The organism is Treponema sp. UBA785 (assembly GCF_002297065.1).
Taxonomy (GTDB): Bacteria; Spirochaetota; Spirochaetia; order Treponematales; family Treponemataceae; genus Treponema_D.
The window spans coordinates 1,495-46,415 of sequence record NZ_DBJD01000058.1 but is presented as its reverse complement, the minus strand read 5'-3'; the positions used below and the strand labels follow the sequence as shown (position 1 = coordinate 46,415).

At 39.9% G+C, this 44,921-nt stretch carries 39 protein-coding genes, 3 tRNA genes and 1 pseudogene; 18 read left to right on the top strand and 25 right to left on the bottom strand.

The features are described from left to right. The first annotated feature begins 27 nt into the window (after positions 1-27). The 6 genes from B2X33_RS04900 (at position 28) to B2X33_RS04875 (ending at position 6,188) form a co-directional block, all read left to right on the top strand. On the top strand, positions 28-1,491 hold the full coding sequence (locus B2X33_RS04900) for a nicotinate phosphoribosyltransferase (RefSeq protein WP_296668047.1): 1,464 nt from the start codon (positions 28-30) through the stop codon (positions 1,489-1,491). A 145-nt stretch (positions 1,492-1,636) separates the two neighbouring features. Next, positions 1,637-1,710, top strand: a tRNA-Asp gene (locus B2X33_RS04895). 50 nt (positions 1,711-1,760) lie between these two features. Then, positions 1,761-1,833: transfer RNA gene (locus B2X33_RS04890), tRNA-Pro, on the top strand. A 278-nt stretch (positions 1,834-2,111) separates the two neighbouring features. Further along, the gene (locus B2X33_RS04885; protein ID WP_296668045.1) at positions 2,112-2,834 is read left to right on the top strand and encodes a hypothetical protein; all 723 of its coding nucleotides are present in this window, start codon (positions 2,112-2,114) and stop codon (positions 2,832-2,834) included. A 204-nt stretch (positions 2,835-3,038) separates the two neighbouring features. Beyond that, positions 3,039-4,505 (top strand): peptidyl-prolyl cis-trans isomerase, encoded by a 1,467-nt coding sequence (locus B2X33_RS04880; RefSeq protein ID WP_296668043.1) that lies wholly within the window; start codon positions 3,039-3,041, stop codon positions 4,503-4,505. Positions 4,506-4,532: 27 nt separating this feature from the next. Beyond that, a complete protein-coding gene (locus B2X33_RS04875) occupies positions 4,533-6,188 on the top strand; it encodes a 6-hydroxymethylpterin diphosphokinase MptE-like protein (RefSeq protein ID WP_296668041.1) in 1,656 nt (551 codons plus the stop codon). A 4-nt stretch (positions 6,189-6,192) separates the two neighbouring features. Here the strand turns inward: B2X33_RS04875 and lepA are convergent, their stop codons facing one another. The 7 genes from lepA to ispE form a co-directional block, all read right to left on the bottom strand. Then, positions 6,193-7,995: a translation elongation factor 4 gene (gene lepA / locus B2X33_RS04870; protein WP_296021103.1), complete on the bottom strand. Its 1,803-nt coding sequence runs from the start codon at positions 7,993-7,995 to the stop codon at positions 6,193-6,195. Positions 7,996-8,010: 15 nt separating this feature from the next. Beyond that, the gene (locus tag B2X33_RS04865; protein WP_296668038.1) at positions 8,011-9,645 is read right to left on the bottom strand and encodes a S1C family serine protease; all 1,635 of its coding nucleotides are present in this window, start codon (positions 9,643-9,645) and stop codon (positions 8,011-8,013) included. A 20-nt stretch (positions 9,646-9,665) separates the two neighbouring features. Further along, positions 9,666-11,762, bottom strand: a complete 2,097-nt coding sequence (locus B2X33_RS04860; protein WP_296668036.1) for a tetratricopeptide repeat protein — start codon at positions 11,760-11,762, stop codon at positions 9,666-9,668. 87 nt (positions 11,763-11,849) lie between these two features. Continuing rightward, the gene (locus tag B2X33_RS04855) at positions 11,850-12,401 is read right to left on the bottom strand and encodes a 50S ribosomal protein L25 (protein ID WP_296021124.1); all 552 of its coding nucleotides are present in this window, start codon (positions 12,399-12,401) and stop codon (positions 11,850-11,852) included. A gap of 471 nt (positions 12,402-12,872) precedes the next feature. Then, positions 12,873-12,945, bottom strand: a tRNA-Gln gene (locus B2X33_RS04850). Positions 12,946-12,965: 20 nt separating this feature from the next. Then, entirely contained in the window at positions 12,966-13,250 is a 285-nt protein-coding gene (spoVG, locus tag B2X33_RS04845) for a septation regulator SpoVG (RefSeq protein ID WP_277292350.1), read from the bottom strand. Positions 13,251-13,289: 39 nt separating this feature from the next. After that, positions 13,290-14,159, bottom strand: coding sequence for a 4-(cytidine 5'-diphospho)-2-C-methyl-D-erythritol kinase (ispE, locus tag B2X33_RS04840; protein ID WP_296668033.1), 870 nt, complete (start codon positions 14,157-14,159; stop codon positions 13,290-13,292). Positions 14,160-14,415: 256 nt separating this feature from the next. Between ispE and B2X33_RS04835 the strand changes: the two genes are divergently transcribed. Next, a complete protein-coding gene (locus B2X33_RS04835) occupies positions 14,416-14,658 on the top strand; it encodes a hypothetical protein (protein WP_296021171.1) in 243 nt (80 codons plus the stop codon). Positions 14,659-14,803: 145 nt separating this feature from the next. Here the strand turns inward: B2X33_RS04835 and rsfS are convergent, their stop codons facing one another. From rsfS to B2X33_RS04780, 11 genes are all read right to left on the bottom strand, one after another. Further along, entirely contained in the window at positions 14,804-15,175 is a 372-nt protein-coding gene (gene rsfS / locus B2X33_RS04830) for a ribosome silencing factor (RefSeq protein ID WP_296021179.1), read from the bottom strand. A gap of 1 nt (position 15,176) precedes the next feature. Then, positions 15,177-16,412, bottom strand: coding sequence for an LCP family protein (locus B2X33_RS04825; RefSeq protein ID WP_296021188.1), 1,236 nt, complete (start codon positions 16,410-16,412; stop codon positions 15,177-15,179). A 51-nt stretch (positions 16,413-16,463) separates the two neighbouring features. Continuing rightward, positions 16,464-17,078 carry a bis(5'-nucleosyl)-tetraphosphatase (symmetrical) YqeK gene (gene yqeK / locus B2X33_RS04820; protein ID WP_296021197.1) on the bottom strand — a complete coding sequence of 205 codons (615 nt, stop codon included), beginning with the start codon at positions 17,076-17,078 and terminating at the stop codon, positions 16,464-16,466. Beyond that, positions 17,050-17,715: a nicotinate (nicotinamide) nucleotide adenylyltransferase gene (nadD, locus tag B2X33_RS04815; protein WP_296668030.1), complete on the bottom strand. Its 666-nt coding sequence runs from the start codon at positions 17,713-17,715 to the stop codon at positions 17,050-17,052. The genes yqeK and nadD overlap by 29 nt, the downstream gene beginning before the upstream one ends. Then, a complete protein-coding gene (gene obgE, locus B2X33_RS04810; RefSeq protein ID WP_296668028.1) occupies positions 17,712-18,875 on the bottom strand; it encodes a GTPase ObgE in 1,164 nt (387 codons plus the stop codon). Before obgE ends, nadD begins: the two co-directional genes overlap by 4 nt. Positions 18,876-19,002: 127 nt before the next feature. Beyond that, the gene (rpmA, locus tag B2X33_RS04805) at positions 19,003-19,263 is read right to left on the bottom strand and encodes a 50S ribosomal protein L27 (RefSeq protein WP_296021239.1); all 261 of its coding nucleotides are present in this window, start codon (positions 19,261-19,263) and stop codon (positions 19,003-19,005) included. Between the two features lie 26 nt (positions 19,264-19,289). After that, a complete protein-coding gene (locus tag B2X33_RS04800; RefSeq protein ID WP_296021251.1) occupies positions 19,290-19,637 on the bottom strand; it encodes a ribosomal-processing cysteine protease Prp in 348 nt (115 codons plus the stop codon). 9 nt (positions 19,638-19,646) lie between these two features. Continuing rightward, positions 19,647-19,958 (bottom strand): 50S ribosomal protein L21, encoded by a 312-nt coding sequence (gene rplU, locus B2X33_RS04795; RefSeq protein ID WP_296668026.1) that lies wholly within the window; start codon positions 19,956-19,958, stop codon positions 19,647-19,649. A 111-nt stretch (positions 19,959-20,069) separates the two neighbouring features. Then, complete coding sequence (locus tag B2X33_RS04790) at positions 20,070-21,563, bottom strand: Do family serine endopeptidase (protein WP_296668024.1); 1,494 nt, start codon at positions 21,561-21,563, stop codon at positions 20,070-20,072. Positions 21,564-21,654: 91 nt separating this feature from the next. Continuing rightward, positions 21,655-22,419 (bottom strand): type I methionyl aminopeptidase, encoded by a 765-nt coding sequence (gene map / locus B2X33_RS04785; protein ID WP_296668020.1) that lies wholly within the window; start codon positions 22,417-22,419, stop codon positions 21,655-21,657. A gap of 20 nt (positions 22,420-22,439) precedes the next feature. Further along, complete coding sequence (locus B2X33_RS04780; RefSeq protein ID WP_296021309.1) at positions 22,440-23,195, bottom strand: J domain-containing protein; 756 nt, start codon at positions 23,193-23,195, stop codon at positions 22,440-22,442. Between the two features lie 402 nt (positions 23,196-23,597). Here B2X33_RS04780 and lptC point away from each other — a divergent pair, with 402 nt between their 5' ends. Genes lptC through lptB form a run of 3 tightly spaced genes read left to right on the top strand, consistent with a single transcriptional unit; the run spans position 23,598 to position 25,891 of the window. Then, positions 23,598-24,167, top strand: a complete 570-nt coding sequence (gene lptC, locus B2X33_RS04775) for an LPS export ABC transporter periplasmic protein LptC (protein WP_296668016.1) — start codon at positions 23,598-23,600, stop codon at positions 24,165-24,167. Continuing rightward, entirely contained in the window at positions 24,164-24,955 is a 792-nt protein-coding gene (locus B2X33_RS04770; RefSeq protein WP_296668014.1) for an LptA/OstA family protein, read from the top strand. The genes lptC and B2X33_RS04770 overlap by 4 nt, the downstream gene beginning before the upstream one ends. 21 nt (positions 24,956-24,976) lie before the next feature. Continuing rightward, positions 24,977-25,891 carry an LPS export ABC transporter ATP-binding protein gene (lptB, locus tag B2X33_RS04765; RefSeq protein WP_296668012.1) on the top strand — a complete coding sequence of 305 codons (915 nt, stop codon included), beginning with the start codon at positions 24,977-24,979 and terminating at the stop codon, positions 25,889-25,891. Positions 25,892-26,135: 244 nt separating this feature from the next. On the opposite strand, the gene rny is transcribed toward lptB, so the two are convergent. From rny to B2X33_RS04750, 3 genes are all read right to left on the bottom strand, one after another. Further along, complete coding sequence (gene rny, locus B2X33_RS04760; protein ID WP_296021344.1) at positions 26,136-27,665, bottom strand: ribonuclease Y; 1,530 nt, start codon at positions 27,663-27,665, stop codon at positions 26,136-26,138. A gap of 338 nt (positions 27,666-28,003) precedes the next feature. Beyond that, on the bottom strand, positions 28,004-29,440 hold the full coding sequence (locus tag B2X33_RS04755) for an ASKHA domain-containing protein (RefSeq protein WP_296668010.1): 1,437 nt from the start codon (positions 29,438-29,440) through the stop codon (positions 28,004-28,006). Between the two features lie 74 nt (positions 29,441-29,514). Then, the gene (locus B2X33_RS04750) at positions 29,515-30,075 is read right to left on the bottom strand and encodes a hypothetical protein (protein ID WP_296668008.1); all 561 of its coding nucleotides are present in this window, start codon (positions 30,073-30,075) and stop codon (positions 29,515-29,517) included. A 312-nt stretch (positions 30,076-30,387) separates the two neighbouring features. Between B2X33_RS04750 and B2X33_RS04745 the strand changes: the two genes are divergently transcribed. The 4 genes and pseudogenes from B2X33_RS04745 to B2X33_RS04730 form a co-directional block, all read left to right on the top strand. Further along, a complete protein-coding gene (locus B2X33_RS04745) occupies positions 30,388-31,416 on the top strand; it encodes a thiamine ABC transporter substrate-binding protein (RefSeq protein WP_296668007.1) in 1,029 nt (342 codons plus the stop codon). 25 nt (positions 31,417-31,441) lie between these two features. Then, on the top strand, positions 31,442-32,968 hold the full coding sequence (locus B2X33_RS04740; RefSeq protein WP_296668005.1) for an ABC transporter permease: 1,527 nt from the start codon (positions 31,442-31,444) through the stop codon (positions 32,966-32,968). After that, complete coding sequence (locus B2X33_RS04735) at positions 32,955-33,632, top strand: ABC transporter ATP-binding protein (protein ID WP_296021386.1); 678 nt, start codon at positions 32,955-32,957, stop codon at positions 33,630-33,632. The genes B2X33_RS04740 and B2X33_RS04735 overlap by 14 nt, the downstream gene beginning before the upstream one ends. A gap of 165 nt (positions 33,633-33,797) precedes the next feature. Further along, positions 33,798-35,129: pseudogene (locus B2X33_RS04730) on the top strand (MATE family efflux transporter); the annotation flags it as partial. A gap of 16 nt (positions 35,130-35,145) precedes the next feature. Here B2X33_RS04730 and pyk read toward each other — a convergent pair. Both pyk and B2X33_RS04720 read right to left on the bottom strand, forming a co-directional pair. Further along, the gene (gene pyk / locus B2X33_RS04725) at positions 35,146-36,573 is read right to left on the bottom strand and encodes a pyruvate kinase (RefSeq protein ID WP_296021416.1); all 1,428 of its coding nucleotides are present in this window, start codon (positions 36,571-36,573) and stop codon (positions 35,146-35,148) included. 254 nt (positions 36,574-36,827) lie between these two features. Next, complete coding sequence (locus tag B2X33_RS04720; RefSeq protein ID WP_296021426.1) at positions 36,828-37,526, bottom strand: DUF2259 domain-containing protein; 699 nt, start codon at positions 37,524-37,526, stop codon at positions 36,828-36,830. Between the two features lie 150 nt (positions 37,527-37,676). On the opposite strand from B2X33_RS04720, the gene B2X33_RS04715 reads away from it, so the two are divergent. Continuing rightward, the gene (locus tag B2X33_RS04715) at positions 37,677-38,501 is read left to right on the top strand and encodes a hypothetical protein (RefSeq protein ID WP_296021431.1); all 825 of its coding nucleotides are present in this window, start codon (positions 37,677-37,679) and stop codon (positions 38,499-38,501) included. Here B2X33_RS04715 and B2X33_RS04710 read toward each other — a convergent pair. Together B2X33_RS04710 and flcA are read right to left on the bottom strand one after the other, a co-directional pair. After that, positions 38,486-39,106: a diacylglycerol/polyprenol kinase family protein gene (locus tag B2X33_RS04710; protein ID WP_296021436.1), complete on the bottom strand. Its 621-nt coding sequence runs from the start codon at positions 39,104-39,106 to the stop codon at positions 38,486-38,488. The genes B2X33_RS04715 and B2X33_RS04710 overlap by 16 nt on opposite strands. Positions 39,107-39,155: 49 nt before the next feature. Next, positions 39,156-42,470 carry a periplasmic flagellar collar protein FlcA gene (gene flcA / locus B2X33_RS04705; protein WP_296668000.1) on the bottom strand — a complete coding sequence of 1,105 codons (3,315 nt, stop codon included), beginning with the start codon at positions 42,468-42,470 and terminating at the stop codon, positions 39,156-39,158. A gap of 292 nt (positions 42,471-42,762) precedes the next feature. On the opposite strand from flcA, the gene B2X33_RS04700 reads away from it, so the two are divergent. The 3 genes from B2X33_RS04700 to B2X33_RS04690 all read left to right on the top strand — a co-directional run. Continuing rightward, a complete protein-coding gene (locus tag B2X33_RS04700) occupies positions 42,763-43,482 on the top strand; it encodes an early set domain-containing protein (protein ID WP_296667998.1) in 720 nt (239 codons plus the stop codon). Positions 43,483-43,971: 489 nt separating this feature from the next. Further along, positions 43,972-44,514, top strand: a complete 543-nt coding sequence (locus tag B2X33_RS04695; protein ID WP_296021451.1) for a GNAT family N-acetyltransferase — start codon at positions 43,972-43,974, stop codon at positions 44,512-44,514. A gap of 210 nt (positions 44,515-44,724) precedes the next feature. Next, positions 44,725-44,921, top strand: a 197-nt coding sequence (locus tag B2X33_RS04690; RefSeq protein ID WP_296667997.1) for a hypothetical protein, incomplete at its 3' end; no start/stop codon positions are given.

Sequence of the window (44,921 nt, the reverse complement as noted above, 5' to 3'; positions counted from 1 at the left end):
AATCTTGACTTTTTATAGGAGATTAAAATGAACGAAAAAATCGAAAACAGCACCATAAACAGTGCTCTCTTCACCGACTTTTATGAATTGACAATGGCCCAAGGCTACTGGAAAAACGACATGAATCAGGATGTTGTTTTTGACATGTTTTTCAGAAGACAGCCATTTAACGGCGGTTTTTCAATTTTTGCCGGTCTTGATACGCTTTTAGACGCAATCACAGATTTTACTTTTAGTCCAAGCGATATTGAATTTTTAAGGCAACAGAAGATTTTTGAGCCGGGTTTTCTCGAATACCTGAAAACTTTCCGTTTTAGAGGCGACGTTTACGCTTTTAGAGAAGGCTCGGTTATATTTCCTCAGGAGCCGATTGTCAGAATCCACGCAAAACTGATTGAAGCGCAGATTGTCGAGGCTTTGGTTTTGAACCACATAAATTTCCAGAGCCTTATTGCGACAAAAACAGCAAGAATCTGGCTTGCAAGCAAAAAAGGCTCAATAATGGAATTTGGCTTAAGACGCGCACAAGGACCAGACGGCGGAATGAGCGCAACGCGCGCAAGTTTTATCGGCGGAGCAGCCGGAACTTCAAACACTCTGGCAGGAAAACTCTACGATATTCCGGTAATGGGAACAATGGCTCATTCCTGGATTATGGCCTTCCCTTCTGAACTTGAAGCGTTCGAAGCGTACGCAAAGCTCTATCCTCAAAAGGCAATTTTCTTAATCGACACCTACGACACTCTCCGCTCCGGCATAAAAAATGCAATCAAAGCAGGGGCAAAGCTCGTAGAGAAAGGCTACAACTTCGGCGTCAGGCTTGATTCTGGAGATATTTCCTATCTTACGGCAGAAGTCCGCAAAGAACTGGACAAGGCAGGATTTCCGCAGGCAACAATCACAGTTTCAAACGAGCTTACAGAAGAAATTGTCGAGACTCTTGTTCAGCAAAACACACCAATCAACAGCTGGGGCGTTGGAACCCACATGGTGACTGGAGGAAACGAGGCCAGCTTTACAGGCGTTTACAAGCTGGCGGCAAGATTTGACAAGACCTCCGGCAAGAATATTCCTGCAATGAAATTTTCAGACAATCCTGAAAAAAACACAAATCCTGGAATAAAAAATGTATACCGTCTGTATGATGACGAAGGCAATGCAAAGGCCGACATAATTGCAACTGAAGACGAAAAAATCGAAGCAGGAAAAGAATACCGCTACTACCATCCGATGATTGACTACCGCCAGTTTACATTTAAGGCGGCAAAAACTGAGGCTCTTTTGCACAAAGTTGTAGAAAACGGCAACAGGATTGAAGAAAAACAGCCTGCTGGAAAAGTAATCCGTCTTGCACACGAAACAGCACAGCAGCAGCTCGAAACTCTGGATGCTTCTTACAAGCGTATTTTAAATCCGCATATTTACAAAGTAAGCCTGACAGAAGCAATGAAAAATCTAAAGATGGATTTTATTGAAAAAAGAATAAAATAGTCAAAATCAATCCACGGTCAAAACAAGCAAAAAGTTTTACGATCGTGGATTTTTTTGTCTTTTGAAAAAAAAACAAAAAAAATTAAAAAATTTTAAAAAATGCTATTGACGTAAATAATTCGTTTTGCTAATATAAATACATCACGCGGGCATAGCGAAGTTGGTTATCGCGCTGGCCTGTCACGCCGGAGATCGCGGGTTCGAGCCCCGCTGCTCGCGTCAAAAACCTTCCTCGGTGAGGAAGGTTTTTTTATTAAAATTAAAAAAATCGGGTATTAGCGCAGCTGGTAGCGCACTAGCTTCGGGAGTTAGGGGTCGGCGGTTCGAATCCGCCATACCCGATATTAAAAAATCTGTCGTCCTGGCAGATTTTTTTTTGCATTTTTTTATTTGGCGCCGGATGGCAGCGGACACGCGGAAGAAGCGTGTGTGTGCAAACACCGGAAGCGCGTAAGACGCTGTAGCCGCGGACAGCCGTTTTTACAAAAAAAATTTGCATAACCGACAAGTGTTTTTTTTAGGAAAGTTGTGCGCCCCATTATAAATAAAAAATTCTTCAGTTTTTTTTGAAAAAGTCGAAAATCTTAAAGACTGGTAAGACAATTTTGGAGAGGTTGTCTATGGAAATCTGCTTTTTGACTCGTGAAAAGAATGTTTGCCGCCTTATTATGGAAAGGCTTGAGAATTCTGGCTGCCGTTGCTATCTGCAGGACGACTGGAGCTTGCTGTACAAGAACATTCAGGATTTTAACTGTCAGATTGATATGATTGTCTGCGATTTTACTCTTATAAGCGGCTGCTGCTTTAATCTTTTTGAATCGATTTTTGAAATGGGGAAAAAAATTCCCATAATTTATTACAATGACCCTTCTTCCCCAGACGACGAACGGGTAAACCACTGGATAAGCCAAAATGAGCTTTATTACCAGTTTAATTTTCCGCAAAACTGCATTTCGACGCTCAAAAAATTAAACGAAATAATCTGCGATCCGAGCGTAAAACGGCATATTTCGCTTTTGCAGCCGGCAATTCCGGTCGGATGGGAAAAACTTAGAGGCAGCGAAACTCAGCGCGAAATTAACCTTCTTGATTTTAGGTTCAGGAACAATCTTTCGCCTGCTCTTTTTCAGCTTTTTGAATATATGTACAAAAACAGGACAAAAGACATGAGCTTGTCCGAACTAGAAAAAGTTCTGTTTAGAAACAAAAAGGATTTTTTTGACCATAAATCGTCTGTCTACTCATATATTTCAAGATTAAAAAACCAGATTGAAACTGATTCCGCAACAAAAATAAAAATTTTCCGCTCAAGCCGGGGCTGCTACAGGATGGTCGTTTATTAAAAAAATAAGCAGGTTCAATTTCGAGTTTTAAATTTTACTGTCATTATCGGGCACATACGTATATAAGAAAGAAAAAACCGTCAATTGACAGCACCACGCTCTGAATGATAAAATTAAGTTACTGTTTTTTAAAAAAGTTTATGTTTTTTTGAGCAAGGCTTTTTTAAATACTCGAAAAAATAGTAAAAAAAGGACGTTTTTATCATGAAAAAAACAATGCTTTTCATTGGCTCTATAATCATTTTGATTTTATCTGCCATCACTTTTATTTTTATTCCAGCAATGGCAGAAGGAGCAGGCCAGGCTCCTCTCGTTTTTGGAAAATACGGAAACAAAAAAATTGAATACAAAGAGGGAAGCGAATTTGCAAATGCTGTTGCAAATTACACCGAAATGTACAGAAGACAGGGAGTTGATTTAAAAGATTCTGACTACTACACAATTTATAATTACGCTTTTGTTTCGGCTGTCCAGGCTATCGCTTATGCAGACAACGTAAAAAAATCAGGCTGGGAACCTTCAAAAGAAAGCGTGGCTCGCCAGATGTACCAGTATTTTACCGATGAAAAAGGCAACTATTCTCCAGAAATCTATAACAGCTACAGCGCAGATGACAAAAGCAGGCTGCAGCAGGATCTTACACGCGGCTTAATCTGGAACAGATGCGGCGAAGACTATTTGGGAACTCAATCTAAATATGCAGGCCATACTCTTTACGGCTTAAAATCTTCTGACGCAGAAAAAGAATTTTTTGAAAAAATGGCTTCAGAAAAACGTTCTTTTGACCTTGCAGTTTTTGACAAAAAAGATTATCCAGAATCTCAGATAAAAGCTTTTGGCGCAGAAAATAAAGACAAATTCACAAAATACAATTTTTCTGTAATCACAGTAAAAGACCAGTCAAAGGCAAAATCAATCTTGAACCAGCTCACAAAAGAAGAAATCACATTTTCTGATGCTGTATCTGAATATTCTGACAAGGCATATTCTGGAGCAGACGGAAAACTTTCTTCAAATTATGGTTATCAGATTCAGAATATTGTTACAAAAAAAGACGACGGAAAGGCGATTTTTGCCCTCGAATTGAACCAGACCAGCGGAGTTATCGAAACTTCTGCCGGATATTCGATTTTCCATAACGATTTGATTAAAACTGAACCGGACTTTGCAGATTCAACCGTTATTGCTGCAGTTCGCTCTTACATCAACGAAAACGAAACTTCTTTAATCGAAAGCTATTTTATCGAAAAAGCAAAGGCTGTTGCTTCCGACGCTGAAAAGAAAGGTTTTGAAGCAGCCGGCAAGTCTAATGGTGCAAAATTTGTAAAAGTTCCAGCTTTTGCGCTCAACTACGCAAACGACTCAATGCTCGGCTCTCTTCCAGAAGAATTTACTTCAATTTCCGGTGCTTCTACAAACGAGAATCTTTTGAAAAAGGCATTTGCCCTCAAAAACGGGGATATTTCTGAACCGGTTGTTGCAGGAGATTCAATTCTTGTGATAAAAGCTGCTGGTACTCAGAAAGACAATTTGACAGATTCGAAAAAAGAAGAAATTGCGGGCGCAGTTACTTCTATCGATTCTTATTCGCTCCAGATGGCGCTGCTTTCTAGCGACAAAGTAAAGAATGATGTTGCAAATGTTTTCTTTACAAAAATGATGAAAAACTAAATAAAATTGAACAATTTGCAATCCGGTATGATTGAAACTGAAAAGCCCTGTCTGGTAAAAGCCGGTCAGGGCTTTTCTGTTTTATACAAGAACAGATTTCTTTACTCAAAATACTCTCCTCAAAAGGCAATTGAGCAGACCGTAGCTAATCTGGATATTCTGCCACAAACGCTCATTCTTTGCTTTTCTCCATGCCTGTGGTACGGCTTAAAAGAGCTTTTGACTAAGATTCCAAAAGATTCGCTTATTCTCGGAATAGAAGCGGACAAAAAACTGTTTGAACTGGCAGAAAAAAAATTAAACGAAATAAAAAAAAGCTGTCATCAGGATTCTAAAAAAATTTTGCTAACCTCGCCTTCAAAAATAGAAGCGCTTATAAAAACTCTGCCGCATTTTAGGCGGACGGTTTCGATTGAAATGAGCGGAGGAACTTTTTTTTACAAAACATTATATTCGCAGACCGCGCTTTTTTCTCAAAATTTTATTGCTTCCTTTTGGAAAAATCGGATCACTCTCGTAAAAATGGGCAGGCTTTTTTGTAAAAATTTCTTTAGAAATCTAAGAGAAATTCCCGCAGAGCAAAGCATTCCTCATTGCTCGCCATTTTTTTTAAGACCGTTTATTGTCTTTGGAGCCGGCGAAAGCACAGAAACTTTTCTATTAAGCGTTTCAAAAAAAACACTGCAAAAATGCACTGTTCTTGCGGTTGATGCTGCGCTTCCAGTTCTTTTAAAACACAAAATTCAGCCAGACTTTATAATTGCAGTCGAATCCCAGCTTGCAATCGAAAAAGCATATATCGGAGCAAATAAGACAAAGGCTGCAATAATAAGCGATTTGGCCTCAAGACCGGCAGTTCTCCGCCATACAAAGGGGCGGCATCTGTATTTTTATTCGGAATTTTCGGAAAGTGAATTTTTAAAAAGCGCGGAATCAAAGGGCATTCTTCCTGCAAAAATTCCACCGCTCGGTTCAGTTGGACTTACGGCGGTCTATCTTGCACTTTTTATGCGATTTGATTCAAATGTGCCGGTTTTTGTTACAGGACTCGATTTTTCGTACAGTCTTGGCTTTACACACGCAAGAGGCGCTCCTGCCCACACGGCAAGACTTATTTCTTCAAACCGCTTTAAGCCTGTCGAAAACTACGATGCCGCTTTTAAGGCAGACGCAAAAACTGTTCCAGGAAAAAACGGAACCGTAATAACGGACACCGCGCTAAAAAACTACGCTGCGCTATTTGTAAATTATTTTAAGGATTCAAAAAAACTCTATGATGCAGGATTTTCCGGCTTAAATTTAAGCCTTCCGTCTGTGACCACAGAACAAATCGAAAACTTCTGCCAGCCGCTCGGTCAAAAAAAAGAAGGCGAATTTGACGCTCTGTACGAGCAGAACAAAAAAAACAGCTCAAGCTCCGACATCAAAATCAAAACAAAAACATATCTTTTAGAAGAAAAAAATGCGCTTTTGAGAATAAAAGAGTTGCTTTCAAAAGGCGAAAAAGCAGCTCCGGCTCCAACACCAAACCTGCGCGCTGAAATAGAAAATCTTCTATCAAAAAGAGAATATCTTTATCTGCACTTTCCAGATGGATACAGGTTTGAAGCCGGCAATTTGAGTTTTTTAAAAAGAATCAGCAACGAAATCGACTTTTTTCTAAAAAACTTTGAAAACCTATAAAAAACTAGTCTTCTTTTTCTTTTAGAACAGCAAGGAACGCGCTCTGTGGAAGCTCAACGTTTCCAACCATCTTCATGCGTTTTTTACCTTCTTTCTGTTTTTCGAGAAGCTTGCGTTTTCGTGTAATGTCGCCGCCGTAACACTTGGCAAGAACATCTTTTCGCACAGGATTTACAGTTTCACGGGCAATAATCTGACTTCCGATTGCTCCTTGAATAGCAATTTTAAACTGCTGGCGAGAGATTTCGTCTTTTAAGCGTTCGCACACTTTTTTTGCACGGGCAACGGCGCCAGGGCGATAAGCAAGGAAAGACAGGGCATCCACAGGCTTTGAATTTATCAAAATATCAACTTTTACAAGGTCTGTCGGACGATATTCAATTACTTCGTAGTCAAAACTTGCGTACCCGCGGCTGTAACTTTTGAGCCTGTCATAAAAGTCAAAAAGCACTTCAGAAAGCGGCATTTCGTAAATCAACTCAACGCGTTTTTCGTCAAGATAAGTCATATTTTTTTGAATTCCGCGTTTTTCAGTGCAAAGATTCATAATTGAACCGATAAATTCTGACGGAGTGATAATTGAAGCTCTGATGTAAGGTTCTCTCGCTTCTTTTATTTTTGTTTCCGGGAATTCAGTCGGATTGTCAACAACTATTTCCGTGCCGTTCGTAAGAGTACAATTATATTCTACTGAAGGTGATGTAAAAATAACTGCCTGATCATAATCGCGTTCAAGACGTTCCTGAATAATTTCAAGATGCAAAAGACCGAGGAAGCCGCATCTAAAACCGTTTCCAAGAGCAATGGAATTGTCTTTGTCGTAAGTAAGGCTCGCATCGTTGAGCTTTAATTTTTCCATGCTGTCTTTAAGTTCTTCGTAATCATTAGAATCCATCGGATAAATAGAAGAAAATACAACAGGCTTAACTTCTTTAAATCCTGGCAAAGGCCTATCCGCCGGATTATCTGCAAGAGTTACAGTATCGCCAACGCGGACATCGCTTACAGTTTTACATCCTGCAATAATATAGCCGACATCACCTGCTTCAAGATATGGTTTTTCTTCATAATTTATTTTAAAAATTCCAATTTGTTCAACTTTATAGTCAGTACCATTGGACATAAAGCGGATTATATCGCCTTTTTTAATCCGGCCTTCTTTTACGCGGATGTGAATTATAACTCCACGATATTCATCATAATGGCAATCAAAAATAAGAGCCTGAGCTTTTCCTTCTGGATTGCCAGACGGAGGAGGAAATTTAGAAACAATGGCTTCCATTAAATTGTCAATTCCTTCGCCAGTTTTTGCACTTACCAAAACCGCATCTTCCGGATCAAGCCCAAGGTCGTGTTCAATCTGTTTTTTTACCGAAGGAATATCGGCAGACGGAAGATCAATTTTGTTTATGACAGGAACAATAGTCAAATCGTGCTCCATTGCCATAAAAAGGTTGGACATTGTTTGACTTTCAACCCCCTGACTAGCATCAACCAAAATCAGAGCGCCTTCGCAGGAAGCAATCGCCCGGGAAACTTCGTAAGAAAAATCGACATGTCCAGGAGTGTCGACAAAGTTAAGCTCATAGTCGTTTCCGTCTTTTGAATGATATGGAATTGTAACCGCCTGGCTTTTTATCGTAATTCCGCGTTCACGCTCAATATCCATATTGTCGAGAATTTGGTTTGTCATCAAACGGTCGTCAATGATTTTTGATTTTTGAATAAGACGGTCAGAAAGAGTTGATTTGCCGTGGTCAATATGTGCAACAATACAAAAATTGCGTTTATATTTCATTTCTGTCATAGAGTGCCAATTTTATTAGAAATAGTTAGGACTGTCTAGCGGAGCCGCGATTCCTACACTTATATCTAAATATCCTTTTTTTCTATTTTTTGCATATACTTCCGTATACAAAGTTGTATTTTCTTTATCAAAATTTATGTTTTTTACTTCGACAGGATCGTTTTCCGAAAAACCAGATTCGTCCGCAATCGAGCCTTTTACGACCGATTCAATCTGGTACTTTTTGCGTCCCTCAGAAAGCGGAGTGAGCTTCATGCCAAAAATTGCTGTAAAAGAGCTTGAAATTACATCATTTTTATAAAAAGTATAGCCAGGGTTTAACGGCCTTGAAGAAACAAAAACTCTAACTTCATTTTCTACCGAATCTTCGCCCCGGAGATATTTCACTTTGATTATAAATCCAGCAGAAATTCCAAGCATTTTTTTTTGCAAGTCTTCAAGATTTTTTATTTTTGAGTCTTCAATCGAAGTAATCAAGTCACCAGCCTTTAGACCTGCCCGGTGCGCATTTCCACCCGGCATTACATAATTCAATTCAACGCCCAAATCTCTGCCGCCAGCTCTTTTTGTGCGTCCGTTCGCTTCTAGCCAGCTGTGGTCATATTTTCCGCCATTCAACAAGACAGGAAGTTCCGAAATTAAGTACTCGACAGGGATTGCAAAATTTAGTCCAGAATACTGAAGCATTCCTGCAAAAACAATCGCCTGAACATTTCCATTTTCGTCAACACAAGGTCCGCCGCTGTTTCCTGAATTAATGGCAGCATCAATCTGCATAACTGGTCCTGCGCTAAAAAGAGAACGGTCGTTCGCGCTTACAATGCCGCTTGTCAAAGTGCGGTCAAGTCCAATCGGAGAACCAATACAATAAACCTTATCGCCAACCTCAAGACTTCCGCTCGAACCAAGATTAAACACATAAGGAGCGTCAATTTCGGCTTTTAGCACAGCAAGGTCAACGCTGCTGTCCCAGCCAACAACTTTTGCTGGAACACGGGTTTCTGAATCTTCGGCAAGTTTTACATATAACCGCGCATAACCTTCATATTTTGGATTTACGAGATCCACAATTACGTGATGGTTTGTTACAATATATCCATCTTTAGAAATAAAAAATCCCGAACCGATTACACGGTCAGCGTACCCCATTCCGTTTTCAACTTTAATTCCCTTGTCAACCCAGACAGTTACTGTTCCTTTTATCAGTTCTGAAACTTTTTTTCCAGAATTTTTATCTGAACCAAAAGATTTTAATGCTTCCAGGCAGAGAGAATCCAATTCATCGGTATTTTTTTCAAGTTTTTTGTTTTGTGCTCCGCCAAGATATTCCAAAGCATAACACAACCTTCTAGCTTCCAGCCATTTTTTTTCTTCAAGAGCCTTTTTATATTCAGCAAAAACGTTTTCTTCACATTTTTCGAGAGTTTTCTGGTCTTTTAGCAAAAAAGCGCGCCAATAGGCCTGAACACAGTCAGTTTCGCCAATTTCTTCAATTCTTTTTATTTCTTCTTTTTTTACATCTTCAATTGTGTAATCTGGCAATTCAAAACTTTCTGAAAGTTCGGTTGATTTACAGCCGTTTATGCATATTAAAAGCAAAGAACAGCCAAGGGCCGCAACAATTTTTTTTCTCAATTCACTTTTCTTCATTTTCTTCATCTTTTCTAATTTTATTTTTCGGACAAACCTCGTTCTTTTGTAGAATTCGGATTATCCGGTATAATTTGCGCAAAAATATACAGTCCGTTTTTTACGGCGAACATTCTTTTTGAGTCATTTTCTACGATAATATAAACACTTTTGTCTTCGTTTTGGTTAAATGTTTTTAAAATTTTTTCCGCATCGCCTTTAGAACCAGCATTTTCAATCCAGAAAACTTCGGAAACAGAATCTTTTATTACATTCAATTTTTTTTCACTTTCAAGAATGACGGCAGGTTTTCCATTTTTTATGATTACAGTAACTGGAACTTTAGACCAAGGCCTGTAAAAAGTGGATTTTTCAACCAAAGAACCGTCTTTTTCTGCTGGACATTTTTCGTAACGAACGTCCCACTTTCCGTCTCCATCCAAATCCCACAAAGAAATTTTTCCTTCTCCGCCGGTGTATTCTTCTGTGTAGTCAGCAATTGTGTCGCCGTTCATATCAATCTGAATCATCTTTACAGGCGCACTCAAGGCCTTTGCCAAAAAGTTAACCTGCCCGTCTTCCAGTTCAGTTTTTTCGTTATTTTGAATTTCAGCCCCGTAAGTTTCCGTAAGTTCAAAAAAACCGTCATTATCCATGTCGACCGTGCGGGTTTCTGGAATACCATCTTTAAACTGCATCTGCGCATACATTTTTTGATTTTCGTAATAACGGGCAAACACTGGCTTTCCATCAAGAAGATTAAAGACAACTACGGCATTTTCGCGTTCAGAACAAGGAATCGAACAATTAGAAGAAGAATCGATCAGTTTTTGAACTGAAACATTTTCAACTTTTTCCAAAACAAAAGGAATAAAAAAATCCGTTCCAGTCTGTTTTTTTATATTTTCATCCGCGGCAATCGAAAAAGGCGTCCAAAAAAGAGTTTGCGGCACAAGAAAGAAGGAATATTCGCTTCTGTCTTCGCATTTGTAAATGGCGCTGACAACAGCAGGCCAGTTTCCGTATTCAATTTCAATCGATTTTTCCGGAATATGAAGCTTTACAGGTTCTCCAAAATCGCAGACAGCGCTCCAATCGGGCATTTCGTCCTGATTTTCGTCATATGTGATTTTTTGAGGACGGCCGCGCGAATATTCAATTTTAAGGTTAAAATCCAAATCGCCGTCAGTATCTTTGTAAATCGTTCCAGAATATTGATTTAAATATTCACCAAGTTCCTGCCTGGATTCTTCTTTTTTTAGAGATGAAACAAATTCCTGCAAAACCGCAAAATCAATTTCTTTGTCGGCAAAAGAATAAAAATAGTCCAAGGCCTTTTCTTCCGGCAAAAGTTCAACGCCTTCTTCAAGAGAAGCGATTAAATACAAAGGCGAACGCTGATTCTTCGCGTTAAATGATTTTAGCCGCCGGATTTTGCTTTCACCAGTGGAAAAAACAGCAAGATAAATTTCAAGCTCCGCAGAAAGCGAAGTTTTTTTGTAAAGAAGATTTATAAAACTGTCGGCAAGTTTTGAATTTTTTTCGTTTCTGCCGCCAAGCGCATATTCGTGCTCAAAAAAAAGTTTTGGAAACCGAAGATCATCAGGATAAATTCTTCTTGCAGAATCAATTTTATTTCTTGCTTTTTCAAGAAACATTTCTGTTCCAAGGTTATAAAAAATTTTAGAACGGATAAATTCGGCATCTGCTGAATATAAAAATTGCTCACCATCCAAAACTTCAAGAGCCTGCTCAAATTTTCTAGTTGAGCACAAAATGTCGGCATAAAGGATTCTTGCAGTTTCCTTGTTGTAATCGACCCAAAGCTCACAATCAAGGGCTTTTTCAATCAAAGGAAAAATTTGATATTTAGGAACATTTTGGGCGCTCTTTGCAACAGAACGCATATACCAAAGATCAGAAATAGAATCATCAAAGGCAAGACCAAGTTCTGCGCTCGAATCGGCGGCAGTCCAGTTTTTAGAAGCGGCATACTGCTCAGCAACCTTCAAATAACGAAGAGCCGTTTTTTTATTTGCTTCACTGGCAGAAAGTCCTTGAGCATAAAGGCAAGTTGAACAAAAAAAAGAGAGGCAAAAAAATACAGCGCAAAAACTTTTTTTTAAAGACGAATTCATAACTATATTTTATCGTCTTTTAAATCAAAAAAAAAGTCCTTCCATTTTTATTGCAAACGGAAAGACTTTTTTTATCAAGCAAAAAAACTAGCGTGCTGGAGCTACTGTAATTACTTCAGCTTCTGCTGGAGTAAGAACTGTAACTTTGTCACCAAGGTCAATGTCTTTAACACGGAAAACATCGCCAATGTTGATTTTTGAAACGTCAATTACAACGCGAACAGGAAGATCTTTTGGAAGAGCCTTAACCTTGATTTCAGGAATATGCTTAACCATAAATCCGCCCTTGAGAACGCCGGCAGCAGTTCCCTTGTACTGCAATTTGAACTGACGTGTTACAGGCTTTTTGTTGCTTACAACAAAGAAATCTGCGTGAAGAACTGAATCTGTGATAATATCATATTCTGTATCGCGGATAAAAGCATCGTAATCTTTGCCTTCAAACTTAAGAGTAACAAGAGTTGTGGCAGTAATATTGCGCCAAACTTTGTTAAACTGAACTGAATCTACAGTAACAGATGTCGCTTTTCCTTCTTCGTCATAAATAACAGCCGGAATTTTTCCTGCTGCACGAAGAGCTTTTGCTGCTTTTTTACCTGTCTCGTTGCGTACAGATGCTTCAACTACAAACTGTTCCATTTTATAGAACTCCTCAATTTTGAGCGGTCTTCAAAACAATTATATAAAAGTTTTGCCAGCCCCTCTTAATTTTTATCGGACACATATCCGACAGTTCTGAAAGTATCTCAAAAACAGGCCAGAAAGTCAATATAATTTGCCGGGCGGCTTTTTGCAGGCAAAAACCAGGCTGTCCACACTTCCGGCTTTTGCCTCCATTCCTGCGCTGCGCTCAGGAACGCCTCCGCGGCGGTGTTCCCATCCTTGCCGCAAAACATCATACTTTTGCAGGAACTCCAGTCAAAACCATTCTGCATTCTCTTTCATGCCGGCTACGCTCGCTAAGCTGCCTTCCCTGGCAACTTTCGTAAAAACCGCTCCAAGCCTTCGCATTTTTTACGCCGCTCGCTCCGCTTCGAATCCTCAACCATTTTTAGACAAAAAAAAATCTGGATTCCAAAAAAAACATTGAAATCCAGATTATATCATCTGCTGGGACGACAGGATTCGAACCTGTGGAATACCGGCACCAAAAGCCGGGGGCTTACCGCTTGCCGACGTCCCAAAAAATTGACTATAAAAAAACTAATCTTCGCCTTCGCCGGCTTCTTCTACTACGTGTCCGGCATTGTATTCGGCCAAGATTTTATCCTGCAAAGCCGCACGGAACTCAGGACTGATTGGATGTGCCACATCCTTGTATTCTCCGTTTGCCGTTCTTCGGCTTGGCATTGCAATAAAAAGACCTGTTTTGCCTTCGATAATTTTTACATTATGAACGACAAACACACCGTCAAAGGTTACTGTTACATAAGCTTTAAGCTTGCCTTCGGCCGTTACTTTTCTAATACGCAGTTCTGATACTTCCATATAAGTACTCCTCCGTTGCAAATAATTAAAAAGAAGGTTTTATGCAATTACACAGTTTGACCAACTTTTTTTTAACAATGAATAAGCATTTTCGGCACTTTGTTTTGTTTCAAAAACACCGAAAACTGTTGCTCCAGAACCAGACATATCCGCCCAAAGAGCACCACTGTTTTTTACATCCCGCAAGGCAAGGCCTATTTTTGGGTATTTTTGCAATAACGCAGAAGTAAAACTGTTTACAAAAGTCCAGTCTTTGACAGGGCTTCGATATATGGTTTCTAAATCTGCCAGATTCGGACAATCTAAAATACTGCCCGCCTCATATGTTTTATCAACAAGCGAATAAGCCTCTTTTGTAGAGCTATGAACGCCAGGAAAAACCAGTAAAAAGAACAAATCGTTCCGCGGTAAAATCTGCTTTACAAACTCTCCACGACCAGTAACGACAGCACAGCCACTTTTGTCCTGTTCCTCTCCGCTATGAAGAAAGAAAAAAACATCACTTCCAACCTGCGAAGCAACCTTGTCTGCAAGTTCACTGCTTAAATCAATTTTGTTGATTTTTGCCAAAACCTTTAAGAAGTAAGCCGCATCCGAAGAACCACCACCAAGTCCGCCTCCACTGGGAATGTGCTTTTCCAAAAAAACCTTTACACCAGTAGAACAGCCAGTTAAGGAACAAAAAGAGCTGTATGTTTTTGTCAGCGTATTTTCTGCAGGAAGGCCGTTAAAACCAGGCGCAAAAACCGCGCAAGTATTTTTTTCCGGCAGTACAGAAACAGTAAGTTTGTCGTACAACCTGACAGTTTGAAAAATACTTTCGATATTATGAAATCCGTCTGCCCGCTTTGGAAGAACCTTTAAGCCAAGATTCACCTTTGCAGGAGCCAGAATTTGAATATCTGACATAACTTAATTTTATACGTTTTTTTTAGGCTCGTCAATTAAGTTTAAAAAAAATGATTTTGCGGTAACGATTGCAGCAGCGGCGCAGCCGTTCCGGAGCAAAGCGCAGGAATGAAGCGGCAGCGGAACTGCGGAAAGCGTGGCCTGCAGGAAGGCAGGAACCGCCCATAAAAAATAAAGAAATTTTCTAAAGATTTCAATTGACTGACTGGGCTGTAAAAATTTATGATATGGTACGCGTTGAGCGGGGGAAGGCAAAATGTTCACAAGTGACTCTTTCATTGACTCATTTTCGGGCTCTGGCTTTTCGTACTCAGACGAATACGACGAAGATTCGGCAGATTATGATGATTCTGCGATTTACGACGATGATTCTCTGAACGATTTTGAAGACGACGATATTTACGATGAGTCTTTTGATGATGATCTGGAGGAAGATGACGCTTTTGGCGAAGATTCCTCAATGGACAATAGCTTTAATGACGATTTTGAAGAAATGTAAGAATCGCTTTTAAGGTTATTTTAAGTTAAAACGGGAAGCAGGAAAATATGTCACACACACATATTCTCCGGCCTCCTTTTTTTTGCCAAATTCTGTTTACAAAAAAAAACAAAATCCGGCAAGCCAAAATCGAGTTCTCAAAAACTTATGCGTTTTCTGACTGAGAGCCTTTTATAAAGTTTCCTGCGTGCCACAGTTTTTCCAGCTCGTAAAAATTGCGGGCATCTGCCGACATAAGATGCACAAGAACTGAGCCAATGTCGATTATGTTCCAGTCGTCACCGCCTGCTGTTTTTGTATGCGTAAGATGAATTTGCATATCATTTGCCTTTACGTAGTCTTTTATCTGCTTTGCAAGTCCCTGCCAATGTGCTGAACTATGAATTGTTGCAATTACAAAGAAATCTGCGCAACTTGTGAGTTTTGTAACTTCAATAACAGTAACATCGTCGGCTTTGCCGTCTTCAAGAATCTGCGCAAGTTCGAGCGCCTGTTGTTTTGCTGTTTTTTCTTCCATTCTATTTTCCTCCAGTATTTTTTACGTAGCGTCCGTCAAAGTCTTTTCCAAGAATAATCGTAAAATCGACGTTTGAACTGGTTTCGTATCCGTTATCATAGTTGTCTTCCGAGTCCGGTTTTATTTCTTCATCAACTATGTTTGTGCAGTGAATAAAATCGCCAAGGTTTTTTGCAATATCTGCGTTGCCTATGTGATTTATAATCTGCGTTTTTTCTATATCTTGGCGTTCCGCATTCAAAGTACTCAAAACATCATAGCCTGCGCTTTTTAGCAAGGCTGCCGTATTTCGTGCCAATCCCTGAACCAAAGTTCCGTTTTGAATTTCCAGCACGTAAATGCGGTTTACAGACATATCCTCCAAATCCACAAGAGCATTTGAAGCCTGTTTTACAACATCTTTTATGAGCTGACCATCGTAAAAAGGAAACAAAAGTTCTTTTCCATCGACCATTCGCCTTGAGCCAGTAATTGATTGAGGAATAAGGCGTTCATAATCGACATTTGAAATTTCTGAAAAAAACTTATGCAAGTCTTTTTCGCTTAAATTTGAACCTATTCGCTTTTGATAAGACGGAAAATTGTTTTTGTTGAGGAGAATTCTTGAATCGCGGTTTATTGCGCTCAAAAACGCAAGCATTACGTTCTGTCTTCTATCCGCAACTTCGGCTTCTGTTTCTTCAGGTTTTGAATAAGTTAGATAAGTATTGATTTTGCTTCCGTCAAGAGTTACAGATCCGCTCGGTAAAAGCCATCTCTCTCCGTCGTCTGTTTTTACATCGACTGGCTCAGGAACAAATACTTTCAGTCCGCCGAGCATATCAGTAAGTTCGCTGAAATTTGAAAGGCTCATTTCGAGATAAAACGGAACAGGCTGCCCGATCAGATTTTCAATTTCGGATTTAAAAACGTCAATTCCTTTTTCGGAGTAAATTGCATCAATTCGGTCTACACGTCCAAGGCTTTTAAAAATCGCGCCAGTGTTTCCCAAAATGTTTATCAACGCTCCACGTTTTGAAACCGGATAATAAATAAAAATGTCCGAAAAAAGAACCTGTTTTTTGTCTTCAAGAACGATGAGAGTTTTTATTACGCTGTCATTTTTCAAACTTTCATCGACAGTATCAACTTTTAGGGAAAACGCTATAAATGTCGTCACCGCAACAAGAATAACAAAAATCAAAACAAGAAAAAGACCGCCTTTATTTCCTCCGCTGCTGTGTCCCATTGATTTCATCTCTTTTCTCCCATAAAAAGTCAATTTTGTCTTTTGAACAAATTTTACGTTTTAATGCTTTAATTTTGCTTCAAGCTCAGCCTTAAGTTCGTAAGAAGGCTTTGCAACTTTTTTTCCGCGCTTTTCGAGATAGTCGATATTTTCCTTTAAAACGCAAAGTGTCAATTCGTCCAAAGATTTTGAAAAAAGATTTTTGCGGTATTCGTCAGTTGACTGAGGTCTCCCCGGTTCAATTTTGTCCGCCGCAAAAAGTATTTTTCCCAAATCAGAACTTCCTGCCGCCGCAAAAGTGTGATTTGCAATTGCAGAAACGACATTTCTGTCTTTTACTCCGAATTTTGTCTGAATCAAAACCGCCGCTGCCCTTCCATGCAAAAGCCCCGGTCTGTTCTGCTCAAGCAAAGAAACAGGTTTTTGGTCTTCCGAAACAAGCTTTAAAACTTCTTCGGTGGAAAATTCCTTGCACATATCATGCGCAATTCCTGCCAAATAGCCGATTTTTGGTTCCAATCCATAAAGAGCGCACATTTTTTCGGCAGTCTGGGCTGTCCGCACTGAATGCTCGTACCTTGATTCGGAAACCACTGTTTTTACATAGTCCTCAATTTTTAAAATAACCTGACTGAGCTCTTCGGGATTATTCAGATCCACCGTTTTTACAGCCATACAAACCTCGTTTTTTAATATATTCAAAAACGGCATCGCTTACAAGATAACGCCAAGCTTTGCCATTTTGAATGCAGTCTCGGATTTCTGAAGAAGAAATTTCAAGCTGCGGATTGTGCAGTTTTACATGCGGAAACTTAAAATCACTGACAGAAAATCCGTTTTTTTCAATTTTAAATTCGCCTATTGCCTTGTTCCAGCTTGTTCCAGCATCCTTTTTCAACTCATTTTCGCGCACGGCAAGAATTAGCTGGCATTTTTCGGCCAGAAGTTCTGCATTTTTCCAGTTTTCAAAATGAGACGCCAAGTCAAAACCAAAAATCAAGCCGATTTTATCCGTAAGCTGACCTGCATATTTTTTTTCAAGCGAGCAAACCGTGTCCCAAGTATAAGAAATTCCTTTTTTTCGAATTTCGTAACCTTCCGCTTCAAAACGCGAATCGCTTTTTACAGCAAGCTCTACCATTTTTAGGCGTTGTTCTGCTGGAGCGGCATCTGCCATTTCTTTGTGCGGCGGCAAAAAACACGGAACAAACAGGACCTTATCGTATCCAAGTTCCTGACAAACACAGTCGGCAAGAACAAGGTGTCCTATGTGAACCGGATTAAAACTTCCGCCAAGAACAGCTATTTTCAATTTTCGCTTCCTGGAAACTGAATTTCGGCATCTTCGTCAACCGAACGTGTGCTCATAAAATCAGGATTTATGCTAGTTCCTTCTTTTTTATTTGTAAGAAAAGAACCTGAACTTATACGAGTTCCATCCGAATTGAACTGTTCCGGCGCGCCATCAAGTTTTGTAACCAAATCAAGAATTGCAAACCGAATTTCATTCATTCCAAGGCGGGCTGCAACCGAAACCGCAAGAACTTTTGTGTCCTTTTCCGTCTTTTTAATCGTTTCTGCAATTTTTAAAGCGCGTTCTTTTGCACCTTCAAGGTCGATTTTATTGCAGAGAACAATATGCGGTTTTTTGAGCAAATCAGAAGAGAAACCTTCAAGCTCACGGCAAAGTGTTTCGTAAGCCCCAAAACAAGAATCATCCGAACAGTCAATCATAAAAAGAAGCCCGGCTGTACGGCTTATGTGCTTTAAGAATTGAATTCCAAGACCTTTTCCGTCAGAAGCGCCTTCGATAATTCCAGGAATATCCGCAATAATTACATCGCGTTCGTCGTTCGCCTGTAAAACTCCAAGATTCGGAATTTTTGTCGTAAACGGATAAGGCGCAATTTTTGGCCTGGCATTTGTAAAAGCATCCAAAAGCGTTGACTTTCCAGCATTTGGGAAACCGACAAGTCCAATGTCTGCCATAATGCTCAGTTCCAAACGAAGTTTTTTATATTCACCTTCCTGACCTTTATTTGCAATGCGAGGAGCCTGGTTTGTAGGAGTTTTAAAGTGGACATTTCCCCAGCCGCCATTTCCTCCGCGACAGGCGACAAAATTTTCTTCGCTTGATTCAACGGTAAATTCTTTTAAAAGCTCGTTTGTTTCATAATCCCTGATTGCAGTCCCCGGCGGAACAGCAATTTCTATATCTTCACCATCACGGCCGTACTTATTCCAGCCTTGACCGTCACCACCAGACTTTGCCCTAAAAAAATGCTTATAGCGAATATTCGCAAGAGTGCGCACATTTCTTTTGCAGATAAAAACTACATTGCCGCCATCTCCGCCATCTCCGCCATTAGGACCGCCTCTTGGAATATATTTTTCGCGTCTGAAAGAAATACAACCATTTCCGCCCTTTCCAGCCTGACATTCAATCACGGCTTCGTCAGCAAATAAATTCATGTGCATCTCCCAAAAAATTGTAAAAATCAATAAATACTAAAAAACCCGGATACAGAAAACTGAAATCCGGGCTTGATCAAGTTCATTTTTTATTAAACGTAATCTTTACAGCATTTTATACTGAAGTTTATTTTGCTTCCGCAACAACAACATTCGCATATTTTCTGTTGTTGCGCTCGTCAAACATAACCACACCGTCAGCTGTCGCAAACAAAGAATCATCACCAGCTTTTTTTACATTGTTTCCTGGAAAAATTTTTGTTCCACGCTGTTTAATAATAATAGAACCAGCTGTTACAGCCTGTCCACCATATACTTTAACGCCCAAGTGTTTTGGATTTGAATCGCGACCATTTTTTGCGCCGCTACCACCTTTACTGCGTCCCATAGTAAGCCTCCGCTCAAATTTTCAATTTAGTTTCCCGCTTCGGCAATTTCTTCAAAACTAATATTTTTTGAATATTCTTTTGAAAGCGAATTAAAACCAACTCTCAAAAAATCTGCCGTAAATTTTAAGCAGTTTTCTGTCTCCAGACCGCTTTTTTTTACTTCCACGCAAAAAGCGAGATTTCCGCGGGAAGATGTGTCAGCTTCTAAGGTAACATCTTTATTCCGTGAAAGAAACTGCATAGCCGTTTTGAGCAATATTGTAATCGCAGAACAAACTATGTCGCTTCCTTTCTTGGAAAAATCAGCATGTCCGTTAGCTTTGCATTTTTTTAACACGCCGTTTTTGCCGGTAAAAAGGGTTACTGCTGTCATAAGCTAAAATTAGCCCTGAATATTTTTTACACGAATATTTGTGTATTCCTGTCTGTGTCCGATAAGACGATGATAGTCTTTCTTAGCCTTGTACTTGTAAACAAGAATTTTCTTGTCGCGGAAGCTGTTTTCTACTTCTACTTCAATTTTTGCACCATTAACGTATGGAGTACCAACTTTTACTGCATCTCCATCGCTAACCAAAAGAACTGAATCAATCGTGATTTTAGCACCATCTTCAGCATCGATTTTATCTACCTGAATGAGTGCGTCTTTTTCAGCCTTGTACTGTTTACCTTTGTATTCAAAAAGTGCGTACATTAAATACCTCTTCTACGCCGCAAAGTGTAACGGAAACTCTAACGACTAATATAAAAATTATGAGTACTAGATTCTATCAAATTTTTTATAAATTGGTCAACAAGAACCAAACTACAATTTATAATGGCTTGTGCTCAATGTATGGCCGTCGTTATAAACATCGAACCAAATTTCTTTCTTAGAATTCAAATTAAGGGCATCATAGAATTCCTGAATATTCGAAACTTTTTTATCGTTTACGGCAGTAATAATATCCCCGTTTTGAATTCTCATAGCAGCCGCTGGAGATTTTTCCAAAACATTCATTACCGCAACACCCTTAACTTTTTTGTCCTCAAGATTGAGTTCCTTTTTTATCTCGTCAGACAAAGGAGCTGCGATAAAGCCTGGCCAAAGCTTTGTATTATCCTGAGTTATTTTGTCCGTGCGCTCTTCAATTTTTACAGAAAGCTCAACAATTTTGCCGTTTCTGATTACTTTGAAAACTGCTGTTTTGCCGGCAGGAAGATAGCCAACTTCGCGCATAAGTTCATTTTGATTTTTTATAGCCTTTCCGTTTACTTCAATAATAAAGTCTCCGGCCTGCATTCCACCTTTTTGTCCAGGAGAATCAAGGAAAACCTGAGAAGCAAGCGCGCCGTTTTTGCCAGCTACACCAAGTTCTTTTTTATAATCATCTTTTACGTCAAGAAGGCTTACACCAAGCCAGCCGTAAGTAATTTTTCCGTTTGAAATAAAATCTTCGATTGATTTTTTCAGAGAATTGATAGGAAGAGAAAAACCAAGCCCCTGACTTCCGCCGCTCGAAGAAGCAATCCAAGTGTTAATTCCAATAACTTCTCCATAAATATTTACGAGCGGGCCTCCAGAATTTCCCTGGTTAATTGCAGCATCAGTCTGAATAAAATCGTTCATATTTCCAATTTGATCGCCAGAGCGTCCTGTTGCACTTACAATTCCCTGGGTAACCGACTGACTGTATCCAAGAGGCGCGCCCATTGCAAGAACAATGTCTCCAACCTTTACATTGTCGCTGTCGCCAAGAGCCGCAACTACAATATTTGAATCTTTTTTTGCTTCAAAAGAAACAAGGGCAATATCCGAACGCTCATCTGCTCCAACAAGTTTTGCGTCAAATTTTTGTCCATCATTTAAATTGACAGTAATTTTTGTAGCCTTGCCTGCAACATGATTATTTGTAAGAACATAAACTGTATCTCCAGTACGGCGAACAATTACGCCAGAACCAAGCCCCTTTTGCTCGTATTCACGGGTACGGTCTTTTTTTTCAGAACCATTTGGATTTCCAAAGAACCAGAACGGAAAATCATCAAAAGGATTTGCCTGAGTAACAGTTGTTTTTTCTGTAACATCAATCTCAACGACAGAAGGAAGAACTCCGGCAGAAATTGAATTAAAAGAATTCTGCAAGGCTTCAATCACATTTAAACTGCCGGCTGGGATTGCAACTGCCGGCTTTGACTCAGCAAATACCGTATCGGCAGTTCCTTCAACTTTTATTTTGCTGCACGAAAAACTAACAGCTGCAAAAGCAAGAACTGCGGCAGAAACACCGCAAACTATTTTTGATGTAATATTTTTCATATTTTTAAGAACCTCCAAAAAAAACTATTTTTTTTTCGATATTGTCTATATACAAATATAATCAAAAAAAATCTGGATAGTTACAAAAAAACTAGCAAACAAGGTCGTCGCAAAGTGTAAGGATTTCCGTATGGTCTTCAAAAACAGCAACTGTATGCTCTTCGTGACAACTCCATTTTCCATCATTTGTAAGGACAGTCCAGCCGTCATCTGCCGTATGAACATCTGCCGTTCCCAAATTTATCATTGGTTCAATAGCAAGAACCATTCCCGGCTGAATTCTTGGATTCGGACCGCCCATCGGGCAATTTGGAATACTCGGATCTTCATGAACGCCAAGCCCTACTCCGTGTCCACAATAATCGTAAACAACTCCATATCCATATTTTCCGTTTGCGACATCGTTTACAGCATTTGAAATATCGCGAATTCTGTTTCCTGCAACACAGGCTTCGATTCCAGCGCGCAAGCTTTCTCTTGTCGCCTTTACAAGTTTTTTGTATTCGCTTTTTACATTTCCAACCTGAACAGTATGACAAGAATCAGAAATATAACCGTCAAGGTCAATTCCAATATCAAGAGAAACCAAATCTCCGTCGTGAATAATCTTCTTTCTTGAAGGAACACCGTGAATAACCTGTTCATTTACGCTGATACAGGCTGCTCCTGCAAAATCTTCGGAATACCAGGCAGGAACGCCTCCGATTTTTTTGATAAATTTTACGACCAAATCATCAATGTCTTTAGTGCTCATTCCTGGTTCAACCTGAGGAACAACTTCTCTAAAAAGATCTGCAAGGGCATGACAACTTTTGCGAATTCCATCAATTTCTTTTTCATTCTTTAAGCGAATCATTATATTTTTCCTTCTTGTTGTTATTTTATTCTGACAGCTTCCTCTTCACAAATTCTGGCTGTCCGTTCATCTCCAATACGGCGATAAACAGAGGCCATCTTGTGCAAAAAAAACGAGTCATCACTATTTCCAAAATTTAACTCAAGAGCGCGTTCCCAGGCGTCAAGGCACAGTTCATCAGCAACATTTCCTTCAAGGCGGTATTTTAAGACAGTCCGCGCCAAATCCATCACTTCCGGAAAAAAAAGCCTAAAATACGAAAAACTGTATTCCATTCGTATAATCTGCTCTAAAAGAACAAAGGCATCGTAATATTCTTCATGCAAGACAAGCTCTTCGCAAAGAATAAAACCGTAATCCATAAAATCTTCGCGAGTAAACCAGTCTGAAAGCTTAAAACGTGAATGACTTTTACAAGTTTCGACAAATTCGCGCACCGCATCTTCTTCGCGGGAATGTAAAAGGTCAAAAAATATCAGTTTTGCCAGGCTTTCTTCATCATTTCGCTGCAAAAGCCAGGTTCTATAATCAAAAGAATTGGAAGACCGGGTTGAATGAGAACGGTAACGATAAAAATAAGATTCGTCAAAAAGCGAACGCTTCCTTACATCAGATAAAATTTCGTATGCTTTAACAAGTTCACGAAAAGCCGCTTCATCTGCAAGATTTCCAGCAGTGTCAGGATGCAAAAGTTTTGCTTTTTTTCTATAGGCACGGCGAATTTCTGCGACAGTTGCGCCAGGCCGAACTCCCAAAATTTTATAACAGTCTTCCAAAGTTCTTCAATTATATTCACAATCAATTTTTTTTACAATTAAAGATTCTATTATAGAAAGATTAAAAAATATAAGGCCTAAAAAGTTCTTGTTCACCTTGCAAAAAAGCAAATTTAAAATAAAAAAGACTGCCAAAAAAGGCAGCCCTTATTTTACTTTGCCAAAGCTTTAAGAAGTTCGTGGTTTGTACGAATTCTCTTTGAATTTTTCTTGCTGTTAGCTCTGATAGTTTTATTCCAGCGGAGCGGTCTGATTCTTCTCGCAAGTCTCATAAAATACCTCGTTGAATGAATTTTTCGCCATTATATCAAAAAAAACAACAACACGACAAGTATAAAATTCTTTAAAGACCGATTTTTTCATCTGCTTGACAAAAAGAAACCTTGCATAGAAAATTAAAAAATGTTTTTTTATAGTAAAAAAGTTAAAAAATCTGTTATTTTTTTTATAGCAGCGTTACCATTTTTTTCGTGTTCGCTCAATTATGAAACTGAAAAGAATTCTGAAGAAACAGTTCCAGAATTCTTTTTTACAGGAGCGGTTTTTAACAGATACAAAGACAATAAAATTTCAATTCAACTTGAAGCAGACAAACTAGAGCAATACAAGGCGGACGGCTCTTCTTACGCTCAGTCTGCGCAGTTTAAAACTTACAGGGACGATGGAACCCTTGATACAGACGGATATTGCACTCTTCTTGCTTCCAGCACAAATGACGAAAAATATTCGCTTTTTGATGGAATTTCGATAAACGTTTACAGCCAGGATTTAAAAATCACCGCGCAGTCGTTGCATTTTAACGGCAAAACAGAACAGCTCACTTCCGGCCGAAACGAAAAAGTTACAATTTCTAGAAAAGGCACAACCGTAAGCGGAACAGGCTTTTCTGCAAGCGGAGTAAGCCGAAAATTCAACTTTGAAAGCCAGATTTCCGGTTCTGTAGCTGATAAAGAAGACGGAGACAAAGAATGAAAAAAATCATCTCGATAATCTTCTTTTTTGCTCCGGCACTGTTTTTTTGCGAAGAAATCACTTTTACGGCAGATTTTATGTCCGGAACGGCAGGCAGCAAAACTGACACGACAATCCTCGAAGGAAACGCAACAGTTCAGACTTCCAGCATGAACATAAGCGCCGACGCAATTGAACTTTCGGGCGAAGATTTTAGGTTCATTACGGCAACAGGAACGGTAAGCGGAAGCATAACAGAAAGCCAAATGGATTTTACCTGCGGAAAACTAAAATACGACAGGCAGACAAAAGTCGCCCAGCTTGAAGACGCAGTTCACCTTGTAGACATTGCAAATGAAGTGACTGCTGACGCTCAAATTATCGAATACAACCAAAACAGCGAAACCGCCGTCATGCAAATTGAAATAACTTTGAAGCAAAAAGACAACATCTGCACCTCGGCTTTTGCGATTTATAAAAAAAGCGAACAGAGGCTCGAAATGAGCGGGAATCCAAAGATTCAGCAGGGAACAGATTCTTTCAGGGCGCAGGAAATCACCTTAAACCTCGAAACCCAGGAAATAACGCTCGACGGACGCGTAAAAGGAACAGTTTCGGACAGCAAACCGGAAAAAACAGAAACTGCCGCGGAATCAGCCGGATCAGAAACCGCTTCTCAAGCCGAAAGCTCTCCGTCAGATAACGAAAATTCCGCGCAAAACGAAACCTCATCTCAAAACGAAAATATTCAAACCTCTGGAGAAACAAAAAAATCAACTTCAGAAAACGCATCTTCCACAAAAAACTAAAATAAGGAAAATTAAAAACTAATGTCAGAAAACAGCAGCGAAAACAATACCGAAGAAAACTCAAATCCTCTTCAAGCCGAAAATCAGCCGTTAGACAGTGCGATTCCCTCTCAAAACGAAAACTCTCCTTCAGACAGCGAAAATTCCGTGAAAACAGAAAATCAGCCGTTAGACATTGCAATTCCCTCTCAAAACGAAAACTCTCAAAAAATCCACACGCTTAAAGTCAATTCACTTTACAAATCATTCGGCAGAAAAAAAGTTGTCCAGGGCGTCGATTTTCAGATGCATACGGGCGAAGTTTTAGGACTTTTAGGCCCAAACGGAGCCGGAAAAACAACATCTTTCTATATGATTGTAGGTTTTTACCAGCCGACAAGCGGAGAAATTTTTCTGGACGACGAGCGAATCACCGACCTTCCAATGTACAAACGCGCCAGGCTCGGAATTTCTTATCTTCCGCAGGAGCCTTCCGTCTTTAGAAAACTCACAGTCGAAGAAAATATCTGGTCAATTCTCGAAACCAGACAGGATTTAACAAGAGCCGAAAAAAGACAGCGACTCGAAGAGCTAATCGAAGAATTTTCAATCGGAAGAATCCGAAAACAGCCGGCATTTACGCTTTCCGGAGGAGAACGCCGCCGAACAGAAATCGCCCGTTCACTCGCAATTGAACCAAAATTTCTTCTTTTGGACGAACCTTTTGCAGGAATCGACCCGATTGCAGTTGCCGACATCAAAGCCATGATAAAACTTCTCGCAAAAAGAGGAATCGGAATTCTCATAACCGACCACAACGTCCGCGACACTCTCGAAATTACCGACCGTGCAATAATCATTTCGACAGGCCAAATCCTAATTCAGGGAAGCCAGCAGGACATTATCGACAGCCCGGTTGCAAGAGAAATCTATCTCGGCGAAAATTTCCATATGTAAAATGTAAAAAAATTCTGGAGCGCAACTTGCTCTCTAACCGTCCCTGCACAATTCCGCTGCCGCTTCATCCGCCACGGCGGACGCTTTCGCGTTGTTCCGGCACGGGCTAAGTTTTTCTAAAAAAAACACAAAACCGTGTTTTATCCTTCATTTTCCTTATTTATCAAAAAAAATCCTGCCCCGTAAGACATTTTCATTCTTCGGCGCAGGATTTATTTCATTTTAGAATATTTTTTTCAAAAACTTATCTTGCGTATTCAACAATTCGTGTTTCGCGAATCATCGTCAATTTTATACGTCCCGGATAACGCAAATCGGTTTCAATCTGTTTTGCAATCTTCTGCGCAAGCTCTTTAACTTCGCCGTCAGGAATTTTCTCGTTGTTTACAAGAATACGAAGTTCGCGTCCAGCCTGAATCGCATAAGCTTTTTCAACGCCCTGGAATTTTTCTGCAATTTCTTCAAGATTTTCAAGGCGTTTTATATAATTGTCCGCAGTTTCTTTTCTTGCGCCCGGACGTGCCGCAGAAATTGCATCTGCAATCTGAACAATAACCGCTTCGAGAGTTGCAGGCTCACAATCCTGATGGTGGGCAGCAATAGCATTGATAACTTTCTGGTCTTCGCCAAATTTTCTTGCCATTTCTGCTCCGACTTCTGCGTGGTTTTTATCGCTATCGTTTTCTGCGCCTTTACCAATATCGTGCAAAAGAGCCGCACGTTTTGCAAGCTCGCGGTTTGCTCCAACTTCACCGGCAATAAGGGTTGCAATTTCTGCAACTTCTTTTGAGTGAGTAAGAACGTTCTGGCCGTAGCTTGTGCGGAAATACAAACGGCCCAAAGCGCGGACTCCATCCTGATTCATATTGTGAATTCCAAGATCAAAGAGCGCTTTTTCACCTTCTTCATAAATTTTCTGCTGAACTTCTCTTGTTACTTTCTGCACAATTTCTTCAATTCTTGCAGGATGAATACGACCGTCTGTCACAAGCCTTTCAAGAGACTGCTTTGCAATTTCCTTGCGGACAGGATCAAAACAACTGATCACAACGGCTTCCGGAGTATCATCAATAATAATATCTACACCAGTCAAAGTTTCCAATGCGCGGATATTGCGTCCTTCACGACCGATAATGCGGCCTTTCATCTCGTCGCTTGGAAGCGAAACAGTCGCAACTGTAATATCGCTCGTAACCTCAGTCGCAAGCCGCTGAATTGTTTCTACAAGAATTTTCTGGGCTTTTTTATCTGCCGTCAACTGAGCTTCCTGCTCAATTTTGTTCAAAAGCGCCTGAGCGTCATGACGCGCGTCATTTTCAAGATTTTTGATGATTAAATCTTTTGCTTCTTGCGCAGACAAGCCAGAAATTCTCTCCAGCTCACGGCGATAAGTTTCTTCCTGAGTTGAGATCTGCTGCTCACGTTTTACCATAGAATTTTCGCGTTCAGCAAATTCCTGCTCTTTTTTGTCCATTTCGCTATTGCGTTTGTCAACGAGTTCTTCTTTTTTTGCAACTCTTGCTTCGTAAACCTGAATTTCCTTCCGGCGTTCACGATTTTCCCGTTCCTGCTGCTGACGTTCCCGAAGGAGTTGATCTTTTGTTTCTAGCAAATATTCTTTTTTCTGGGCTTCTGCTTCTTTTAATGCATCCTGTTTTACACGTTCAGCTTTTTGCTCTGCCGAAGATAATTGAAATTTGGCATATAACCAACGAATAATCCATCCAAGAACTATACCAGCAACAGGAAGAATTACGAATAATACAACATTCATAAAATTCTCCTATGCTTCTATTAAGGAGTTGGATTTTTACTGCGGATAAACGTCATCATCGTTCAAAATTTCCGCAAAAAAGCCGCCCCCAAAATATCCTTTATATTCTAATCTAAGAATATTTATATGTCAAACAAATAAATCAGAGAAAAGTTATTTAGCCAAAATCTCGAGCTTTGATAAGAACAGCGATTTTATTCCATTCCCGTGCTGCGACAGTGAAATCTGTTGGGAATTTTCAATAAATTATCTGTTCAAGCCAGATAATGACAAGTAATCAAGTCCGATAATGACGAGAAGACAAGCCCAAAAATGGCATCAAATTATAAAACCCGAAATTAAGGGTATTTAAATTCAATTGAACTTATGTATCTTTCCTGGAATTCAGGAACTGCGGCAAGGTTTATCTGGATTGAATGATTTTTAATTTCCATTGCCTTTTTTCTCAAAGTTTTAGAAAAAAGCATTGCGGACGCTCCTGCAAGAGCTGCATTTCCGAGTGGAACACAACGATTTTTAAGTTCGTTTGGAATAAGACCTATTGTGCAGGAATCTTCCATATCGAGGTGCGAACCAAAACCGCCTGCAATACAAAAAAGCGGAACATCAGGAGAACGCTCAAGCATATAGCGCAAACCTGCATAAACCGCAGATTTCGCAAGCTGAAGATTTCTAATATCCTGCTGAGAAAGATAAACAGCAGGTGTCAATTGAATGCAAAAAGAACCGTCGCCAAGTTTAGAAATATTTTTCCGTATTACGCCAGATTTATCGATAAAATTGTTTTTTAAGAACGTGCTTCCGGCACTTACAAGCCCTGAACCGCAAATTCCTTTTGCATTGCCGCTGCCGATTACAGAGCAGCAGAGCTTTCCGTTTTTATATTCAATTTTTTCAACCGCGCCATCAACTGAACTCATTCCGCAACTGATATTCGCCGCCTCAAAAGCAGGACCCGCAGCAGCCGAAGTGCACAGAATTTTTGCAGGCTGTTCTTTCGTTTTTGGAATAAAAAGAGCAATTTCTGTATTTGTGCCAATATCTGCGAGCAAGAGCGGAGTTTGAACAGGAATGTCCCAGCACAAATTTTCATCGCTTTCTGGAGAAGGGAAACCCGCCGAAAGCATTGCGCAGACAGTGTCCGCGCCAATAAAAGCCCCGACACAAGGAGGAAAATAGACCGGAGTCTCGGAATCAACTGAACTTGCAGCAAAAAGCTGTAAAATTTCCGGGGTTGGAAGATCCAGATTTGAACATTTTTCGTTGATTTTCCCACTGCGAACCTTGTCCCAACTTGCCGTAAAGCCAAAATGAGAAGCTGGAGTAAAAGGAGCGGCGGCAAGACCTTCGACCGGAAACGCGCAGACAAAACTGAGCATTGTCGTGTTTCCAGTAATTACGATTTTAGAAACATTTAATTGAATTCCGCGCATTGTTTTTTGAGCAGCAAGCGCCAGCGCGTGAGCAAACATTCTTTCTAATTGCGAAATAATTGCATAATGAAGGGCTGACTCTCCTGTTTCTACGACAGCAGAAGAACCTGTAAGAGGCGGCCGCGTTGCAAAAGAAATACGGCGGATAACATCGCAGCCATAGCGGGCCTGAAGATTTTTTTCCGCAATGACAGAAAGGCATTTTTTTGAGGAAAGCGACCAGATTTTTACAGCAACAGTTGTCGTTCCGACATCTACTGCAATTCCAACATCTGTAATATTAACCTGCTCCGGCTGTTCTTCTGGAATTTGCGGTAAAAATCCCTGTGTTTCAATCTGCATCGCTTAGTCCCATAACATAATAAAGTCTGTATTTTACAGGATAAACCAAAAATATCTTAAATGCAATTTTTTTCTTAGTTTTTTGAAATGCGGAACTTTACTTCCAAAATATTGTCGCTCGAACCGCCTCTCGGCATGTGCCGCCAGTTTGCGCAGACTTCCGGTGCGTAGCCTTTTTTTCCATAACCAAAATCGTAGGAAATGCCGAAGGCAAATCCATTTCCAAAATTTGTGCTTTCGATATAATCTTCAATGTCCTGCAAACTTACAAAATCTGTGCGTCTGCCAAGACAGTACTGAACAGTTGTGCAAAGGCCTGCAAGCCCAGGATAAATTTTAAAACCTGCAAAACCGCAGTAATCCCAAAGAATAAAGTGCTCACTGCCTTTCCAGCGCGCGTCTATTATAGAATCCATTCCGAAAACAAGTTTTACAGGCTCGGCAACTGAAAAATTAACGGAAAAATCTCCGCACAAAATAACCTGGCTTTTTTGGTCAAAATCAGAAAGCAAATTTTTTAAATCTTTGTCACCGTAAAAAACATAGCCTGAACCGACACCAAATTCAAACTGTGGCTCGGCAAAAACTGAAAATACTGAAAAAAAACATACAAAAAGGAAAAAATATTTTTTCATAAAGATATTATCGGAAAAAAGACGTAAAAGGTCAATTTTTTAGTTTTTAAGAAAATCTTAGCCCGTGCCGGAGCAACGCCGAAGGCGTCTTTTTGCAAGGCAAAAAGATGGAGCGAAAGCGGAATTGCGCAGCGGACGGATTGACGGCTAATTGCGCTCCAAAATAAAAAAGTTAAAACTCACTTTACACAATTTATGTATATTTTTACAATGTGCTTTGTACCGGGGTGGGAAGAATTTTCCCTGAGATTACACCCGCAGAACTTCGTATGAGGTTCCAACCTGATCCGGATAATGCCGGCGGAGGAAGATATGCTTAGACACATCTTTAAAATTTTTCTCTTTTCTATTTTAGTTTCTATTGGTTTTTCGGGCTGCTCTAAAAAAGCAGGTGATTCTGCGCGTCAAAATGAAGTTGTTGTTTACACTTATGACAGTTTTTGCGGTGAATGGGGGCCTGGAGCGGCAATTGCAAAAAAATTTACGGAAAAAACTGGTTTAAAAGTTACCTATGTTGATTGTGGCGACGGAGTTGAAATTCTTTCGCGCGCAGCTCTTGAAAAAAACAATGTCCAGGCAGACGTAATTTTGGGCCTGGACAACAATCTTGCGAAAAAAGCGGCGGAACAGGATATTCTCGAAGCCTACAAACCTGCTGGTTCTGAATCGATTTCTGAGGAGCTGAAAAAAGCCTTGGGCTCAAAAAATCTTTTGACTCCTTTTGACTACGCTCCTTTTGCAATCGTGTTCGATACAAAGGCTAATATTCCTGCTCCAAAATCGCTCGACGACCTTACAAAACCAGTCTACGCAAAAAAAATCATTTTGATGAATCCGCGGACTTCTACTCCTGGACTTGGGTTTGCCGCATGGACTTGCGCTGTAAAAGGCGAAAAAGTTCTTGACTACTGGAAAGCTTTAAAACCAAATATTCTTACTATGGCTCCTGGCTGGAGCGCAGGTTACGGACTTTTTACAAATGGAGAAGCTCCGCTCGTTTGCAGTTATACGACAAGCGCGGCTTATCACTACGAATACGACAAAACCGACAGATACCAGGCTTTGATTTTTGACGACGGACACATTCTTCAGGTTGAAGGCGCCGGACTTGCAAAAAATGCTCCGAACAAAAAAGGCGCACAGAGTTTTCTGGACTTTTTAATCAGCGAGGACGCACAGAACGAACTGCCGCTTACACAGTGGATGCTTCCTGCAAACAAAAATGTAAAACTTCCGCAGTCTTATCTTGACGGAACTCCTTCTCCTAAGAAGCTTTTGTCTTACGATACTGAAAAAGTTAATGCCGCTGTCGAACAGATTATGGCTGTTTTGGGCGAATAAAAATTTTTAAAAGGTTTTAGAAAAGATGAACGCAGTCCTGTCTGCAAATGTTTTTTTTCGCATTGCCGGTTTTTCGGTCTTTCAGGCACTGCTATCGACTTTTACGGCCCTTTTAATCGGACTTCCGGCTGCTTTTTTTTGCGGCCGGAGAAAATTCTTTTTAAAAAACTTTTTGCTTTCGCTTTCTTCTGTTCCGTTCTGTATTCCTTCGCTTTTGGTCGCTTTGGGCTACGTTAGTTTTTTTGGAATGAACGGAGCTTTGAACAATTTTTTGATGTTCATTTTTGGCAAGGATAGACCGACTGTCACTTTTTTGTACAGTTTTTTGGGAATCATAATCTGCCACGGTTTTTATAATTTTCCGCTCGTAATGAGCACTGTAAGTTCTGCCTGGGAACGCCTTCCGAGAGCAGAATCGGACGCGGCAAGGCTTTTAGGCGCCGGAAATTTTAAAATTTTCCGGTCAATTACGATTTTTCAGCTTTTGCCTTCAATAATATCAGCCTGTATTCCAGTTTTTTTGTACTGTTTTTTTAGCTTTATGATTGTGCTTCTCTTTGGCTCAGTCGGAACGACAACCCTCGAAGTTGAAATTTATCAGCAGGCAAAAGTCAATTTGAATTTTGGAGCGGCATTAAATCTTGGCTTTTTGGAAACGCTGATTGCCCTTTTTTTGGTCACGATTTACACATTTATTGAACAAAAATCGAAAGGCCTAAAAGGCATTTTTTTTTACGGCGAATCCCTCGAAAAAACGAAAATCTGCGGATTTGAAAAAATTTTTGCATTCATTCTTTTTTTCCTGATTTTTTTGTTTTTTATCTGCCCTCTTTTTTCGATTTTTTACAACGGATTGAGCTCAAAACGGCTTGATTCGAATTTTACTTTCTATAATTTTATTCATCTTTTTAGCTCGCAAAGTTTTTGGAATGCTTTTTTATGGACGTTTATAACAGCCCTGCTCTCTGGATTTTTGTGCGCGGCAATTGCCTTTTTTTACGCAGCCGTTCTCAAGGTTTTTGATCCGACAGGCCGTTTTTTTATTTTTAGGATAATTCCACTTGCGCCAATGGCAATTTCGAGCGTTGTAGTTGGAGTTTTGATTACAATTCTTGTCCGAAAAGGAAATTTCTTAATTCTTGTCTTGGCTCAATCACTTTTAAACTGGCCGGTTGCGTTCAGACAGATTTATGCAGAACTTGAAAAACTTCCTCAGACGACAGTTGAAGCTTCTTCGATTTTGAGCCGTTCGCCGTTCGACACAGTTTTTAGAATTTTTCTTCCAGTTTCAAAGCGTTCTTTTTTTAGGGCGACAGTTTTTTGCTTTGCTCTGAGTGCCGGTGATGCGACACTTCCGCTCGTGCTTGCAATTCCCCGATTCAATACGCTTGCGCTCTACACTTACCGTCTTGCAGGAAGGTATAAATTTAACGAAGCCTGCGCTTCCGGAGTAATACTTGGAATTTTATGCGCGGTGATTTTTTCGCTCGGCAAACTAGCCTCTGGCAGAAAATTGAAAAAACAGGAAGGCTCAGAAAATGGCATTTTTTAGTGCAAAAAATTTAAAAAAAGAATGGGAAAATTTTTCCCTCGATGTTTCCTTTGAATGTGAAAAATCCACAATGACGACGATTTTGGGACCTTCCGGCTCAGGAAAATCTTCCGTTTTGCGCCTGATTTGCGGTCTTGAAAAGTCGGAAACAGCAGAAATAAATCTTGGCGGAAAAGACATAACGAAAGTTGCTGTGCAAAACCGAGGAATCGGCATGGTTTTTCAGAGCGCGAACCTTTTTGGGCATTTAAGCGTAGAAGACAACGTTTCGTACGGGCTTGTCTGCCACGGAACTAAAAAAAAAGAAGCTAGAAAAATAGCTTGCGAATTCTTGAAAAAGTTCAATCTTGAAAATTTCGGAAAGCGCTCTCCGGAAACTCTGAGCGGCGGCGAAGCGCAGAGAGTGAGCCTTGCAAGAACATTGATTGTAAAACCGCAGCTTGTGCTTTTTGATGAGCCTCTTTCGGCACTGGACGCGCCTTTAAGAAAAAAGCTCGCCGCAGAAATCCGCAGACTGCAAAAAGAAATAGGCTTTACAGGAATAATGGTTACACACGACCTGGCAGAAGCAAAAGCCGTAAGCGATAAAATCATTTTAATAAAAAAAGGCCGCATAATCTGGCAGGGAGACGCCAAAGACTTTAACGAAAATATGCTGGAATAAAAAAAACGATAACAAGCCGTCTTGAGCGAATGCGACTAACGGTAAATTGGAGAGTTTTTCTGAGAGCAGCTTCAATTTTTAGACAACTAATATTTTATGAACAAATTTTTATCAGTCTGAAAATTAAAAACCAATTGTAAATCAAAATCTCTCTCATTAAAATTACGGTTTATGGAAGTAAAAGGCAGACAACTTTTTCAGCTGCTCGTCCCTCTTATGGTCGAACAGCTTTTAAATTCATTTATGGGAACAGCAGACACCGTCATGATTACAAAATGCGGTTCGGCTGCAATTTCGGCAGTTTCTCTTGTCGATTCGATAAATGTAATGATTGTTTTGATTTTTTCAGCAATGGCTACTGGCGGAGCAATTCTTTGCAGCCAATATCTCGGTCGAAAAGATATAAAAAAGGCCTGCCACGCTGGCAAACAGTTAATTCTTTCTGTAACTTTTGTTTCTATCGTTGGAACTGCAATCCTGATTCTCTTTAAAAAATCAATTCTTTCGCTTATTTTTGGTTCTGTAGAAGCGGAAGTTATGTCAAAATCTGAAATTTATTTTTTTATAACAGCACTTTCCTACCCTTTTATTGCAATTTATAATTCGGGAGCAGCAATTTTTAGGGCAGACGGAAATTCAAAGCTTCCGATGATTGTTTCTACAATTTCGAACATTCTGAATATCATAGGAAACGCCATTTTTATTTTTGGATTAAATATGAGCGTTGCAGGAGCGGCCTTAAGCACTTTGATTTCGAGAATTTTCTGTGCTGTTGTAATTTTGATTCTGCTAAACCGGACAAAACAGCAGATTGCGATTGATTCTTATCTTGCAAAACCAGATTTCCGCGAAATTTCTCAGATTTTAAGAATCGGAATTCCTTCAGGAATCGAAAACGGAATGTTTCAATTTGGAAAACTTGCAATTCAATCTTCGGTTTCAACTCTTGGAACAGCCGCAATTGCCGCAAATGCGCTCACTTCAGTTCTGGAAAGTTTTTCAAGCCAGGCTCCAATCGGAATAGGAATTGCTCTTATGACGCTCGCAGGACAAGCTTACGGCGCAGGCGACTACAAGCTTGCAGAAAAATACATTAAAAAACTCACTTTTTTCAGTTTTATCGCAGTAGCAATTTCTTCGCTCATTGTAATCGGATTTATAAAACCTCTCACAGTTCTTTCTGGAATGGATGCGGACGTTGCGCTTTTGACAATTCAGCTTTCTGTTTTTGTGCACGTAATAAAGCCGTTTGCCTGGAGTTTTTCTTTTATTCCTCCGTACGGAATGCGTGCAACCGGAGATGTGCGTTTTCCAATGCTAGTTTCGACAGTCACAATGTGGACTTGCCGGGTCGCTCTCACGATTTTCCTTATCCGCGTACTAAAAACAGGTCCTCTTGGAGTTTGGATTGGCATGAGCAGCGACTGGGTTATCCGTTCCGTAATTTTCTTCTTCAGATTTAAATCTGGAAAATACATTCACAGAACGGCAATATAAATTCAAAAACTTTTGTTTATCTGTAAACTTTGCGGACAGTTTCTACTTTTATCATATTCGTGTGGCCGCTGTTGACACCTACCTGCCCGCCAGTCAAAACCACTGTATCACCGATTTTAAGATTAAGTATTTTTACAGCGCGCTGAATCGCATGAAATAAAAGAACATCGAGAGAATCGTATTCCTCGCACAAAAGCGGAATTACTCCCCAAGAAAGCGCAAGTTTACGGTAAACTTTTTCTGATGTCGTTGAGCCGATAATCTGCACAGGCGCGCGAAAACGGCTCACCATTCTTACTGTCAAACCGCTCACAGAATTTACAACAATGCACTTTGCGCCAACATCAATTGCCATCTGACAGGTTGAATGAGAAATTGCGTCAAGAATATTGCGGTTAACAAATTCCGTATAATTGAAGCGTTTTTTGTAATTTATATGCTGTTCAGTATATTCTGCAACACTGGACATTGTTTTAACTGCCTCGACAGGATATTTTCCTGCGGCAGATTCTCCAGAAAGCATGATTGCAGAAGTTCCGTCATAAACCGCATTTGCAACGTCAGAAATTTCGGCACGAGTCGGACGAATATTGTTAATCATAGATTCGAGCATTTCCGTTGCAATAATAACGCGTTTACCAAGAAGACGGCATTTTTGCTCGATTTCTTTCTGAACGACAGGCACTTCCATAAAAGGAATTTCAACGCCTAAATCTCCGCGGGCAACCATAATCCCGTCAACAACAGAACAAATTTCTTCGATATTTTCAACACCGGCACGATTTTCGATTTTTGCAATAATATCAATTTCTTTTCCGCCGTTGGCGTTTAAAAATTCACGGACGTCCTGGGCATCTTTTTTTGTAGAAACAAACGATGCCGCCACAAAATCAACGTCCTGCTCAATTCCAAACAAAAGGTCGCTCTTGTCCTGTTCGCTCAAAAAAGCGCTGTTTAAAAGTTTTCCAGGAAAATTCATGCTTTTTTTGTCAGAAAGCGCGCCTCCAACCTTAACTTCTGTAATAACATCGTGACCTTTTACGTCAGTAACTTCGCAGATTACAAGTCCGTTGTTTACAAGAACTCTGTCGCCAGGCTTTAAATCATCGGCAAAGCCCTTGTAATTTACAGAAACCTTGTTTTCATCGCCTTCGATTTCGTCGGTTGTAAAAGTAAAAGTCTGGCCTTCTTTTACAACAATTTTATGTTCTTTAAAAGTTCCAATTCTGTATTCTGGTCCTTTTGTATCAAGCATAATCGCCAGAGGAATTTTTAATTCGTTGCGAACTTCTTTTATAAGATTGATTTTTTTTAAATGCTCTTCGTGTGTTCCGTGCGAAAAATTAAGCCGGGCAACATTCATTCCGGCCTTGCACATTTCAATAAGAACTTTTTTAGTTTCGCTCGCAGGTCCAATCGTACAAATAATTTTTGTTTTGCGCATTTTTTCCACCTTTCCAAATTTTGAGCAAGTATACAGAACTTTAAGGATTTTGAAAATAGAAAAAATTTGCAAAGTCGCGCAGTTACGGTTAAAAAGGCAATTTGCAGCCCGGACATTAGCCAAGCCGAAGGCTGTGCGAAGCACCGCGCGTGAGCAAGTGGCGGTTGGCCGGTTTGAGCAAAAAATGTGCTCCATAAATAAAAAATCCCGGCACTTTTTTTACGGCCAGGATTTTTTTGCAAGTTTTTATTTTTTTACAGATGGATTGTTTCGACCATGTAGCGGATGCACGTGCCTGTCTTGTTTTCGACCTGCTTTTCGACTACGAACACAAAATTGCGGCCGCTTTTGTCGCTGAAAATCCGGTTGATTGTGTAGCCTGTTACGCCTTTGCGCTTTATGTCAGGATTTCCGACAATGTCGCGGCTGATTACATCGCCGTTTTCGTCCTGTTTTTCTACTGCGATAAAGAAAGAAGACTTGCAGTTTTCTCCTGTGCCTTCGACATTTTTTATGAGTTTAATATGGTAAAAAACGCTGCGCTCTGTGCTCGATCCTTCAAAATCCTTAAAAACGATTTCGCCGGTTGAAGACGGAATTTCGCGTGTAAAAAGGAGATTGTCGGCTTCTGATTTTTTTAAATTGTATTTTTTGAGCACCCAGCTTGCCTTTTTTAGAAGTTCTTCGTAAACTTCGCGGCCTGTTTTTTTTGCAGTCGCTTCCGATGGATTTATGCGGAAAACTTCGCCGTCAATCCAGTCGTTTTTTTCAATATCAACGCAATAAATTTCCGCGTAGCCCTGAAAAGTTTTATCTGTTTTTCCGTATTCTGCAAAAACGTAAGTTTTGCCGTCTTCGGAAAGTCCGAGATCAACAAAAGCCGCAGCATCTCCAGCAAAAGAAAGTGAAACCGTTGCAAAAATTGTGAATAAAATCAAAAGATGCTTTTTCATTTTTTTCTCCCATTCAATGCGCATAAAAAGCTGATTTTTTGTATGCTGTCCATGCCTGCATTTTTTAAGCGCCTGTTATGCTCTATATTTATTTTCGGATTTTAAATGCTCTCTCTTTACTTAATTTTTGTTTGCTTTTAATATTTTTTTATGACTTTAAAGACTCGCAACCGCATGATGCAGATTTTCTTCTATTTTTCGCTTGTCTGCATTGCAAGCGCCCTAATTTTTTTTATTATAGCGCTTGTAAACAAAGCTATTACTCCGCCGCCTAACCTGCGGATTCCAGCATTTATAGAAAAAATCGGATTCTTAAAATACAATTTTATTGCAACGATGATTTCAATTTCGCTGATTGTTTTTTTTGCGCCTGTTACTGTTTTTTATGCGCTTAAACTTTTTGAAAACACTCAGTCAAACGAAATTGTCTTTTTTCTTGCATTTTTGACTGGCTGTCTTTGCGAAGGAGTGCGCTTCTTAACGCCGCTTTTTGGTTTGTGGTCAACTTTTTCTGATCTTCTGTTTTTTTGCGGAAGAATTATTTTTATCGGACGGCTTTTGTGTCCGCTGAGCTTTCTTTTTGCGGCTCTTGCAAGTTCTGCAGAGCAGCGCCAGGATATTGAACGGAATATTACGATTCTTTTTGCAATAACTGTTGTTTTTGCGATTATTGCGCCTATCAATACGGCAAGAATAAGTTCTGCCGGAACCGTCACATGGGGATTTCCAAGACTGTTTTTTTGTTCGCGGCTTGCATTTACTGCATTGAGTTTTATTTCGTTTTGGATTATGGCAGTCAATCAAAATACTGACGAATATAAAAAAGTTGCCTTTTCAATGTTGTTTATTCTTTCTGGATATGGATTTTTGGTAATTTCGGACAACTTCGTCTTTATTATTTTGGGACTTCCGCTTCTTCTTTTGGGAACGTATAGATATTTGAGAGCCTTGCATTCACTTTACATGTGGAGATAAAAAAGTTGAGAAAGCCCGCCGATTGCAACAGGAATCAGAATGTTGTCATAATCTTTTAGCGGCAATCCTTCAATCAAAGTTGCAACGAGGGCAAGAAAAAAGCACAAAATTGAATTATGCAAGACAAAAAAGCTCGAAATAAAAACTGCGGCAAAACAGGTAAGGCTTCCAGCCGCTGTCTTTCCTCCAGTCAAAGGAACTTCGACCCTGCCAAATGTTTTTCCTGCAAGGCTTGCAAGTCCGTCGCCAAATGCAAGAGAAAATATCCCGACTGTAGAAAATGGTTCTTTCCAAAGAATAGAGCACAAAACAATTCCCAAAACCAAGGTTACCGGACCGAGAACAAATTTATTGTCATCACGTTTTCGGGCGGCAGCGACCGTTATTGAACTTATTAGCGGAACACAGACACCGTTTAGCCTTAAAATTTCAGAAACTGAATACAAAACGGCTGCGCAAACAAGGCAAATTATCGCTGGAATTTTATAAAAATGAATAAAAATTGGCACAAATGCAGTACAAATATGAATTGTTTTTCGGAAAACTTCTTTTTTGAGCGAAATAAAGTGCTTTTTTATGTCAATTCCAATTCTAATGCAAAACATTTTTCAAAAATTCCGGATTTTCAACTCTTTTGTTCTTTGCGGCTTTATTCTATTTTAGCACTTTTTCTCCAACCAAAGTGCGCGGAATGTCTGTATAAATTGCAGGTTCAAATTCCGCCATAGAAGCCGAAATATATTTTGAATTTTGCAGGGCAAGGTTGCTTCCGCCAAGCCGAACCATCGTTTCCTGGTTTCTTGTAAGAGCATCCCAGGCTCGAATTGATTCGACAAAACATTCAAAACTTTTTCCGTTCATCTGGCTGTTGCCTGTCTGACGAGCAATTTTATTCAAGACAACTCCAAGGTTGTTGGTTGTTTTTAAAATCATTTCTACAAGCTGCGCATCATCTTCCTTAGCCTGAGGAAAAAGAAGCGCATGATGAGCTTTTTCTTCGTTTAAAAGGCTTAAAAGACGGTTGTAATAACCTTGAGCCGCAAAATTATCTCCGCGGAGAGCAAGCGTGTTTCCGGCTGCAAGCAGAAGGTTTTGATCTGCATCTTTTTTTTCTAAAGCCTTTATAAAAAATGTGAGCGCATTTTCGTAATTCTGCTTGTTATAATTTATAACACCGATTCTGTAATTTACAGTCGGAGTTGAATTTTTATTTAAAACTGAATACTCATAATTTTTTAAGGCCGCATCCATATCGCCAGAAATAAAGTATTCAATATCTCCCATGTCCGCATACAAAATTCCTGTATTTAAATCGCCTTCAAGTCCGTTTTTTTCGTTTTCTCTTTGGAAAAGGTCAATTCCGCGGGTGTACGCTTCCTGAGCTTTTATGTACTGGCTTAAATCCGTGTAAAGCTCGCCCAAAAGACGGCAGGCGTCAATTTCGCTGTAAACGCTTTTTTTTGTGCGGACACTAAGCTTATCAAAACAGTCAAGAGCAACCAAAAGTTTTCTTCTTGCAGATTCAAAATTTGAATTTCGGATAAAGTAGCGCGCAAGATTGTAATGGGCAAGAGGGTTTTTTGAATCTTTTTTTTCTGCAATGTCAAGCATCGCTTTTACATCTTCAATTTTTGCACGTAAATATTCATCTGAACGGCTCAATTTTCCGTAAAGCTTGTCCAGAAGGTAGCCTGAAAGTTCTGTCCAGTCTTTTGCTTCCAAAGATTTTTCGCGCGGATAAAAACGGCTTTTAAGCTCTATGACATTTTTTAATTTGTCAGTGCGGATAAAATAACGGAGCATTCTCGACATATAGAAGTCTGTAGCTCCATAAAGCTGAATCAAATCGGAATAAGTCTGCCTTGCCTGTTCATATTTTGAAAAATCTGTTTCGCCCCATTCAAGAAAAACATCGCCCAAAAGCAAAATTCCATCAGAATCGTTTATGTGCCAGTCTAAAATTTCGCGGCGGACAATTTCTTCAGAACGCTCATAGTTTGCGCGGTCATAAAGCTCCATTTTCGCCCAGTCGAGCCCAGCATTTTTGTCGTGCTTAAAAACTCCAAGAATATTTTTGTACATTTGAGCCGCACGTTCAAACTGCTTGTGCTCACGGTAACCTTCGGCATATTTAAAAAACCATTTTTTTACAGGTTTGTACTGAACCGCATCAACAAATTTAGATTCTGACTGAGGATATTCGTTGTTCTGAAGAAGGGCATATCCCTGCTTATAAATAATATTTGCCATTATAGGCTTATAAACGAACAAAACGCCAGCCCGGAAAAGCAGAGAAACCACAAAAGCAATTACAATTCCTGCAATCGTTCCTGGAATGATTCTATTTTTTAACTGAAACTGAAAAGACTGCTTGTACGCTTCGTACTGGGCAAAAGAACGCCTCTCGTAATCTCTCGGAACGTCAATTGAAATGTCGAGCATTTTTTCCAATTGGGAAGCAATCTGTCTTGCAGGCGCCTTGTTGAGAATTTTTTGAATGATTTCAAAAACAGCGTCGTCGGTAAATTCGTTCTTTACGACTAAATCTTCAATCGCAAGCCGAAGATTGAGCGGATATCCAGAAAGATTTTTTCTAAAAGTTTCATATTCTTCTTCGGTGAGAGTATTTTTTGGTCTTCCGCTCTTTGCCTGAGAAAAATCGACAACATCAACTTTTGGCCGTCCACGCTTGTCAAATGCGGCAGTCTGAGTGTCCGAAAATCCAGGAATTTTAAAATCATCGTCAAGAAGAAAGTCATCGTCCGGTAAATTTTTACCGATTCCAGGCAATGAGGTTTCCGGAAATTCATCTCCACTAGAAAAAGAAGCATTTCCTGTTCCAAAATCAATATTTCCGTCACTTCCAAGCTCTTCGATTGAACTCGAAAAATCTTCCGCAGGAACATCAACCGAAGCGTCAACAGGACTAGAAAGCCCTTTTAAAATTTCGGCGGCCGCAGTGTCATTTTCTTCTTCCGTTGTCTTAGAGCCAGAACCTTCCGAAGAGACAGGATTTTCTGAACCTGCAGAGCCTTCCGAGAAATCAGAATTTTTCGGACTTTCCATAGAAAATGAATCAAAATCCGGAAGATTAAAGTCGTTCAGACGGGTGTCCGGACTAAAATTTGAATCGCTGTTCAAATTTTCATCAAACTTTTCATCTGTTTTTTTAGATTCTGAAAGCCCCATAGGATTTTCAATATTCTTAGTCTTATCATCAAGTTCAAACTCCGAAGAATTTGCAGCGTTTTCAGGGTTTTCAGCATCTTCAATGTCTGGCAAAGGAGAAAAACCGTCTTTTTCGACAATATCTTCCGGAAGATCGGCATTTAGGTCGATAGCTTCGCCGTTAAAAGCAAAATCGTCATCGTTTTTTGAAGCCGTATTCTCAGTTCCAAAATCCATATCGTCCGGCAAATCCGGCATTTGAATGCCTTCAAAATTGTCAGATTTTTTTTCAGGCTCAGAAAGATTTTCGCCAGAAAGCCCATCAAACGGCACATTTTCCTGCTCAGCCTCAGTTTGAGCACTTTCTTCAGGAGCGGATTTTAAAAGCGCCTCCAAATCAAGATCTTCCAGAGGAATTTCTTCCGGCTCTTTTTTTTCAGGTTCTTTCTTTTCAGGCTCATCAAGAAATTCGCTTAAATCAGGCTCATCGCCAGAGTGCGAAGCATTGGAATCTAAAAGCGAATCCAAATCTGGAACAGCATCATTTTCTTGTGTCTGAGAACTTAAATCTTGCTCATTTTTTTCTTCGCCAGAATCAACAGCAGATACGGAATTTTCAGGAGAATCATCCGTTTTTTCAGGAAGTCCAAGAACAAAATCTTCAGAATCGTCTTCTTCAGAAATTCCTTCCGGAAAAGGAACAACGGCAGGTTTTTCACCGCGCTGGGCACGAATTTTAACTTCGTCACCAACATTCTGCATATCACTGGCAAATTTCTTTAGCTGATTTAATCCCGGCATTTCGTTTTTTTACTCCAGACAAAAATTGGCAGGTTTCTCTAAAAAATTCTAGAGCCCTGATTACAATTCAAGATTCAATTCTACACTCATTTTCGGAAAATCAGAACCCTTGCTTTAATAATTTGGGCGGCTTTTTTGCTCCGCAAAAAAACGGGCTATCCGGGGTTCCGCGCTAACCGCGCTGCATTGGCGTTTGCAGGCAACCGCCAACGGTTTCCGCCCCTTCTATCCCTGCCACAAAACTTAATTTAAAAAATCTAAACTCCGTTCAAAAAATACCGAAAATTCCAGTATGAAAAAGTTTGCTGTTTTTACATTTTTTGCATTTTTTGTTTTAATTAGCGTTTCTGCAAAAAAAGATGAGCCAAAAAAAGACACTTACGATTACGACAATCTTGTAACTTCTGTAAGAGGAGTAACTTCACCTTTGATAAGCGATGAATACATTCTCTTTACAGCAGAAAAAAACGCCCGTAACGTAGGAATTGCCTTCGATTTTGAAAATTTCAGCAAAATTCACGCATTTTCGCTGCGCAAGCTTTTCGACTACGAAGGAGAACAGACAAGCTCATGGTATTTTTACGTTCTGAAAATTCCTCCAAAAACACAAAAAATTTCCTACAAACTTGTAATCGACGGCCTTTGGACAGTTGATCCGACAAATCCAAACACCCAATACGACTCAGAAAACGGAATAGAATTTTCGTGCATAGAAATTCCGCAGACAAAAAAAAATATAACCGAAAAAATGCCCGACGGATTTACAAAATTTACCTGCAGCTTTGAACCAGGCAAAAAAATCAGGCTGGCAGGCACATTTACAAATTGGGACAGCTGGATTTACGAAATGACAGAAACTGCCCCAGGAAAATACGAAATTTACCTGCCGTTGCCGCCCGGAACATACTATTACGCCTATTTTACCGGCCTAAAACAGTTTATCGACACAACAAACCCGTCAAAAGCCTACACCGCCGAAGGCAAAACAGTATCTTCGATTGTAGTCAAATAGCCTGAATTTCGAGTTTTATAATTTAATGTCATTATCGGGCTTGACCCGATAATCTATTGAAAATTTCCAACAGATTCCTGACCGAGTTTACTGCGTAAACATCGCAGTGTCGTAGCACGGGAATGACACTTAAATTACTGTTCTTATCAAAACTCGAAATTCAGGCTAAATAAAAAAAGACTATTGTTTTTTTTACAAGTCAATTTGCGGCTTAGGGATTGGAATGGTAAGCCCGTTTTGAAAAAAACGGGCGAAAACAAACGCTTGCGTTTGGTCGGAGGCGTATGCCGTAGCCATGGAAAGCCCGACGGCGCATTGCGCCGGAAGCTCCTTTTTATAAATGTTTTTATGATTTTTATTTTTCAATGCGCCAAACTATAATTTATTTTCAAAATCTTCCATATTTTCAACACCTAAAAAAAGTGATAAATTTCTTCTATTCAAAAAATCAAAAAAAAGGAAAAGATAAATTTCCAGGTCTGAAAAAAAATGGATACAAACATCTCAAGAACACTGATAAGAAAAGCGACACAAAAAGACACTGCGGCAGTCCAAAGAATTTACGATAATATTCACACAGAAGAGGAAAGCGGACGCGCGGAAATCGGCTGGATAAGAGGAATCTACCCTGACGCACGTACAATCAAAGATGCTCTTGCAAGGAACGACCTTTTTGTCGTGGAAATTGACGGAAAAACTGCCGGAACAGTCATATTCAACCAGATACAGGTAGACTCATACAAAGGCGCTCCGTGGCAATATGATGCGCCGGACAGCGAAGTTATGGTCATGCATACACTTGTCATAGACCCGGCAGAAAAAGGCAGAGGACTTGGAAAAGCGGTTGCAAAATTCTACGAGCAATATGCTCTTGAAAACGGATGCCGCTATCTAAGGATAGACACAAACGAAAAAAACTCCGCCGCCCGCTCATTCTATAAAAAACTCGGCTATAAAGAAATCGGAATCAGAGGCTGCACTTTCAACGGAATAAAAGGCGTAAACCTTGTGCTGCTTGAAAAGAAAATATAAAATCCGTGGCGATATGCGTACATAAGCGCTGTGCAAAACAAATTTTCTCTTCTATTTTCAACACTTTAAAAAAGTGATAAACTTTCTTCTATTCAAAAATCAGAAAGACAAAACGCAACCTTGAAAAGGTTTCTTTTTTTCTTTCAAACTTTTTTTCTTCCAAAATCACAAATCTGCGTTCAAATTTTGCGGATAAAACGAGGTCAGAAAATGTATCCATTTCAGAACATCGAGCCAAAATGGCAAAAATACTGGGACGAGCACAAGACGTTCAAGGCTGTTGAGGACGAGTCTTTTCCAAAAGAGAAGCGCCGCTACGTTCTCGATATGTTCCCTTACCCGAGCGGAGCGGGACTTCACGTAGGACACCCGGAAGGCTACACAGCCACAGACATTTACTCGCGCTT

Excerpts from the sequence above, each read along its gene's own strand:
- B2X33_RS04900 (WP_296668047.1), top strand. The coding sequence starts at position 28 with ATGAACGAAAAAATCGAAAACAGCACCATAAACAGTGCTCTCTTCACC.
- B2X33_RS04885 (WP_296668045.1), top strand. The coding sequence starts at position 2,112 with ATGGAAATCTGCTTTTTGACTCGTGAAAAGAATGTTTGCCGCCTTATT.
- B2X33_RS04880 (WP_296668043.1), top strand. The coding sequence starts at position 3,039 with ATGAAAAAAACAATGCTTTTCATTGGCTCTATAATCATTTTGATTTTA.
- B2X33_RS04875 (WP_296668041.1), top strand. The coding sequence starts at position 4,533 with ATGATTGAAACTGAAAAGCCCTGTCTGGTAAAAGCCGGTCAGGGCTTT.
- lepA (WP_296021103.1), bottom strand. The coding sequence starts at position 7,995 with ATGACAGAAATGAAATATAAACGCAATTTTTGTATTGTTGCACATATT.
- B2X33_RS04865 (WP_296668038.1), bottom strand. The coding sequence starts at position 9,645 with ATGAAGAAAAGTGAATTGAGAAAAAAAATTGTTGCGGCCCTTGGCTGT.
- B2X33_RS04860 (WP_296668036.1), bottom strand. The coding sequence starts at position 11,762 with ATGAATTCGTCTTTAAAAAAAAGTTTTTGCGCTGTATTTTTTTGCCTC.
- B2X33_RS04855 (WP_296021124.1), bottom strand. The coding sequence starts at position 12,401 with ATGGAACAGTTTGTAGTTGAAGCATCTGTACGCAACGAGACAGGTAAA.
- spoVG (WP_277292350.1), bottom strand. The coding sequence starts at position 13,250 with ATGGAAGTATCAGAACTGCGTATTAGAAAAGTAACGGCCGAAGGCAAG.
- ispE (WP_296668033.1), bottom strand. The coding sequence starts at position 14,159 with ATGTCAGATATTCAAATTCTGGCTCCTGCAAAGGTGAATCTTGGCTTA.
- B2X33_RS04835 (WP_296021171.1), top strand. The coding sequence starts at position 14,416 with ATGTTCACAAGTGACTCTTTCATTGACTCATTTTCGGGCTCTGGCTTT.
- rsfS (WP_296021179.1), bottom strand. The coding sequence starts at position 15,175 with ATGGAAGAAAAAACAGCAAAACAACAGGCGCTCGAACTTGCGCAGATT.
- B2X33_RS04825 (WP_296021188.1), bottom strand. The coding sequence starts at position 16,412 with ATGAAATCAATGGGACACAGCAGCGGAGGAAATAAAGGCGGTCTTTTT.
- yqeK (WP_296021197.1), bottom strand. The coding sequence starts at position 17,078 with ATGGCTGTAAAAACGGTGGATCTGAATAATCCCGAAGAGCTCAGTCAG.
- obgE (WP_296668028.1), bottom strand. The coding sequence starts at position 18,875 with ATGAATTTATTTGCTGACGAAGCCGTGATTGAATGTCAGGCTGGAAAG.
- rpmA (WP_296021239.1), bottom strand. The coding sequence starts at position 19,263 with ATGGGACGCAGTAAAGGTGGTAGCGGCGCAAAAAATGGTCGCGATTCA.
- B2X33_RS04800 (WP_296021251.1), bottom strand. The coding sequence starts at position 19,637 with ATGACAGCAGTAACCCTTTTTACCGGCAAAAACGGCGTGTTAAAAAAA.
- rplU (WP_296668026.1), bottom strand. The coding sequence starts at position 19,958 with ATGTACGCACTTTTTGAATACAAAGGTAAACAGTACAAGGCTGAAAAA.
- B2X33_RS04790 (WP_296668024.1), bottom strand. The coding sequence starts at position 21,563 with ATGAAAAATATTACATCAAAAATAGTTTGCGGTGTTTCTGCCGCAGTT.
- map (WP_296668020.1), bottom strand. The coding sequence starts at position 22,419 with ATGATTCGCTTAAAGAATGAAAAAGAAATTGATGGAATTCGCAAAAGT.
- lptC (WP_296668016.1), top strand. The coding sequence starts at position 23,598 with ATGTTTTTTTATAGTAAAAAAGTTAAAAAATCTGTTATTTTTTTTATA.
- B2X33_RS04770 (WP_296668014.1), top strand. The coding sequence starts at position 24,164 with ATGAAAAAAATCATCTCGATAATCTTCTTTTTTGCTCCGGCACTGTTT.
- lptB (WP_296668012.1), top strand. The coding sequence starts at position 24,977 with ATGTCAGAAAACAGCAGCGAAAACAATACCGAAGAAAACTCAAATCCT.
- rny (WP_296021344.1), bottom strand. The coding sequence starts at position 27,665 with ATGAATGTTGTATTATTCGTAATTCTTCCTGTTGCTGGTATAGTTCTT.
- B2X33_RS04755 (WP_296668010.1), bottom strand. The coding sequence starts at position 29,440 with ATGCAGATTGAAACACAGGGATTTTTACCGCAAATTCCAGAAGAACAG.
- B2X33_RS04750 (WP_296668008.1), bottom strand. The coding sequence starts at position 30,075 with ATGAAAAAATATTTTTTCCTTTTTGTATGTTTTTTTTCAGTATTTTCA.
- B2X33_RS04745 (WP_296668007.1), top strand. The coding sequence starts at position 30,388 with ATGCTTAGACACATCTTTAAAATTTTTCTCTTTTCTATTTTAGTTTCT.
- B2X33_RS04740 (WP_296668005.1), top strand. The coding sequence starts at position 31,442 with ATGAACGCAGTCCTGTCTGCAAATGTTTTTTTTCGCATTGCCGGTTTT.
- B2X33_RS04735 (WP_296021386.1), top strand. The coding sequence starts at position 32,955 with ATGGCATTTTTTAGTGCAAAAAATTTAAAAAAAGAATGGGAAAATTTT.
- pyk (WP_296021416.1), bottom strand. The coding sequence starts at position 36,573 with ATGCGCAAAACAAAAATTATTTGTACGATTGGACCTGCGAGCGAAACT.
- B2X33_RS04720 (WP_296021426.1), bottom strand. The coding sequence starts at position 37,526 with ATGAAAAAGCATCTTTTGATTTTATTCACAATTTTTGCAACGGTTTCA.
- B2X33_RS04715 (WP_296021431.1), top strand. The coding sequence starts at position 37,677 with ATGACTTTAAAGACTCGCAACCGCATGATGCAGATTTTCTTCTATTTT.
- B2X33_RS04710 (WP_296021436.1), bottom strand. The coding sequence starts at position 39,106 with ATGTTTTGCATTAGAATTGGAATTGACATAAAAAAGCACTTTATTTCG.
- flcA (WP_296668000.1), bottom strand. The coding sequence starts at position 42,470 with ATGCCGGGATTAAATCAGCTAAAGAAATTTGCCAGTGATATGCAGAAT.
- B2X33_RS04700 (WP_296667998.1), top strand. The coding sequence starts at position 42,763 with ATGAAAAAGTTTGCTGTTTTTACATTTTTTGCATTTTTTGTTTTAATT.
- B2X33_RS04695 (WP_296021451.1), top strand. The coding sequence starts at position 43,972 with ATGGATACAAACATCTCAAGAACACTGATAAGAAAAGCGACACAAAAA.